At 65.3% G+C, this 57,472-nt stretch carries 48 protein-coding genes and 4 tRNA genes; 25 read left to right on the forward strand and 27 right to left on the reverse strand.

Annotated features, from left to right (window positions below; all coding sequences use genetic code 11):
• The 7 genes from C479_RS10250 to C479_RS10280 all read left to right on the forward strand — a co-directional run.
• On the forward strand, positions 1-588 hold a 588-nt coding region (locus C479_RS10250; protein WP_007701900.1), incomplete at its 5' end, for an ABC transporter substrate-binding protein.
• Between the two features lie 2 nt (positions 589-590).
• Positions 591-1,454 carry a branched-chain amino acid ABC transporter permease gene (locus C479_RS10255; protein ID WP_007701903.1) on the forward strand — a complete coding sequence of 288 codons (864 nt, stop codon included), beginning with the start codon at positions 591-593 and terminating at the stop codon, positions 1,452-1,454.
• Entirely contained in the window at positions 1,451-2,434 is a 984-nt protein-coding gene (locus C479_RS10260) for a branched-chain amino acid ABC transporter permease (protein WP_007701906.1), read from the forward strand. The genes C479_RS10255 and C479_RS10260 overlap by 4 nt, the downstream gene beginning before the upstream one ends.
• Positions 2,434-3,237, forward strand: a complete 804-nt coding sequence (locus tag C479_RS10265; protein ID WP_007701911.1) for an ABC transporter ATP-binding protein — start codon at positions 2,434-2,436, stop codon at positions 3,235-3,237. Before C479_RS10260 ends, C479_RS10265 begins: the two co-directional genes overlap by 1 nt.
• Positions 3,230-3,961 (forward strand): ABC transporter ATP-binding protein, encoded by a 732-nt coding sequence (locus C479_RS10270; RefSeq protein WP_049907240.1) that lies wholly within the window; start codon positions 3,230-3,232, stop codon positions 3,959-3,961. The genes C479_RS10265 and C479_RS10270 overlap by 8 nt, the downstream gene beginning before the upstream one ends.
• Before the next feature lie 130 nt (positions 3,962-4,091).
• Entirely contained in the window at positions 4,092-4,892 is an 801-nt protein-coding gene (locus C479_RS10275) for a cyclase family protein (RefSeq protein WP_007701916.1), read from the forward strand.
• Positions 4,893-4,967: 75 nt separating this feature from the next.
• Positions 4,968-5,903, forward strand: coding sequence for a BKACE family enzyme (locus tag C479_RS10280; protein WP_007701917.1), 936 nt, complete (start codon positions 4,968-4,970; stop codon positions 5,901-5,903).
• A gap of 159 nt (positions 5,904-6,062) precedes the next feature.
• Here C479_RS10280 and C479_RS10285 read toward each other — a convergent pair whose 3' ends face one another.
• Together C479_RS10285 and C479_RS10290 are read right to left on the reverse strand one after the other, a co-directional pair.
• Positions 6,063-6,320 carry a hypothetical protein gene (locus tag C479_RS10285; RefSeq protein WP_049907241.1) on the reverse strand — a complete coding sequence of 86 codons (258 nt, stop codon included), beginning with the start codon at positions 6,318-6,320 and terminating at the stop codon, positions 6,063-6,065.
• A gap of 386 nt (positions 6,321-6,706) precedes the next feature.
• Positions 6,707-7,573, reverse strand: coding sequence for a sulfurtransferase (locus C479_RS10290; protein WP_007701923.1), 867 nt, complete (start codon positions 7,571-7,573; stop codon positions 6,707-6,709).
• 206 nt (positions 7,574-7,779) lie between these two features.
• Between C479_RS10290 and C479_RS10295 the strand changes: the two genes are divergently transcribed.
• The 3 genes from C479_RS10295 (at position 7,780) to C479_RS10305 (ending at position 12,564) form a co-directional block, all read left to right on the forward strand.
• Complete coding sequence (locus C479_RS10295; RefSeq protein ID WP_007701926.1) at positions 7,780-10,077, forward strand: nitric-oxide reductase large subunit; 2,298 nt, start codon at positions 7,780-7,782, stop codon at positions 10,075-10,077.
• Between the two features lie 67 nt (positions 10,078-10,144).
• Positions 10,145-10,384 (forward strand): DUF7127 family protein, encoded by a 240-nt coding sequence (locus C479_RS10300; RefSeq protein WP_007701929.1) that lies wholly within the window; start codon positions 10,145-10,147, stop codon positions 10,382-10,384.
• 173 nt (positions 10,385-10,557) lie between these two features.
• The gene (locus C479_RS10305; RefSeq protein ID WP_007701931.1) at positions 10,558-12,564 is read left to right on the forward strand and encodes a cation:proton antiporter domain-containing protein; all 2,007 of its coding nucleotides are present in this window, start codon (positions 10,558-10,560) and stop codon (positions 12,562-12,564) included.
• 214 nt (positions 12,565-12,778) lie between these two features.
• Here C479_RS10305 and C479_RS10310 read toward each other — a convergent pair whose 3' ends face one another.
• The 3 genes from C479_RS10310 to C479_RS10320 all read right to left on the reverse strand — a co-directional run bounded on the left by C479_RS10310 (position 12,779) and on the right by C479_RS10320 (position 17,454).
• Entirely contained in the window at positions 12,779-13,048 is a 270-nt protein-coding gene (locus C479_RS10310; RefSeq protein WP_007701933.1) for a hypothetical protein, read from the reverse strand.
• A gap of 115 nt (positions 13,049-13,163) precedes the next feature.
• The gene (locus C479_RS10315; protein WP_007701936.1) at positions 13,164-13,391 is read right to left on the reverse strand and encodes a hypothetical protein; all 228 of its coding nucleotides are present in this window, start codon (positions 13,389-13,391) and stop codon (positions 13,164-13,166) included.
• 112 nt (positions 13,392-13,503) lie between these two features.
• A complete protein-coding gene (locus tag C479_RS10320; protein WP_007701938.1) occupies positions 13,504-17,454 on the reverse strand; it encodes a hypothetical protein in 3,951 nt (1,316 codons plus the stop codon).
• A gap of 429 nt (positions 17,455-17,883) precedes the next feature.
• On the opposite strand from C479_RS10320, the gene C479_RS16825 reads away from it, so the two are divergent.
• Complete coding sequence (locus C479_RS16825) at positions 17,884-18,045, forward strand: hypothetical protein (RefSeq protein WP_241430184.1); 162 nt, start codon at positions 17,884-17,886, stop codon at positions 18,043-18,045.
• Between the two features lie 100 nt (positions 18,046-18,145).
• On the opposite strand, the gene C479_RS10330 is transcribed toward C479_RS16825, so the two are convergent.
• Together C479_RS10330 and C479_RS10335 are read right to left on the reverse strand one after the other, a co-directional pair.
• Entirely contained in the window at positions 18,146-19,372 is a 1,227-nt protein-coding gene (locus C479_RS10330) for a digeranylgeranylglycerophospholipid reductase (protein WP_007701944.1), read from the reverse strand.
• Between the two features lie 388 nt (positions 19,373-19,760).
• On the reverse strand, positions 19,761-20,945 hold the full coding sequence (locus C479_RS10335; protein ID WP_007701947.1) for an ABC transporter substrate-binding protein: 1,185 nt from the start codon (positions 20,943-20,945) through the stop codon (positions 19,761-19,763).
• 118 nt (positions 20,946-21,063) lie between these two features.
• On the opposite strand from C479_RS10335, the gene C479_RS16255 reads away from it, so the two are divergent.
• On the forward strand, positions 21,064-21,279 hold the full coding sequence (locus C479_RS16255) for a hypothetical protein (protein ID WP_007701950.1): 216 nt from the start codon (positions 21,064-21,066) through the stop codon (positions 21,277-21,279).
• A gap of 184 nt (positions 21,280-21,463) precedes the next feature.
• Positions 21,464-21,886 carry a hypothetical protein gene (locus tag C479_RS10345; protein WP_007701953.1) on the forward strand — a complete coding sequence of 141 codons (423 nt, stop codon included), beginning with the start codon at positions 21,464-21,466 and terminating at the stop codon, positions 21,884-21,886.
• A gap of 68 nt (positions 21,887-21,954) precedes the next feature.
• On the opposite strand, the gene C479_RS10350 is transcribed toward C479_RS10345, so the two are convergent.
• From C479_RS10350 to C479_RS10365, 4 genes are all read right to left on the reverse strand, one after another.
• Positions 21,955-23,250: an MFS transporter gene (locus C479_RS10350; RefSeq protein WP_007701956.1), complete on the reverse strand. Its 1,296-nt coding sequence runs from the start codon at positions 23,248-23,250 to the stop codon at positions 21,955-21,957.
• A gap of 547 nt (positions 23,251-23,797) precedes the next feature.
• Positions 23,798-23,902: transfer RNA gene (locus C479_RS10355), tRNA-Ile, on the reverse strand.
• A 56-nt stretch (positions 23,903-23,958) separates the two neighbouring features.
• The gene (locus C479_RS10360) at positions 23,959-24,549 is read right to left on the reverse strand and encodes a MogA/MoaB family molybdenum cofactor biosynthesis protein (RefSeq protein ID WP_007701958.1); all 591 of its coding nucleotides are present in this window, start codon (positions 24,547-24,549) and stop codon (positions 23,959-23,961) included.
• Positions 24,550-24,647: 98 nt separating this feature from the next.
• Positions 24,648-24,720: transfer RNA gene (locus C479_RS10365), tRNA-Asn, on the reverse strand.
• 133 nt (positions 24,721-24,853) lie between these two features.
• Here C479_RS10365 and cca point away from each other — a divergent pair.
• Positions 24,854-26,272, forward strand: a complete 1,419-nt coding sequence (cca, locus tag C479_RS10370) for a CCA tRNA nucleotidyltransferase (protein ID WP_007701961.1) — start codon at positions 24,854-24,856, stop codon at positions 26,270-26,272.
• A 63-nt stretch (positions 26,273-26,335) separates the two neighbouring features.
• Here the strand turns inward: cca and C479_RS10375 are convergent, their stop codons facing one another.
• The 4 genes from C479_RS10375 to C479_RS10390 all read right to left on the reverse strand — a co-directional run bounded on the left by C479_RS10375 (position 26,336) and on the right by C479_RS10390 (position 30,021).
• Entirely contained in the window at positions 26,336-27,346 is a 1,011-nt protein-coding gene (locus C479_RS10375; RefSeq protein WP_007701964.1) for a histone deacetylase family protein, read from the reverse strand.
• A 7-nt stretch (positions 27,347-27,353) separates the two neighbouring features.
• Positions 27,354-27,785: a histone gene (locus tag C479_RS10380; RefSeq protein WP_007701967.1), complete on the reverse strand. Its 432-nt coding sequence runs from the start codon at positions 27,783-27,785 to the stop codon at positions 27,354-27,356.
• 72 nt (positions 27,786-27,857) lie between these two features.
• Positions 27,858-29,288, reverse strand: a complete 1,431-nt coding sequence (locus C479_RS10385) for a single-stranded DNA binding protein (protein WP_007701968.1) — start codon at positions 29,286-29,288, stop codon at positions 27,858-27,860.
• Positions 29,289-29,448: 160 nt separating this feature from the next.
• Positions 29,449-30,021: a hypothetical protein gene (locus C479_RS10390; RefSeq protein ID WP_007701971.1), complete on the reverse strand. Its 573-nt coding sequence runs from the start codon at positions 30,019-30,021 to the stop codon at positions 29,449-29,451.
• Positions 30,022-30,196: 175 nt separating this feature from the next.
• Here C479_RS10390 and C479_RS10395 point away from each other — a divergent pair.
• Together C479_RS10395 and C479_RS10400 are read left to right on the forward strand one after the other, a co-directional pair.
• Positions 30,197-30,269: transfer RNA gene (locus C479_RS10395), tRNA-Arg, on the forward strand.
• A 558-nt stretch (positions 30,270-30,827) separates the two neighbouring features.
• Complete coding sequence (locus C479_RS10400; protein ID WP_007701974.1) at positions 30,828-31,544, forward strand: DUF726 domain-containing protein; 717 nt, start codon at positions 30,828-30,830, stop codon at positions 31,542-31,544.
• 122 nt (positions 31,545-31,666) lie between these two features.
• Here C479_RS10400 and C479_RS10405 read toward each other — a convergent pair whose 3' ends face one another.
• Positions 31,667-32,350 (reverse strand): hypothetical protein, encoded by a 684-nt coding sequence (locus tag C479_RS10405; protein WP_007701976.1) that lies wholly within the window; start codon positions 32,348-32,350, stop codon positions 31,667-31,669.
• 46 nt (positions 32,351-32,396) lie between these two features.
• Positions 32,397-37,877, reverse strand: coding sequence for a S8 family serine peptidase (locus C479_RS10410; protein WP_007701979.1), 5,481 nt, complete (start codon positions 37,875-37,877; stop codon positions 32,397-32,399).
• Positions 37,878-38,706: 829 nt separating this feature from the next.
• Here C479_RS10410 and pyrH point away from each other — a divergent pair.
• The 3 genes from pyrH to C479_RS10425 all read left to right on the forward strand — a co-directional run bounded on the left by pyrH (position 38,707) and on the right by C479_RS10425 (position 43,188).
• Positions 38,707-39,432: a UMP kinase gene (pyrH, locus tag C479_RS10415; RefSeq protein WP_007701982.1), complete on the forward strand. Its 726-nt coding sequence runs from the start codon at positions 38,707-38,709 to the stop codon at positions 39,430-39,432.
• On the forward strand, positions 39,429-41,261 hold the full coding sequence (lysS, locus tag C479_RS10420; RefSeq protein WP_007701984.1) for a lysine--tRNA ligase: 1,833 nt from the start codon (positions 39,429-39,431) through the stop codon (positions 41,259-41,261). Before pyrH ends, lysS begins: the two co-directional genes overlap by 4 nt.
• A gap of 124 nt (positions 41,262-41,385) precedes the next feature.
• Positions 41,386-43,188, forward strand: coding sequence for a site-2 protease family protein (locus C479_RS10425; protein WP_049907242.1), 1,803 nt, complete (start codon positions 41,386-41,388; stop codon positions 43,186-43,188).
• 125 nt (positions 43,189-43,313) lie between these two features.
• On the opposite strand, the gene C479_RS10430 is transcribed toward C479_RS10425, so the two are convergent.
• Positions 43,314-43,835: a PadR family transcriptional regulator gene (locus C479_RS10430; protein WP_007701989.1), complete on the reverse strand. Its 522-nt coding sequence runs from the start codon at positions 43,833-43,835 to the stop codon at positions 43,314-43,316.
• A gap of 147 nt (positions 43,836-43,982) precedes the next feature.
• Here C479_RS10430 and C479_RS10435 point away from each other — a divergent pair, with 147 nt between their 5' ends.
• Positions 43,983-45,548, forward strand: coding sequence for a heme-binding protein (locus tag C479_RS10435; protein WP_007701992.1), 1,566 nt, complete (start codon positions 43,983-43,985; stop codon positions 45,546-45,548).
• Positions 45,549-45,572: 24 nt separating this feature from the next.
• Here the strand turns inward: C479_RS10435 and C479_RS10440 are convergent, their stop codons facing one another.
• Positions 45,573-45,752: a hypothetical protein gene (locus tag C479_RS10440; protein WP_049907243.1), complete on the reverse strand. Its 180-nt coding sequence runs from the start codon at positions 45,750-45,752 to the stop codon at positions 45,573-45,575.
• 217 nt (positions 45,753-45,969) lie between these two features.
• Here C479_RS10440 and C479_RS10445 point away from each other — a divergent pair, with 217 nt between their 5' ends.
• A complete protein-coding gene (locus C479_RS10445; RefSeq protein WP_007702006.1) occupies positions 45,970-46,542 on the forward strand; it encodes a putative glycolipid-binding domain-containing protein in 573 nt (190 codons plus the stop codon).
• A gap of 131 nt (positions 46,543-46,673) precedes the next feature.
• Here C479_RS10445 and C479_RS10450 read toward each other — a convergent pair whose 3' ends face one another.
• The 3 genes from C479_RS10450 to C479_RS10455 form a co-directional block, all read right to left on the reverse strand.
• Positions 46,674-47,258, reverse strand: a complete 585-nt coding sequence (locus C479_RS10450; protein WP_007702007.1) for a peroxidase-related enzyme — start codon at positions 47,256-47,258, stop codon at positions 46,674-46,676.
• A gap of 245 nt (positions 47,259-47,503) precedes the next feature.
• Positions 47,504-47,668, reverse strand: a complete 165-nt coding sequence (locus C479_RS16550; RefSeq protein WP_007702009.1) for a DUF6757 family protein — start codon at positions 47,666-47,668, stop codon at positions 47,504-47,506.
• A 101-nt stretch (positions 47,669-47,769) separates the two neighbouring features.
• The gene (locus C479_RS10455) at positions 47,770-48,642 is read right to left on the reverse strand and encodes a PHP domain-containing protein (protein WP_007702010.1); all 873 of its coding nucleotides are present in this window, start codon (positions 48,640-48,642) and stop codon (positions 47,770-47,772) included.
• A 235-nt stretch (positions 48,643-48,877) separates the two neighbouring features.
• Here C479_RS10455 and C479_RS10460 point away from each other — a divergent pair, with 235 nt between their 5' ends.
• Together C479_RS10460 and C479_RS10465 are read left to right on the forward strand one after the other, a co-directional pair.
• Positions 48,878-49,165 (forward strand): DUF5789 family protein, encoded by a 288-nt coding sequence (locus C479_RS10460; protein ID WP_007702012.1) that lies wholly within the window; start codon positions 48,878-48,880, stop codon positions 49,163-49,165.
• 75 nt (positions 49,166-49,240) lie between these two features.
• The gene (locus C479_RS10465; RefSeq protein WP_007702013.1) at positions 49,241-49,438 is read left to right on the forward strand and encodes a hypothetical protein; all 198 of its coding nucleotides are present in this window, start codon (positions 49,241-49,243) and stop codon (positions 49,436-49,438) included.
• Between the two features lie 22 nt (positions 49,439-49,460).
• Here the strand turns inward: C479_RS10465 and C479_RS10470 are convergent, their stop codons facing one another.
• Positions 49,461-50,468: a DUF5784 family protein gene (locus C479_RS10470; RefSeq protein ID WP_049907261.1), complete on the reverse strand. Its 1,008-nt coding sequence runs from the start codon at positions 50,466-50,468 to the stop codon at positions 49,461-49,463.
• A gap of 187 nt (positions 50,469-50,655) precedes the next feature.
• Here C479_RS10470 and C479_RS16555 point away from each other — a divergent pair, with 187 nt between their 5' ends.
• The gene (locus C479_RS16555; protein WP_007702017.1) at positions 50,656-50,829 is read left to right on the forward strand and encodes a DUF5786 family protein; all 174 of its coding nucleotides are present in this window, start codon (positions 50,656-50,658) and stop codon (positions 50,827-50,829) included.
• A 108-nt stretch (positions 50,830-50,937) separates the two neighbouring features.
• Here the strand turns inward: C479_RS16555 and C479_RS10475 are convergent, their stop codons facing one another.
• Positions 50,938-51,924 carry a YkgJ family cysteine cluster protein gene (locus tag C479_RS10475; RefSeq protein ID WP_007702019.1) on the reverse strand — a complete coding sequence of 329 codons (987 nt, stop codon included), beginning with the start codon at positions 51,922-51,924 and terminating at the stop codon, positions 50,938-50,940.
• Between the two features lie 460 nt (positions 51,925-52,384).
• Positions 52,385-52,474, reverse strand: a tRNA-Gly gene (locus tag C479_RS10480).
• Between the two features lie 171 nt (positions 52,475-52,645).
• Between C479_RS10480 and C479_RS10485 the strand changes: the two genes are divergently transcribed.
• Positions 52,646-54,499 carry a helicase C-terminal domain-containing protein gene (locus tag C479_RS10485; RefSeq protein WP_007702021.1) on the forward strand — a complete coding sequence of 618 codons (1,854 nt, stop codon included), beginning with the start codon at positions 52,646-52,648 and terminating at the stop codon, positions 54,497-54,499.
• A 305-nt stretch (positions 54,500-54,804) separates the two neighbouring features.
• Here C479_RS10485 and C479_RS10490 read toward each other — a convergent pair whose 3' ends face one another.
• Entirely contained in the window at positions 54,805-55,998 is a 1,194-nt protein-coding gene (locus tag C479_RS10490) for a class I SAM-dependent methyltransferase (protein WP_007702023.1), read from the reverse strand.
• 61 nt (positions 55,999-56,059) lie between these two features.
• Positions 56,060-57,208 carry a 60S ribosomal export protein NMD3 gene (locus C479_RS10495; RefSeq protein WP_007702025.1) on the reverse strand — a complete coding sequence of 383 codons (1,149 nt, stop codon included), beginning with the start codon at positions 57,206-57,208 and terminating at the stop codon, positions 56,060-56,062.
• Between the last annotated feature and the right edge of the window lie 264 nt (positions 57,209-57,472).

A 57,472-nucleotide genomic window follows, 5' to 3' on the forward strand; every position in this document is an offset into this window, starting at 1 on the left:
GAGATGGACGAGCGATACACGCTCCCGCTGGATTCCGCCCAGAGTCTCGTCTCGAGCGCGGCGGACGTCGGGGCCGACCTCTTCTTCGCGAACGGCTTCTTCGGCGACGGCGTCTCGACGATCCAGGCGATCCACGACACCGGCTACGAGCCCAAAGCCGTCCTGCAGGGGATCGGCTCGCTCACGCCGGCCTGGGAGGACGAACTCGGCGATCTCGGGGACTACGTCGTCTCCGGCACGTCGATGCACCCGGATCTGCCCTTCGAGGGCATCGACCGACTCAACGAAATCGCCCAGGAGGAGTACGACCGCGATACGACGTCCGAGTACTTCCTCTTCGGCTACTCCTGGATGCAGACCCTCCAGCAAGGGATCGAGGGCGCCGGTGAACTCGACAATGCGGCGATCCGCGACTGGCTCAAGAGCAATACCGTCGAGACGGTCGGCGGCGAGTACTCCTTCGACGACCGCGGGCTCCCGGACCCGATCGAGTACGCCACCCAGGTCAGAGACGGGGTCGCGAAACTCGTCGCGCCCGACGACGTGGCGACGCACGACGTCGTCTATCCCTACTACGAGCAGTTCTAACGATGGCCGTCATCGAAGCCATCGTCCTCGGCACCCTGCTCGGGCTGGTTTACGCGACGCTGAGCGTCGGCTTCAGCCTCACCTGGGGGACCCTCGACGTCATCCACGTTTCCCACGGCGCGTTCGTCATCTTCGGGGCGTATCTCGGCTACACCGCCCACGCGAGCTACGGCATCGACCCCGTTCTCGCACTCGTCGCGATCGTGCCGCTGTTCTTCGTGATCGGCGTCGCACTCTACGAGTTGCTCTTCCGACCGCTGGCCGACCGGGCCCGCGAGGTGGCGTTCGCCTCGATGGTGCTCTCGTTCGGCCTGGCGATCGCCGTCGAGAACCTGCTCGTCGTCCAGTTCAGCGCCGACCCGCGTGTGCTCCAGACCGGCTACACCAGAGACGTCGTGAACGTCCTCGGCGTCCCGGTGACGACCGGACGGCTCGTCGGGGCCGGCCTCGCGCTACTCACGCTCGTTATCGTGTTCGTCTTCCTCAAATACACGTATACGGGGCGGGCGGTCCTCGCGGTCGCACAGAACGCCGAGGGGGCGGCCCTCTCGGGAATCGACGAGCGCCGGGTGAGTGCGATCACGTTCGGTCTCGGACTCGCGACGGCGGCGATCGCCGGCGTCGCGACCGCGATGTTCTGGTCGTTCACCCCTAGCGAGCACCTCCACTGGATGGTGTTCGTCTTCATCGTCACCATCCTCGGCGGCGTCGGGAGCGTCGTCGGCGCCGGTGTCGCCGGACTGCTCACGGGCCTGGTGTACGAACTGAGCGCGCTCGTCGTCCCGTTCGCCTGGGTCGACTTCGTCCTCTTCGTCTTGCTCGTCTGCCTGCTCGTCGTCAAACCGGAGGGACTCTTCCAGCAATGATACGAGACAGACTCGACTCGTCGGATCGACTCGCGATCGTTGTCGTCGGGGTGCTGGCGCTCGTGCCTGCCCTGACGATGGACCAGTACGTCCTCTCGTTCCTGATGTTACTGGTCATGTACGCCTCGCTGGCCGTCGGCTGGAACGTGCTGGGCGGCTACGCCGGCTACGAGAGCTTCGGCCACGTCGCGTTCCTCGGCGTCGGCGGCTACACGTCCGTCTGGCTGTTCGTCGAGTACGGTCTCGAACCCTACCTCACCGCGCCGATCGGCGCGGCCGTCGCCGGTTTCGTCGCGCTCGTGGTCGGCTATCCGGCCCTGCGGCTGAAAGGGCCGTACTTCGCACTGGTAACGCTCGTCATCGCGCTCGGCATTCAGGCGTTGGTGACCAACCTGCCCGGACTCGACGCCTCGCAGGGGATCTTTCTCCCGGCGGCGCTCGACGATCCAGCCCACAGCCAGGCGCTGCTGTATCTGCTCATGGTCGGCGTCCTCGGCGTGACGATCCTCGCGGCGCGACTCGTCGAACGCTCGAAGTACGGGATCGGCCTCTACGCCATCAGGGAAGACGAAGCGGTCGCCAGCACGCAGGGGATCGACACGACCCGGCTGAAAGTGGGTGCGTTCGTCCTCTCGGCGGCGCTTGCCGGCCTCGCCGGCGGCATCTACGCCTGGTACCTCGGCTACGTCACGCCGACGCCGATGTTCGACGTCCGGGTCTCGATCCTGGTCGTCCTCATGGCGCTGCTCGGCGGGACCGGCAACTGGATCGGCCCCTTCGTTGGGGCGGCGGCGCTCCGCGTCGTCGACGAGATCCTCGTCCTGCAGTTCGGCGGCCAGGTCGCCCAGATCATGTACGGACTCGTCCTCGTCGGGGTCATTCTCTACCTGCCCCACGGCGTGGTCCCGTGGCTCCGTCGCCACGCCCGGAGCCGATTGCCGGACAGACTCGGCGGCGCGACGCCGGGAGGTGATCGGTGATGACCCTCCTCGAACTGCGCGATATCGAGAAATCCTTCGGCGGCCTCCGGGTCCTCGAAGGCGTCTCGATGACCGTCGAGGAGGGCTCGATCCAGGGCCTCATCGGCCCGAACGGGGCCGGCAAGACGACGCTGTTCAACCTTGTCTCCGGTCTCCTCCGTGCCGATACCGGGACTATCGTCTTCGACGGCACCGACATCACCGATCGCGCGCCGAAGCATATCGCCCGCGACGGCGTCGGGCGCACCTTCCAGCTCACCCGGCCGTACCCTGGCATGACGACGCAGGACAACCTCTTGCCCGGCCTCGTCTACGCCGGCGGCTACGATCGAGTGAGCACGGCCCGCTCGCGAGCGCTGGAACTGCTCGACCTCGTGGATCTCGTCGACCTGGCGCACGAGGAGAGTCGCGACCTGACGATGTCCGAGCAGAAGCGACTCGAGATCGCCCGCGCGCTCGCCACGGAGCCGAAACTCCTCCTATTGGACGAGGTCTTCGCCGGCCTCAGCCACGAGGACGTGGCGCGCCAGATCGAACTGATCGAGGGAATCAGGGCGGAGCTCGACGTGACGATCCTGCTGATCGAACACGTCATGGAGGCGACGATGACGGTCTGTGACCGCGTCGGCGTGCTCGCGAACGGCACCATCATCGCCGAAGACGTGCCGGACGAGATCGTTCACGACGAGCAGGTGATCGACGTCTACCTCGGTTCCGGCCGCGGCGAGGCAGGGACCGGGCCGGACAGTGACGCCACGCCCGACGAAGACGTGCCCGAAACCGGAGGTGGTCTCGATGGGTGAGACGACCGCTCGCGAACCGTTGCTCGCCGTCGAGGGCGTCGACTTCTCGTACGGCCGAGCGCGCGTTCTCAGAGATGTCTCGCTCTCGGTCGAACCCGGCGAACTCGTCGCGCTGCTGGGCTCGAACGGGGCCGGCAAGACGACGCTGCTCGAGAACGTCTCCGGGTTGTCGACGCCCGACTCGGGGGCGATCCGGTTCGACGGGGAAGACGTGACCGCCCTCGCGGCGAACGCGACCTGGAAACGCGGCCTCGTCCACGTCCCCGAGGATCGCAAGCTGTTCCCGGAGATGACCATCGCCGAGACGTTCGCGATCGCGACGCCGCGCGGCCTCGACGAGGAAACCGTTTCGGGCCTGCGCGAGCGCGTGTTCGAGATCTTCCCGGATCTGGAATCGCGCCTCGACCAGCGCGTCGGGACGATGTCCGGCGGCCAACAGCAGATGGTCTCGATGAGCCGGGGCCTGATGAGCGACCCCGACATGTTGCTCTTAGACGAGCCGACGCTCGGCCTCGCCCCGGACCTCGCGGCCGACATCCTCGACGCGATCGGCCGGATCAACGAGGCGGGCACGACGGTGTTGCTGGTCTCCCAGCAGGCGCTCTCCGCGCTCGACATCGCCGATCGCGCCTACGTCCTCGACAACGGCGAGGTAACCCTCTCCGGCCCAGCGACGGAGCTGAAACGGAGCGACGAGGTGCGTGAAGCATACCTCGGGATGTGAGGCTCCGGCTGGGCACCCGAGCCGGGCGGACACCCCACACTACACACGGCGCGGACGGTACCCACTACCACACGATGCGACTCGACCACACACGAACGACCACCCGACGACACACGACTATACGACACGCATGTTCGACCCGACACAGTACGACCCGATCGACCTGAGTATCGGCCTGGAAGCGGACGTCGAGAGCGAGCCCTGGCCGCCCGATATCGAGTACTTCGATCACGAGGCGGGCGCCTCCCTGCTCGCGGAGAATCTCCGTGATGGGGGCTACGACGTCTACGCCGAGGACTTCCCCGACGGGATGGGACTCGGCTGGGAGCAGGTGAGCGCGATCACCCACACCGGGACCCACATGGACGCGCCGGCCCACTACGGCCCGACCGTCGACGGCGAGCCGGCGCGAACGATCGACGAGGTCCCGCTCGAGTGGGCACGCGGCCTGGCCGTCGTCCTCGACTTCACCTGGAAGGACGCCGGCACGGAGATCACACCCGCCGAGATCGACGAGCAACTCGACGCCATCGACCACGACCTCTCGCCGGGCGAGATCGTTCTGCTCGAAACCGGCGCCGACGAGCACTGGGGGACGCCGGCGTACCTGACCGACTTCCCCGGGATGAGCGCTGCCGCGACGAAACATCTCGTCGAGCAGGGTGTCCGCGTCATCGGCACCGACGCCTACGGCTTCGACAAGCCGTTCACCGAGATGGGTGCTCGCTACGCCGAGGCCGAAGACGACGCCGAACTCTGGCCGGCCCACTTCGCGGGCCGCGACGTCGAGTACTGCCAGATCGAGAAGATGGCCAATCTCGACGCGCTTCCACGCCGGACCGAGATCCCGCTCGTCACGGCCCCTATCAAGATCGAGAACGCGAGCGGCGGCTGGGTCCGTCCGGTCGCCTTCGTCGACGGCGACGACTGATCGACGCGATCGGTCGGTGTATCGATCGCGCTGTCCAGCCATCCGACCACCCACCACGACCCGACTCCACATCACATGAAACACCACGACGACGTCATCATCACGGCTGCACTGACCGGGGCGATCCACGTCCCGACGATGTCTCCGAACTTGCCGGTCACGCCGGCGGAAATCATCGAAGACGGCATCGCCGCCGCCGAGGCCGGCGCGAGCATCATCCACGTCCACGCCCGAGATCCCGAGTCGGGCGAACCGTCGAGCGACCCCGCGCTCTTTCGCGAGATCGCGAGCGGAATCCGCGCCGAGACGGACGCGATCGTCCAGCCGACGACCGGCGGGTCGGCGGCGATGTCCGTCGAGGAACGGATCGCGACCGTGCCCGAACTCGAGCCGGAGACCGCCTCCTGTAACATGGGCTCGATGAACTTCGGGATGTACCCACTCCTGAACGCCTACGACGAGTTCGATCGCGACTGGGAACCCGACTACTTAGACGACAGCCGCGACTTCATCTTCCGGAACACGTTCGGCGACATCGAATCCCTCCTCGAAACCTTCGACGAGTGCGGAACCAAACCGGAACTCGAGTGTTACGACGTCGGGCACCTCTACACGGCCAAGCACTTCCTCGACCGCGGCCTGCTAGAGCCGCCGCTTCGTATCCAGTTCGTCATGGGCATCCACGGCGGGATCGGTGCCGATCCCGAGCAACTGACCCACATGTACCGAACCGCGGAGAAACTCTTTGGCGACCAGTACTCCTTCTCGGTTATCGGCGCCGGCCGCCAAGAGTTCCCCCTCGGCGTGCAGGGCGTCTCGATGGGCGGGCACGTTCGCGTCGGCCTGGAGGACAACCTCTATCGCGGCCGCGGCGAACTGGCCGCGAGCAACGCCGACCTCGTCGAGAAGATGGTCGAACTGACGAAGTCGGTGGCCGGGCGGGAGATTGCGACGCCCGAGCAAACCCGCGAGTTCCTCGGCCTGAAAGGCCAGGACGCGGTGAACTTCTAGCCGACGAACGGCCGCTCGATTTGGGACGCAATTCGCTACAGCACCCTCCCTTCCCGTCTCGGCGTTCAGTCCGGTCAACTGAGACCTCGACTCGACGCGCTCACCGGTCGGAATCGCCGCCGGGCGTCGTTCACGCCGGCAACCGGATCCGAACTGTCGTCACTCCTCGCTACTGAGGTCGGCGTCGACGCGAACTTCCGAATCGGTCACCGTCTCGATGTTCTCGCTCGGAATCTCGATATCGTCCTCGCCCGCGTCGCCGCGGCCGAGGCTCTGTATCCACGCGTTCGTGAGGCTCGGCTCCGGATCGACGTAGGCGACCTGCTCGACCGGATCGACCGCCGTGACGATGCCGATCTGCTCTCCACGGACGTCCATCAGGAACTTACCTTCGTCTTCTGTTGAAAGTACTGTCATTGCGTACTGAATATATGCCCGTGCCGAGAAGAAGCTGTTGGTCGACTTACGAGAATGCGCCGGCGTGGCGATGGATATCGAGGTCGGCGTTTCGATCGAGTGCCATTAGTTGACTACCACTCACAGCATGTCTCGTGTTCTCGGAACTCGTCGGCGTGGGCCGATTATGAACGCGATAATATTATCGCGTTCATACATGACTTTGCGCGTCCATCCGTGGCTGCCGACGACTCCTCATACCGCTCTTTCCCCACGTTCGACGGCCAAACTGGCTGTTTGTCTGGCTGTGACGTGAGTTCGGTCGTCACGAAACCCGCCAATCGACTCCGCCGGTCTGGCAGTTCACCGCCGACGCCGCGACATCGGTTGCCGGTCAGAAGACCGTTTCACTCCGCCGCGCCCGTCTCGATCGGTGCGTTTACCAGATTCCCCCACTCGGTCCACGACCCGTCGTAGTTCATGGTGTCCTCGTAGCCAAGCAGTTCGTGCAGAGCGAACCAGGCAACCGAGGCGCGTTCGCCGATGCGACAGTAGGTGATCGTCGTCTCGTCGCCGGTGATCCCGGCCTCGGCGTAGAGCGATTCGAGTTCATCGCGGCTCCTGAACAGCCCCTCGTCGTCCGTGACGTCCGTCCAGGAGACGTTTTCGGCGCCCGGAATGTGTCCACCGCGGCGGGCGGTCTCGGTCATGTCCGGCGGCGCGATGAGTTCGCCGCTGTACTCTTTGGGCGAGCGAACGTCGACGAACGAACAGTCGCGATCGAGTCCGAGTTCGACATCCTCGCGGTAGGCACGGATCGTCTCTCGAGGCCCGCCGATGTCGTACTCGACGGGGGTGTAGTCGGGGACCTCGTCGGTGACAGGGTAGTCCTTCGTCTGCCAGTACTCGCGGCCGCCGTCCAGCAGGCGGACGTCGTCGTGGCCCTGATATTTCAGCTGCCAGTAGGCGTAGGCGGCGAACCAGTTGGCATCGTCGCCGTAGAGGACGATCGTCGAATCGTCGCTGATCCCGTGGTCACCGAGCATCGTCGCCAGTTCGTCCGGGTCGCGAAGGTCGCGTCGCGTCTGGTCGCGCAGCTGTGTCCGCCAGTTGAACCCGACCGCACCGGGAACGTGTCCCTCCTCGTAGGCGTCCGTGTCGACGTCGACTTCGACGAGCCGGAGGGCGGGGTCGTCCCGTTGCACCTCGTCGAGGCGGGTTTCGAGCCAGTCGGGTGAAACGAGTACGTCGGTCGGGTGAGCTGTCCGGCACATATTCCCTCTGTCGAACGCACTGTATAAATACTATTTCCACGTATTCACTCAGCGAAAACACCTTGCGGTAATCCAGTTCGTTCGCCGACAACGGTAGATCGAGTGGTCCTCCTCTTGTTTGTTTTTTGCGGCCGACAGGACTCGAGACGTGTTCTCCCGAATACCTTCTCCCATACATAAAAGTGCCTCTGGTATAATCATCGGCTATGGAAATAACCCGGCGGAAGATCGCGAAGGCGCTGGCCGTCGTGTTCGTCCTGAATCTGATCGTGATGGGCGGCGGGGCGTTGTACTCGGCCCAGCAGGTCCCGCCGATTCCCCAGGAGGTGACCGGTCCCGACGGGGAGGTGATCGTCACGGAAGGTGAGGTCGAGGACGGGAAGATCGTCTTCCAGCAGAACGGCCTGATGAACCACGGGTCGATCCTCGGCAACGGCGCCTACTACGGGGTCGACTACACCGCCGATACGCTCGATCTGAAAGTCTCGGCGATGCGCGAGTACTACGCCGACGAGCGCTACGGGACGACCTACGACGAACTGGACGCGGCCGAGCAGGGGAGCGTCCAGTCGCTCGTCGAGTCCGATCTGTCGGGCACGATCGAGGAGGGCGCGACGACTATCGAGTACTCGGCTGCGGAGGCCTACGCCCACCAGCACGTCCGCGAGGAGTACGTCGAGCGCTATCACGAGGGGGCGCTGGAGCGGGGCGTCCCGGCAGACACCATCGACTCCGAATCCGAAGCTCGCGAGTTCGCCGACTTCGCGCTCTGGACGGCCTGGATCTCACACACCGACCGACCGGGTAGCGACAGTAGCTTCACCAACGAGTGGCCGTACGACCCGGCCGCTGGCAACACGCCCTCGGGCGCGACGATGGTCTGGAGCGTCATCAGCATGGTCCTGCTCGTCGGCGCCGTCGGGATCGGCGTCTGGCTCTACAAGTCGGTCGAACTCCCCGAACCGGAAGTACGGGGGATCGAGATTCCGCCACCGGACGACATCAACTTGACCCCGAGTCAGCGGGCGGCGACCAGGTTCATCCCGCTCGCGGGGGCGCTCTTTGCCCTTCAGGTCTTGCTCGGTGGGCTCCTCGCCCACTACTACGTCGAGCGCGACGGCTTCTTCGGCGTGACCGAGGTGTTCGGGATCGACATCGTCGAGGCGTTCCCCTTCGCGATGGCGAAGACCTTCCACCTCGATCTCGGCATCCTCTGGATTGCCGCGCTCTGGCTCGGTGCCGGCCTCTTCCTCCCGCCGCTTTTGACCAACCACGAACCGGATCACCAGCGGACGTACATCCACGTCCTCCTCGGTGCATTGATCGTCGCCGTCGTCGGCGGCCTCACGGGCGTCTGGTTGGGGGCGCAGGGCTACATCGACGGCGATCTCTGGTGGATCATCGGCAACGAGGGCCTGGAGTACCTGGAGGTCGGCCGGCTCTGGCAGGTCGGTCTGCTCGTCGGGTTCGTCCTCTGGACGGCGCTCGTCTGGCGCGGGTTCAGGCCGATGCTCCGGCGCGAGAAGCGCTACGGTCTCGCACACATGATCATCTACGCCGGCGGGTCGATCGGCCTCCTGTTCGTCGCTGGCATGTTCTACACGCCGGAGACGAACATCGTCACCACGGAGTTCTGGCGCTGGTGGGTCGTCCACATGTGGGTCGAGGGCGCGTTCGAGTTCTTCATCGTCGCCGTCGTCGGCCTCACGCTCGTGAGCATGGGTCTCCTCCGAAAGGCTTCGGCCGAGAAGGCCGTCGCGTTCCAGGCGCTGTTCGTCATGGGCTCTGGCGTGATCGGCGCCTCGCACCACTACTGGTGGGTCGGTCAGCCCGACATCTGGCTGCCGCTCGGCTCCGTCTTCTCGACGCTCGAACTCATCCCGCTCATCCTGATCCTCTTCGAGGCGATGGGGCAGTACCGCGCGCTGGCGACGAGCGACGAGACGTTCCCGTACACCCTCCCCTTCATGTTCATCATCGCCAGCGGATTCTGGAACTTCGTCGGCGCCGGCGTCCTCGGCTTCTTCATCAACCTCCCGCTGATCAACTACTTCGAACACGGCACCTACCTCACGGTCGGGCACGCCCACGCCGCGATGTTCGGCGCGTTCGGTTTCCTCGCGCTCGGGATGGCCATCTACATGCTGCGCATCTCGACGAAACCCGATCTGTGGTCAGAAACACGGTTGCGCTGGTCCTTCTGGCTCTGGAACGTCGGCCTCGCCGTCATGGTCTTCGTCTCCGTCCTGCCGGTGGGCTTCCTGCAACTGGAGACGGCGTTCACCGAGAGCTACGCCGCCGCGCGAAGCCTCGCCTTCTACGAGGGCGAACTCGTCCAGTTGCTCTTCTGGGCGCGCCTCCCCGGCGACACGATGATCATCCTCGGGACGCTCGTCTTCTGCTACGACATGGTCGTAAAGCGATTTACGCTCCGGGACGTCTCGCTGCCGGGCGACGCCCCCACGACGATTCCCGACCGCATCGGCTCGGACGACGACGATTGACGGAGTAATACTCCGCCAGTCGTCTGCCTGCGTTCCCCTTACCAGTGAACACCTGCTAGAACTGTGTATGAAAGTCCCACAACCACTACAGAACGCGACCGAACGTGGCATCGTCGTCCGGACGCTCGACTACGACGACCGCAGCGTGATCGCGGTCGACTTCGGTGCCGCGGCGGGCGACGTCGCTGTCGATATCGTCGACGACACCGTGATCGTCGTCGCCGACGACCAGCAGTTCGAGTTCGTCCGCCCGCCGGAGGCGACCGACGTGTCGGTGAAAAACGGCGTCCTGACGATCAGCGATTAGTCGACGGACGAGTTGTCGGCTGTTTATTTGCGTCTTTTTTTGCGACTCAGCGCCAGCAGTGTAATTCGTTCACCCGTGCGGACACGACCCGTGTGACCGGAATCGGGACGCTCCCGGTAGTCACGTCTCGGGAACCGACTGCCGCCTCGGGGAGCAAAAATAGGAATTTATGAATGTGGAACACCGATCGTCTCCAGAATGGCGCTGGTGACGCGTTCCGAGGTCGGTCTGGAGTCTCGTCGCTCGACGGGCCGGGTGAGACGGTGATCCCGCCGCGGCTTCCGGATGCGGTGGTGCCGCTCGCCGTCGGGGGCGAGTCGAACCTCCTGTTAGTCATCGCGTTGATCCTCGCCCTTGGCGTGAGTGCGCAAGTCCTCGCCGATCGATATCGCGTCCCGAGTGTCCTCTTTCTCATTCTCGCGGGTGTCGTCGTCGGTCCGGAGGGGCTCGGACTCGTGTCACGGGAGTCGTTCGGTCCGGCGCTGTCGACCATCGTCGGGGTGAGTGTCGCGATCATCGTCTTCGAGGGGGCGTTTCACCTCACGGCCGAGAAGATTCGCGAGGCACCCGCTGCCGCCCTCAGGCTGGTAACGGTTGGGGCGGCGATCGCGTTCGTCGGGACCACGGTGGCGGTCCATTACCTGCTGGGCGCCCAGTGGTCGATCGCCGCGTTGATCGGCTCGCTGCTAGTGGCGACGGGTCCCACGGTCGTCACGCCTATCCTCTCGGTCGTCCCGGTTCACAACCGGGTGGCGGCCGCCCTGGAGATCGAAGGGATCGTCAACGACGTCACCGCGGCTATCCTCGCGATCGTGATCTTCAAACTGCTCGCCTCGCAGGAGGCCAATCCCGCGGATTACGTCACCGAGTTCGCGACGCGGCTGGGCATCGGCCTGCTCGTCGGAGGAGTGGTCGCGGGCGTTCTCTGGTACCTGCTGACCCAGGTGCATTTCGCGGCCGGCGAGACACCCCAGAACGCCCGACTGATAACCCTTGCCGGCGCGATCGTCGCGTTCGGTCTCGCGGACACCATCAGGCCCGAGGCGGGCGTCGCCGCCGTCGCGACCGCGGGCATCCTCCTCGGGAACGCCAACCTCCCGTACCGGGAAACCATCGAGGACTTCAAGGGCGATATCACGCTCGTCGTCCTCTCGTTTATCTTCATCGCGCTCGCCGCGCTCATCGAGTTCGAGACGCTCGTAAGCCTGGGCCTCGCGGGGCTGGCCGTCGTCGTGATCATCGCGCTGGTCGTTCGCCCGGTACTCGTCTTCGTCTCGACGCGAGGGTCACGATTCACCCGCAACGAGAAAGTGTTCATGAGCCTCGTCGGCCCTCGGGGGATCATCCCCGCGAGCGTGGCGACGCTATTTGCGATCCAGCTCAAGACCGAGGGAGTAGCCCCGACGAACCCAGAGGGGGGAACCCTCCTCGCCGGCACGGTGTTTCTCGTTATCCTCCTGACGGTCGTGTTCGAGGGCGGATTCGCCAGACAGATCGCAGAGCGGCTCAACGTGATACCCATGCAAATACTCATCGTCGGCGGCGGCACGGTCGGCCGGGCGCTCGCCGAACGCCTCGAAGAACGTGAAGAGAACGTCGTCATCCTCGAAGACGACGAATCGATCGCCGAACGCGCCCGGGGCGAGGGCTTTACCGTTCGGGAGGGCGACGGGACCGATACCGAAGTCCTGCGCACGAACGGCGCTGACAGCGCGCGGATCGTGGTCGCCGCGACTGGCGACGACGACACCAACCTGCTGGTCGCCCAGCTCTCCAAGTCGAAGTTCGACGTCGAGCGGGTCATTTCCCGCATCAATAACCCCGAAAACGCCGACGCCTTCGAGGAACTCGGCGTCGAGACCCTGTCCTCTGCGACGGCAACCGCGTGGGGAATCGACAACATGATCGAGCGTCCGGCACTGTCGAACTGGATGACGGAACTGGGCCGGAGCGGTGACGTCCAGGAGATCGAGGTGACCGCCGAGTCACTCGTCGGCAAAACGATCGCTGACATCGACGGAAACATCCCGGACGAAGTGCTGATCGCGCTCGTCGCCCGCGACGGCGAGAGCACGGTCCCGCGGGGCGATTTCGAACTCGAATACGGCGACCACATCACCATCCTCGGACAGACCGACGCCGTCGACGCAGCCATCGATCAGGTTCATCCCCACGTCTGAGGCGGGCGGCCCCGTACTCGTGTTGGCGACTCGTTCGTCGACGACACCGTGATCGTCGTTGCCAGTGCGGGTTCGTCCGCCGGTAGGGACCGACGTGTCGGTGAACGACGTCGTCCCGACGATCAGCGACTAGTCGACGGGATCGTCTTCGAACCGCTGGAACGCTTCGGACCGTTGCATTGCCTCGACCCACGGTCGTCGCGCGGTATCCTCCTCACGATTCGATCTTTTCTACGATCTCGCGAGCTTGCTCTCTGGCTTTGTCCTCGCCGACGTGTTTGTCGATCAGGACGCTCGTGACCTCCCAGTCGTCGGTGCCGTCGACCTTTCCCGTCCGGACCTGACTTCCCTCCGAGATGGACTGGGCGGGCTGGTCCGCCCAGTCGGGCGTTCGAATCTCGTCGTAGCGGTCGGGATCGCGAAAGCGAACGTGGATGTAGTCGTCCTCGGTGTCGACCACGTCGACATCGGGTGTCTGTGCCATGTGGGTTCGTGCACGGGGCACCGCCCAAAACGTCTCCCTTGCGAACGCTACCCCGGCGACCTGCCCCGCTCCGAGCCGGTTCGCCGTCCGATTCAACACGGTCACCTGACGCCGCTCACATCTTGTGCAGATCGAGGAACCGGACGGAGGCCTGCGTTCCAGCGAGGACGATGCCGAGAACCAGTCCGAACCCGAGCACCTGCAACATGGGTCCCGGCATCGGGAGGAGCGTGGCCGGTTGTATACCGAGAACGCCGTGAAGGATCTGCCGACCCACGACGAACCCGATCGCCGCGTACCCGAGGGCCAAGAGACTGAACGTGGCGACGCGTACTCGGCTCATACCAATCTCTTTCGTCGGGACGCCCGTCCGTAGTGGGGCTCATATCTTAGCCCCTCATCGGCTGGGTGGCTAACATACTTGAGGACCCGTCATTCGGACCTCGATACACCCGTCACTCCGATCGCTGCGGCGTCCGATCGGGTCCGCCGTCGCCCGTGTCGGCCTCACTGACAGTATCTCCGCCGGCCTCGTCTGGCCCATCGACACCGTCGCTGTCAGCCACGTCGTCCGCGAGGGAGTCGAACCCTGCTTCACGGAGTCCGTCTTCGAGACGTTGCGCGTGGGCCCCGCCGTCACCTGCCTGCACTCGTTCGCCCGCTGTCGTACCGACTCGTTCGAGCAGCGCCGCTCGCTCGACGCCGATTCGGTCGAACGAGAGCGAGTCGTCCAGGACCGTCAGCACTTCGGTCACGCCGAATCGGATCTCTTCGGGTGGGGCGTCGGCCACGAGTGCGAGTGCGTTTCCGAAGACCGACCCGACGTACTCGACCGGGGAGATCACGGTGGCCGGCGCGACCGCCATCGTCTCGATCTCGTCGACGACGGCTGCGACCAACCGATCGTGGGTGCGCTCGCCGACGTCGGTCCGGATTACCACTGCTGCCAGTACCTCGGCGTGCGTCGACGCGACTGCGTCGTCCCAGGAGCTCGCCGCTGGTCCGTCGACGGACTCGCGGCCGCTCCGAAGCGATCCGACGAGTACGTCGATCCACTCCTGCGTGCGACTCGACGCGCCGTCGGCCGCCCAGTTAGCAGCCGCCCCGCCGTATACATCCGCGAGGAAGGCGACCGGATCGATGTTCGATTCGGTCGCTTTCGCTTCGATCACGTCTTCGAGCCCGCGGTACCACGTCCGCTGGTCGCGCGGCGTCACGCCGTCGGTCGACCCGGTCGTCGTGGGGCCGCTTGACTCGGAGTCGGCTGTCTCCTCGTCGAAGCCCTGCACCTGTGTCGACAGCGCGTCGCGGTAGACGGTCGTCAGATACTGCATCGGATCCGCGCAGGTCGCGTCGATTTCGTCGGCCACGCCGTCGGCCAGCACGGCCTCGTCGTACAGTGCAATCCAGTCCTCGAAGCCGAGCGAATCGTCGAACGGGATCGTGTTACTGCCGTATGGGTACTGGGTGACCTCGTCCGGAGATGCCAGGGCAACGTCGCCGAAGGCGGCCAGCGCCTTCGCGTGTAGCGCCGCTCGAAACGCCTGCTCGTCGTCGACGAACTCGCCACTCGCGAGCGCATCAGCGAGTCGGTGAGCCGCGGGGAACAGCTGTTCGGCCCGGTCGCGCTCGCCCGACTGGACGACGGTTCGAACGGCGCGACCGTACGTATCGATCACGAACGATTCCGGCTGGCCGTCGTCGACCGCTCGCGCCGTCCGGCACAGCCCCTGGCCGACGGCCTCGATCCAGGACCCGAACGCCTCGTCCGAGCAGCCGTGTTCGAACACCCACAGTCCGATCGCACCGACGTACAACTCTTCGAGCGTCGCCGTTCGGGTGTCCGGATCACCGACGAGCTGGGCCGCGTTTCTGGCTCGTGATTCGATATCGGTTATAAGGGCCGACAGATCCGCGGGTGGACACGTCTCCGCCACGGCACCGAGTACGGAGCCGAAGCCGTTCGTGAGCGCGTTCGCCGTGGCCCAATCGTCGGAGCCCGCCGCGTGTTGTCGTACGAGCGAGAATATCGTGGTGAGTCCATTGCCGATCGCTTCCCATCGCTCCTCCTCGTCCGCCTCCTTCTCGTCTTTCTCCTCCTCTCCGTTCGCCTCGACGGGACGGACGACCGCTCCGACGGCGCGACCGTAGACCTGATGGAGCGGAAATTGCGACCCCTCGCTGCCGACCATCTCGTGGAGCACCTGATCGACACACCCCACCGCGCCGTGATTTACCGCCGCCCCGTCCGACGGCTGGGCGAGCGTCGACAGTGCCCCGGCGAACGCGGTGGCGAACGGCTCCATCTCGCCGCCGACGGAATCACGGCCGTTCGGGGTTACGGTCTCGTTGGTGAGAGTCAGGACGTTTCGCGCGACCGCGTGAACCCACTGATCCGTCGTCGGGTTCGCCGTCGCGACGGCCGCGATCGCCGTCGCGTACACCTCACCCCGATACCGGATCGCCTCGTCGCTGTCGGCAGTTCGATTGCGGCCGACGTCCGCCACGAGGTCGTCGACGAACGAGAGCCACGGCTGGGCCGCGTCGGGCCCGTGTGTCGTCGCGATGATGTCGACGACCTCGGCGACGATCTGTCCGACGAGTTCGGCGTCGAGCGCGTGGTCCGGACAGCCCGAAACCGCGGCGACCGTGCTCTGGTCGGCGACCGACTCGACGTCGACGGTCCGTCGAGACGGCGTCTGGACCTCGCCCCAGCCGATCGCATCGAGCAATTCGCGTGCGACAGCTGCGGGATCTGGCGAGGTGATGCCACTCGTCTTCTCGAAGGCGACCTCGGTGCGATCCGTCCAGGTCGCCAGTTCGTCACAGTCAGTTTGCGCGGCGATGTCGTCGAGGCGCTCCCGGTTGGACTTGTCGCAGATGAGCACCGCACCTGCACAGTCTCCCGCCTCGACCCACTCGGCGAGGGCCCGAATGCCATCCTCGCTCCGGATTCGCGCTGGCTCGGCGCCGTACGTGGCGATCACGACGGCATCTGGCGTCGCCGCGACCCCCGTCCGAACGTGGTCGGGGTGGGTGAGTTCGGGTAGTCTGACCGTCGCGCCCCAGTCTTCGAGTTCCGTCGCCAGGGAGGCGGCGACCCGCCGCTTGCCGGTCGTCTTCGGTCCGGAAAGGACGACCAGGCCGCCGTCGACGGCGTCGCGGAGGTCGGCCGCGTCGACGGATGCCGGCCAGTCTATCTCTCCGTCAGGGTCCGTCTGCGGTGCCCCCAGTTCGCGTTCGGCTGCCGCTTCGTGTAACGCGGCCGGGCCGTCCCAGTGCCAGGCCCCCACGAGGATCGACGACCCGTACTCGGCCGGGTCGGTCGCAATCGTTTCGAACGCGACGGCGGGCGATCCGAGTGCGTCGGCCGCCTCGCCGATGACGTCGCGTGCCTCGTCGACGACCGAGTCGCCGAGACGCTCCTGGATCAGCGTTCGCGCGGGGTCGTCGGCGAACACCTGGAGGTGGTCTGCCGTCCCAGGCGGCAGTGACAGTGCGATCTCCAGCGCCTCGGCGGCTGCGGGGACCACGCGGTACTGGGCGAGCGAGTCGAGCCACGCCGCGTCGTCGGCCAGTCCAGCGGCGACGAGCGAAACCGCGGCGAGGATCGGTGGCGAGCGCTTGTGGGGAACTCGACTCGGGAGGCCGCCGCTCGGGACGAGTTTGGCGAGGCTGTCCGCGAGTCCGTCGTCGATCGACCAGACCGACTCCGCTCGATCGCTGTCCGTGTCACGATCGCCGAACACGTGTCGTGTTCCGAACGCCCGTCTTACGTCCGCGGGCAGGAGCGCCGGTGTCCCGTCGTTTTTCGAGAGCGAGAGCAGTGCGCCGGGCGTAATCGTCGCGTCGTACCACCCGAGCGCCTGTTGCAACTCGGGTGTCTCGAAGGCGTACGCCGGATAGCCGACCTGCTCGAGCAGCACTGCCCGTTTTTCGTCTCCCAACCCGCCCACGGGTCGTTTGGAGACCCGCTCGCGGACGGCGTTGATCGCCGGTTCGACGGCGGTCGGCGGGGTCCGAACCACGAGGACGGCGTCGGCCCGCTCGACGAACCGGCCGTAGACCGATCGCTCGCTCCGACAGAGCCAGTCGAACCCGCGGGGACGAGCGACGAGGACGGCGCCACCCGATCTGGTAAACAGCGATCCCCGACCGAACTGGTCGCAATAGTCGATCACAGAGCCCTCTGTGAGGTCACACACCGCCGACACGAAGTTCTCGACGACCACGAGCTCCTGCTCGTCGACATCGTTGGTCTCGGGGAGCCCCGTCACGGCCTCGCCGAGTGACCGCAACTGTCGTGAGCCGCCGACACCGGGCGCTCGCAACACGAGCGTCACCGCGCCCGGTTCGATCGCCGCGCTCAGCTCGCTGGGGCCGACTTCCTGTATCGAGGTATTCATGGGTTCAGCGCAACCGACTCCGCTGGCGAGCGCTGCTGAACGAACGACAACGGAGGGTTGATACATCAATATTTATTCACGGACGATATAACGGTTTCTCCGTACCCGTTTCGGGGTGTATCCCGCCCGTGAGAGTGCCCACAGTTGGCCTGCTGGCGCGACTGCGAATCTTTATGCTATGGAGACGGCTTGGGGCGACTACTGGGGTCGTCCGAAATCGATGCATCTCGAACCTATCGACGGTGAACTCGCATACGTCGACGACCAGTCGACTGGCGTGCTAACGGTCGACGTTGCGGGCCTGGAAGCGCGCGTCGAACTTCGCGAATTGCAGCCACTCACTGGGCTTGCAGCCCACCCTGCCGACGTCGACCCGGCCGTATCTCGTCGACGCTTGGCTTTCCGGTGGAGACGTTCGACGGATCGTCCGTGTACCGCGGACGCAAACCGGGGCTCGACCTGCACTACGCGAGTCTCGGCGACGGTCACGACGAACCGCTCGGTATCGTCTCGTTCGGCGAGGTCCAGCCCGGACGCTACGCGGCCGCATTCGAGGCCGTGCTGTGGCCGGATTCGTCGTCTGGGAACTGAGGGCGGATTTTTTCGAAGTCGCGAGAAGCGGGGGCGGCGTCTTCAGCGGGACGCACCGACGTCGTTCTACCGCCCGCCGACGGTGACCCCTCGCCCATCCTCACGCCTTCCGCCAGTATTTCCACAGTAGCGGGAGGTCGCTCGGAGACAGCAACTTCAGGATCTCTCGCTTGTTTCCGCCGTTGATCTCCGAGAGCGTGTCGCGGTCGGTCCGGTTCAGGTCCTGCATGAGCCGATCGTAGCGCTCGTTCGAGGCGAGGTAGAGGAGTTTCGTCATCGTCAGGCGGCGATCTTGCCGAGGTGCCACTCGTTCGTGCCAGAGGTCGTCGTAGACCGCCATCTCGCGCGCCGCCGTGTCCGTCGTTCCGGTGAGACACCGGTCAGCCGTCATCGCGGCCGCTCGAGCGGATCGCATGCACTTGTCCACGCCTTCGCCCCAGACGGGATCGACGGACGGAACGGTGTCACCGATCGCCATGAACGATGTCGTGCTCATCGACCCCGGCGGTTGGACGTACGCGGACCCGCGGACCTGCGTCTCGGGAATTCTCCTCGCGTTTGCGAACCGTGGATCGGTGTCGAGCCAGTGTTCGAGATAGCCGTCGACGGTCCGCTCGTCGGTGGCGTGATCTCGGTACTCCTCGTTCTGGATAAAACACACCCCGACTTTGGCGGTCTCCACGCCGGTGTGGAAGATCCAGGAGTACCCGCCCGGCGCGTACTCGTGGTCCAACCGGAGCATCAACGCATCCGTGAGATCGGCGTGGCCGCGGTGATCGAGCGCGACGCCGTCGAACTGGTACTCGATCCCGATCGCGTGATTCGTGCGCGATAGATCGACGACGCCGAGGGCCTTGGCCAACGGCGCCGCCGGTCCCGTGGCGTCGACGACGATCTCGGCACGCACTTCCTCGTCACCGTTGTATCGGATCCCGACGACGTCACCGTCCTCGACGATCGGCTCTCGAACGCGTGCGTCGAACAGGTACTCGGCGCCCTTCTCGCGCCCGTCCTCGACGAGGAATCGCTTGAAGTCCGCGAACTCCAAGACGTATCCCGGTTGCGACTGTGTGAGGTGCTCGTTCGGTGATTCGAGGACCACCGACTCCGTCTCGTGCATGACCACGTCGTCCGGAACGCCGAAGGCGGTCATCATCGACGCGAACGTCCCGCCCGTCGACTTGTTGCTCTGGGCGGGGAACTCGGCTTCCGGTTCCGTCTCCAGCACGACGACGTCGAATCCGCGATCGGCGAGATCTCGTGCGCACTGCGCTCCCGCGGGCCCGGCGCCGGCGATCGCGACGTCGTATTCGGTCGATCCACTCATGTTCGCAGTCCCCGTGGTACATCACCCTCCGTCCGCATGCGTCTCCCGTACCGACCGATCGTCTGTATCTGTCCTCGAGCCCCTCTCGACACTCGTCGTCCCTGCTTGGCGGTGACGTTCTCCATCTGCTGATTCACTTCTTCCACTGATACTGAAGTATATTGGAACGGAGTGCCACTTTCTCTGGGTTTTCCAACAGGACCACGAAAGACGGTGTCTGAAGCGCGCACCGTACCCACCGACGCGGCTGCTTCCGGTTCGGCCAACCGGCTGAGCGCTTGTTCGTCGATACTGGATTCGACGGCTTCCGGACTCGGCAGGTGCGTTCGACCACAGGTATGGGCGTTCCCGACGCCGGAGGACTCTGCGAGCGGCTTCTCTCCCTCTCTTACGCGGTAATGATTTTCGCGAGCCGCTGGCGATCGAACAGTCGTTCGGCCGCCGGGATGTCGGGATACGACTCGCCGGATCGGTATCCCGGCCACTCGCCGAACTGCTCGGGATAGAGCTGTTTGGCGGTCATCTCGAGCTGGAAGAGGTTCATGATCGGGCCCTGATAGCGCATCCCGCTGGCGACGACCCGATCGTTCTGTACCGCCGACAGTTGCCTGCCGATCGGGTCCGCTTCGAGCCGCTCGCGAGCGTCGGTGACGGAGTACTGCGGCGTGATTCCCCAGAGGTGGAGAAGCACGTCGGGATCGGCGTCGAGCATCGCCTCGTACCCGATCGTTCCCCAGTCGTCAGACCACGATTCATCGGCGAACGCGTCGTTCGCGCCGAGCGGGCGCGTTTCGGCCTGCCAGAACCCGGGCGTATCGAGGTGATAGGAGTAGAAGACACCATCACCGAGCGTCGCTCGAGCGACCGTCGGTCGGTCCGCTTTCGGTGGAAGATTCGATCTGATCTTCGTTCTCGTCTCCTCGTATAGCTCGGCGAGTTCGGCGTACCGTTCTTCCTCTTGGAAGACGGCCGCGACCTTCTCGAAGAGTTCCCACAGGGTGTAGTACTCGTAGGTGCCGGCGTAGGCGTCGGCGGGGTCGCTGTGGACGCCGCTGTGGAAATTTCCGAACCACGGGCCAATCCGCTCGCTGACGTTCTCGATATCGTTCTGGCTCCAGTTACGCTGAGTGAGCAGCACGTACGACGGATCGAGGAAGTGCACGTCGCTCTCGTACGCGAAAAGTTGCTCCTCGGTCAGCTGACTGTCGAGCGGGTGGGGCAACGATGCGCCGTCGAAGGAGACGCCGTCGAGTTGGTCGTAGTACCCGCTCATGGTCGGTCCCGACATCTCTGGGGCGAACAGGGTGTTCACCGCGTCGCCGTGGCCGAGCGCGACGGCCATGTCCGCGTAGTGCGGGAACGTGACGAACGCGTCCTCCGGGACGCCGTCGAACGCGACCTCGCCAACCGGGCTCATCGTCACCGTATGCGACCCATTTCTGCCGTTGCCTTCGCCGCCGTTCAGTATTCCACCGTCGCCCGAGAGACAGCCGGCGAGGGCTGCACTCCCGGCCGCGATTCCAGTGCCGATGAACCGCCGTCGGGTTCGGTCGGACCGTCGTGCTTCGCTCATGGGTTTAGGCTGGCCTAACAATACAAAAGTCGCTCGATGCCGGTTGCGCGCAGGTGGCTTCTGAGCTGGGGCCAGCGGGTCGCACTAGTGCGTTCGTCCGCGCTACGCGCGCTCACTATTGCAGGTTGCCGTCCACGGCCGCGGCGGCTACTTCTGTTGCTTCTGGACGTCCGTGAGCGTCAACCCGCAGCCACACGGCCGCGCCGAGTGCGAGTGCGGCCCCGTCGACGTGATGCTGATGACCGGCATTCCGCAGAACGGACACGGCGGGGACGAACTTTCCTCGGAGTCCGGCAAGCCGGCCGTCGGTCGTCACCGGCGAGCATCGACGTGACGGTGGCGCCGTTCAGTGGGCATCCGCACGGGTCGGCGGCGTGGAGATTCGGCTCCTGCGTCCGGATCGTGATTACCGGTTCGTCGTAATGCGGACAGTTTCGTTCATCGAATACCACCTCGTCACTTGCTCACCACATCAATCCCTGCCAATATTTACTTACTTCCAACACGTTCGTGGCGATATGGACCGCTCTACTCGGGATACACTCGTTTCCATCTTCGTCGGGGGCGGCGTCGGTGCGGGATTGTACTGGATCGCAGGATACGAGAGCCTCGCACTGGTAACCGGCCTCTGCTGGGCCTGTGGACTCAAACTCACGCTCCACGTCGGCCACCGATACCCGGCATTTGCCACGGGTGAGTCGTGGACCGACAAACGATGGACCGGACTCAGCGTCGGGGCCGTCACGGGCGCCGCCCTCGTCGGAGTGAGCCCGCTGCTCCCGCTCTCGAACGACCTGCGATTCGGACTCGGCGCGCTGGTGCTTGGCGCTGGACTGGTCGCGTACCCGGCGGGTTCGCTCGCCGTCCTGGAGCGAGTCGACGGCGCGACCGATTCCGCCTCGATGAACTCTGGAACGCCGTCTCCTTCCGATACCGAGTGATTCGATCAGGGTCTGATGAGCATCCAGAACCCATAAAAAACTGGCCCCTCGTGACGCTGCCAACCCCGCTACGTTGCCGATAGGTCGGGCTCGGTCTGCAGGTCGAAGTCGGCTGGAGTCACAGCCCCGACGGCGGGGAGCCGTCGAAGGCGCGGACGCAGGAGGATGTAGACGGCCGTGAAGCCGAAGCCACTTGCGGCCAGGGCCATGGTCGTCGTTCCCAGCGTTTCAGCGACGATCCCACCGACGAGTGATCCGAGCGGGAGCGTCGCCCCCGAGGCAGTCCCTTTCGTCGCAGCGACTCGCCCGAGCAGGTCGGCCGGGAACAACCGCTGGTTTAGTGTCGCCATCAGTACGCCCGAGGCGCCGGCAGGGACCCATGCGAGGCCGAACAATACGACCGTCAGCGTCGGCGATGGCAGTAGTACTGCCGCGACCCAGCACCCCGCCCCCAGCCCGTGCAGGAGCAGCACCTTCCCATAGGGAATGCCAGCGATATACGGCCCGACGACGGACCCGACGAGCCGACCGATTCCGAGTGCGCCCAGTAGCAAGCCGTAGATTGCGGGCCCACCGATGCCGGCGCCGAACGCCGGCAGGATCGCCAGCGCCACGCCGGTCGCGAAATTCGCCACCGCGGTCGTCAGCAACAACTCGACGAACAGCGTCCCGCGGAGGACGTCGACCCCGGCCCGGAGATCCGAGACGTACGATCGGAGCACCGATTCGACGGATGCGTCGGTGTCGTCGGACTCCTCGGTCCGTTCCGGCGTTCCGGGGGTGCCCAGCGCGATTCCGGCGAACAGCAACGCGGCGACGGCGAAGGTGAGCGAGTCGATCACGAAGAGGGTCGTCGCCCCGAATACGGCGATGAGGCCGCCGCCGCCGACCGCATCGAATACCATATCCAGTCCGAGCGTCACCGTCGCCAGGGCGGAGTTGGCCTCGGAGAGATGTCCGTCGTCGACGATACGTGGGAGGAGTGCCGTCTCCATCGGTGCCATCACCAGCGTCGCGAGCATGAGCACCGGGGCGACGGCGAACAGAACGCCGACGTGCAAGTTGCCGGTCGCCGCGGCGAGCGGCAGCACGAGCACGACGAGGCCCTGGACCACCTGTGATCCGACGAGCACAGAGCTGAGTGGCAGTCGATCGACGAGCGGCCCGGCGAACACCTGCAGCAGCCACGGGAGCAACAGTATCGCGTTCAGGGCTCCGGTAACGAGGGTCGAACCACTCAGTTCGAAGGCGAGCCACAACACGGCGACCGTGTAGAGGCTGCCCCCGGCGTTCGTCGTGAACTGCCCGGCAACGAAGCGTCGGAAATCCCGGTTTCGCCACAGCAAGCGCTTGGCGGCGATCATCGACGCTCACCCCCGCGAGATACCGTCCCGGCGCCGGGTGAGTCGGATGAGCGAGTCGATTCTAGTTCGAACGGCTGTCTTCGGTCGTCCGAGCTCCGGCAGCGAGCCGGTAGCCCAGTGGATGTCGGCATATGTGTGTCTGGTCGAGTGAAAAATGCGACTACCCAGGAGGTAGCGAAACGACCCCGAGTGCTGCGGCTATCGGGCTCGTCGCGCGGCGGGCGGCGAGAGGGGTTTGAACACCGGGCGAACCGCGAATCGGCTCGTCATAGAACGAATCGTGAGGGAGATTTGGACGATTGCCAAAATACGTGTTGGTTCCACACAGGACGATACTTCCCCTACGAAGGGCCCCAAATCGATACCTCACGCGGACCACTCTGTTTCGGCTATAGAAATAGCCAGACGGCGGCGACCCGCAGGTGGCCGCCACCTGGGCTCCACTTTCGAACCCCTAATTTCCGAATTAGTGAAACGGGGTATTATATGGGTAAAGTGCCCGGAAAACGAACTTCCGGGGACGGTCACAAATCGAGTAGTTGCTGCATGGGCCCTGTCGGATTCGAACCAACGACCACTCGGTATCCCACGAACCCGGGGACACCGGCTTCGTTATGAGCCGAGCGCTCTTACCAGACTGAGCTAAGGGCCCTCGTATCAGGGGAGTTCCGCCACGGTAGTAACAGTTTCTGTCCGGCGCGACTCCCCTCACTCCTCGTCGCCGTCCTGCATCGTTTCCTCGACTGTTGTCCGATGCGCGGTGGCCACGCCAGCGAGGTGTGGCGCTTCGGGGACGATCAACTCTTCGCAGGCCGTTTCGCAGGCGCTCTGACTCCCCGGGAGACAGAATACCGGCGTGTCCGCGGCGAGCCCGGCGGTCGCTCTGGAGGCCATCGCTCGCGTTCCGACTTCTTCCCACGAGCGCATGCGGAACAGTTCGCCAAACCCGGGCAGTTTGCGTTCGAACAGCGACGAAACCGCTTCTGGCGTGACGTCGTCCACACTCACGCCCGTTCCGCCGGTCGTCACGACCACGTCGATCTCCCGGCGGTTGACCAACTCCCGTACTGTGGAACGGATCGTCGCGGAATCGTCCCGGACCAGCACCCGCTCGCTGACCTCGTGTCCCTCGCCTTCGAAACACGTCGCGACCGTATCGCCGCCGGGATCGTCGGGTGAGCCGTCGGACTCCGCCGCCTGCGCTGCTCGCGAGCTCGAGACGGTGACAATGGCGACGTACAATGGGTTGACGACGTCGTGACCGTGCTGGTCAGTCGTTCGCCGCTCTGAAGGCGTCATATCGACCCTTCGTCGCTCGACCGCGAAATAGGCTGGGTGCCGGAAATATTGTCTTCGCTCGGAGCTACCGCTCCTCGCGAGTAGTGTTCGAAAAACAGCGCCGAAGCCAGGACTCGAACCTGGGACAACCTCGTTAACAGCGAGGTGCTCTACCATCTGAGCTACTTCGGCTCGATTTCGAGTAGACGAGAGTGTTTCATAGGGCTTTCGCTTTGCCGGCCTGCGAATCAGTTGCACGCAGGGCGCCCGAGCGGGCCGTGGTGCTTCGATACGTTTTCCCGACGGGCCCGCGAAGCTTCGGTCGATGAGTACCGACGGTGACGACCGGCTCGCGGACGTGCTGTCGACGGTTCTTGATCGCGTCGAACCCGACGCGGACGAACGGGCCGCGCTGGACGCCGTCGCCGATTCCCTGCTCGATCGGGCCGAGACGGCGGTGACCGAGCGTCATCCGGACGCGGACGTCATGCTGGTCGGCTCGACGGCACGGGACACCTGGATCAGCGGGGATCGAGACATCGACGTCTTCGTGCGCTTTCCGGCAGATATCGACCGCGAGACGCTCGAACGGGATGGCCTCGCGGTCGGGCACGAGACGCTCCCCGATGGGCACGAGGAGTACGCCGAGCATCCGTACGTGACCGGCGAGCGCGATGGCTTCGCGGTCGACGTGGTGCCCTGCTACCGTCTCGACGATGCGACCGACATCCGGTCGGCCGTCGATCGAACGCCGTTCCACACGACGTACTTGCAGGAACGACTCGATCCCGCCCTCGCTGCGGAGGTGCGCCTCGCGAAGGCGTTCCTCAAAGCGATCGGCGTCTACGGGAGCGACCTCCGAACGCGCGGCTTCAGCGGCTACCTCACGGAATTACTCGTTCTCGAGTACGGCGGCTTTCGCCCCCTCCTCGAGGCGGCGGCCGACTGGCATCCGCCGATCCACCTCGATCCCGAAGCGCACAGGGCGCCGCGCGAGACGGCGTCGCCGTCTCGTGACCCGGAGGTCGACGATGTCGACCTCCCCTTCGACGATCCGCTGGTCGCCATCGATCCCACCGATCCGGAGCGCAACGTCGCCGCGGTCTGCTCGGCCGAGAACGTCGCCCGGTTCCAGCACCACGCCCGAGCGCTCCTCGCCGATCCCGAACTCGACCATTTCGAATCTACCGATCCGGCGCCCTTCACACCCGCGGAACTCGAGACCGTGCTGGCCGACCGCGCCACCACGCCGGTCGCGATTCGGTTCGACGCACCCGATCTCGTCGACGATCAGCTCTACCCACAGCTCGAGCGGTCGCGAGCTGGGCTCGTCGACGCACTGAACCGGCGGGGGTTCGACGTCTGTCGGAGCGCCGCCTGGGCCGCCGAGACGGCTGTTCTCTGGGTCGAACTCGCCATCGCGGAGCGCCCGGCGATCGAGCGTCACGAGGGGCCGCCGGTCCACGTCCGTGAGCATGCCGAGGGATTCTTCGACGCCTACGCCGACGACCCGGACGTCTACGGCCCGTTCCTCGACGGCGATCGCTACGTCGTCGAACGCGAACGCGAGTATCGGACTGCCCCAGCGTTCCTCGGGAGCGACGCTCTTTTCGGCGTTCGTCTCGGCGCCCACGTCGAGACCGCACTCGAGGACGGCTACGACGTGTTGCAGGGCGACGACGTCACTGAACTCTGTGCAGAGTTCGGGGTCGAGCTGGCGAGGTACGTTCGACCGACGGTCTGACCGTCGGCACGACTCACGTTGGGTTCTGCCGACAGGTTCGTCGTTCCCGTCCCGATGGATTCCCTATCGTTCGAGACCGTGAGCGGACGCCACGTCGTTGAGGAGTGCGTCGACCGACTCGTCGATCCCATCGTCGGGTTCGATCGGCTCGCGACCGTCGAACGTCTCGTGGACGAGTGCGACGCTGTCGGCGAGGACGTCCAGACTGTAGCCGCCTTCGAGGACGACTGCCAGTCCGGCGTCGACGGTTTCGGCGATCGACCGGGCGCGATCGGCCATGAGTGCGTAGGCTTCCGTCGTGAGTCGGACCCGCGAGATCGGATCGTGTCGGTGGGCGTCGAACCCGGCGCTTAGCAGGAGGAGATCGGGGTCGAAGTCACGAAGTGCCGGCCCGAGCAGTTCGTCGAAGACGGCCAGATACGCGCTGTCGGTGGCTGAATCGGGCATCGGGACGTTTATCGTGGTTCCTTCACCGGCTCCTTCGCCCGTCTCGTCGACCTCGCCGGTGCCGGGGTAGAGCCCATCTTCGTGGATCGACGCGAAGAAGACGTCTTCGCGGTTGTAAAACAGATCCTGCGTGCCGTTCCCGTGGTGGACGTCCCAGTCGACGATCGCGACTCGATCGGCGCCGCCGTCGTCGATGGCGTGCTGGGCGGCGACGGCGACGTTGTTGAAGAAGCAAAAGCCCATCGCGTCGTCGACGACGGCGTGGTGGCCCGGCGGTCGCCCGATGGAAAATGACGTCTTTCGCCCGACCTCTCCAGCGAGTGCTTCGTCGGCGGCCCAGCAGGCGAGTCCGGCGCTCTGCAGGGCCGCGTCCCAGGTCGCCTCGACGGCGCTGGTGTCCGGATCCCACTCGCCACCGCCATCGTCGCAGAACGAGCGAAACTCCTCGACGTACGCCGGGTCGTGAATCGCCTCGATAGTCTCGACGGACGCGGGGTCACTCTCGACGTAGGAGACGCCGTGGACGCTCGCGAGGCGGTCGCGAATCGCGTCGAGACGGGTCGGTGCCTCGGGGTGGCGCGGGCCGGGGTCGTGTCGCAGACAGGTCTCGCTGTACCCAAAGCGCATCAGGTGGTCACTCGAAGAGGGCGAAGTAGGTCTCGATGTCGTCGTCGATGATGGTGCGTCGGTCGGCGTGTCGAGCGAGAATCGCCGCCGCCCGGGCGACGTTGTCGGCGAAGTCCTCGAGGATGTCCGCGAGGGCGATCCGGGCGTCCATCGACACTCGATAGCGGTCGTCGATGTCGAGGCGTGCGATCCGGTCGACGGGAGCGATCGGGAGCGTCAACTCGTCGTCGTCGATCACCGTCTCGACGTCGAAATCCTCGGCCATGAGGGTCTTTCTGCCGTCGGCTTCGGCCTGTTGTGCGGCCGTTTCGGCGAGGTTGGCCCCGTGGAGCTGGATCCGCCGTGCCAGTTCTTGGGCGGCGTCGGCGCTGACGCGCAGCTCGTCCGAATTTCGGCGGATAACCGTGTCCACCGGCGCGAACGGCAACTCGACGTTCATACGAAAACGGCCGCGTGTGACCCCCTTAACCCTTCCGTCACTGACCGGTCAGGGATCGGGGGAACCCGGTTGCTAGAAGAGTTCTTCGGCGTCGATGACGCCGTCGTCGACCGGCCCACGGGCGGTCACTTCTTCGCCGAGACCGACGTCGGTCCCGGAGTCGACGCGCATCGTCGTCTCGCCGTCGTCGAGGATGATCGGCTCGCCCGCTTGCACGACGACGCCAGTGAACTCGATCTCCTCGCCGTCCGCCGGGCCGTTCGATTCGGCCGGATCGGCGCTCGTCTCGCCGGTATCGTCCGAATCCGACGCTGACGACTTCGACCCATCGCCGTCGGCGAACGACGAGAGGCTCGAGGAATCGCTGCCCCCTTCCGAGTCACTACCTGCGTCGGTCTCGGCCGCGTTCAACACGGTGATGGTGGAGCGCCAGCCGGCGGAGGCTTCGAGGTCGTCCTGCCAGCCGTCCTGGATCTCGACGTCGGCCAGCGCGACCTCGTCGCCGGGGCCGATGTCGATGTCGGCCTTTTCGCCCCAGAGCGCGACCCGGAGGTCACCCGTCGCGTCCTGCACGCGGATGTTTCGAACCTGTCCTTCGGAGCCGTCATCGCGGTCGAAGGTGCGAACCGGGTCAGCCGAACGGACGACGCCTTTCAGGTCGACCGTCTGGTCGATCTCGACGTCCTCGATCGGTGTGCTGTCCGGGACGTACTGGACATCTTCGTCGACAACCTCGACCGTCCCCTGATTGCCGACGTGGAGTTCGAGGTTTCCATCGCGTTCTTTGACGTAGCCGTCGACCACCTCGACGACCTCGCTGTCGTCGATTTCGGTCGCGAGATCGGCCTGCTCGTCCCAGAGGGTGACGCGCACGCGTCCCGTCTCGTCGCCGAGGGTGAGGTTCGAGACCTTCCCCTTCGAGCCGTCGTCGCGGTCGAACGTGCGTATCGAACCCGTCTCCAGCACCTCGCCGACGAGGGTGACGTCCGAGAGCCCGATCGTGAGGTTCTCGACGGTGTGTGTATCCGAGACGTTCACCTCGATCTCCGTGTCGTCGTCCGGCTGGGCCTCGTCGACGTTGACCTCGACGCCGCTGTAGCCGTCCTTCGGTCGGCCCTTGATCCGGAGCACCTGTCCCGCTTCGAGTTCCTCGACGGCGGCTTCGGCGCGCTCGTCCCAGAAGGTGATCCGGACGGCCCCCGTCTCGTCGGCGACGTCGACGTTGACGACGCGGCCGTCGTCGTCCTCGCCCTCGCGTTCGAAGGTCTTCACCTCCCCGACGTTCGTCACCTTCGCGACGAATTTCACCTCTTCCATTCCCGGTTCGATGTCTGCGATCCCGCCGACCTCGCTCTCGCCTACCTCGTGGGCGACGAGCATGGCGGCCGTCTCCTCGTCCGCGAGCCCGCCCATCTGCTCGACTTTGGCCTCGACGGCCTCGCGAAACTTCTCGAGGGAGACGTCCGCCTCGAGATCCTCGTAGATCCCCTCGATGTCGCTCATGCTATGCCCGAACAGGACGCAACCGCGCATAAGTATTGTCAAACGCGCTGGCTGGTTCGCGACGAATCGGCACCCGGAGGCGGGTACCCGCGAAGAAAAGGGTCCGGCGTGAGTTGGGGGCGTGTCGTCAGCGGGACAATGATTGTGAGGGGGAACTGGGCTACAGCTCGGTGTCGGCGGCGGTCGTCTCGTCGACCCGGTCGGTGTGAACGACGACTACCGAGGTCGCCTCACCGTCCGTGACATCGACCGTCGCCTTGTAGTCGATCTGACTGATCATCTGCGTACACGTGTCGGCGTCCGTCTTCTCGAGCCCGACCCTCACCGTCAGCGTGCCGTCTTCCAGCGTCGTGCCGGTGACGACAGCTTCGTGACACGGCGTCGCTGCTTCGAGCTGGCCTTCGATAGTGACAGTCTCGCCGTCGGCCGAGACCGTCGCCGTCGCCTCGACGTTTCGCTCGTCTTCGACCGGGTCGTCGAGTTCGGTCTGTGAGAGCGTCTCGATCGAATTCGTCGTCGACTCGTTACCACTCCCCTCTTCGGACTCGTTTCCGTCGTCGGATTCGTTCCCGTCATCCGACCCGTTGTTTCCATCGTCGATCGATTCGTTGCCGTCGTCGGACGGATCCTCCTTTTCATCGTCTCCATTGTCTTCGTCGTCGGTTAGACAACCAGCGACGAGTGGGATTGTTGCTGTACTTCCGAGGCCTGCGAGCAGTTTACGTCGGCGCATACCCCCACTTCGATGCCTATTATAAAACCACTTCTGGATGGTGAAATAGAGATTTTACCATCTGTATTTTACTGTCTCGCGGGCGTGCCGTATCAACATTATCGCGATGCAATCACCGGACTGCACGTGTCCGTTTCGAAAGGGCTTTAACCGAACCCGCGATAGGAATATTCGAGTCCTGGTAGGGTAGTGGACTATCCTCTTGGCTTGCGGAGCCAGGGACCGGAGTTCAAATCTCCGTCAGGACGCTTCTTCCACATCAACACCTTGAGCAGCGCGAAGCGCTGCGAAAACGCGTTGTGGAAGAAGCGATACGCGGAGATTTGAGCAGACGAGTCGCAGTGCGCGTAGCGACCAACGGGAGCGAGCGCAACCGTCTCGGCGAGTTCAAATCTCCGTCAGGACGCTCACTCCTCATGCGAGGTCCGAGCGAACGAAGTGAGCAAGGACCTCGATCAGATGAACGGTGAACGAAGTGAACCGTGAGTCGCGGATGCTTCGCAGCGCGGAGCATCCGCTTCGTCTTTCGGTCCTGACGTGCCTTACGCTCACGTCCGTTCGCGTAAGACTCCGTCAGGACGTTTCTCTTCAGCACACCACTGCGAGCGTAGCGAGCAGTCTGTGTTGAAGGACACTCAAACACGGAGATTTGAGCAGACCGGTGGCAGTGTGAACGAACCCCCCGATCGTCGGTCTCAGGTCAGACTCCCTCGTCGAAACGACTATCGGCGCTCGACACGCATCGCAACCTGTCTGGTCAGCGACCCGTCTCGACGCCGCTGGCTGTTCGACGATCGTTCGATCCAATGACTGACGGTGACGCTCCCGTGGTGGACCTGACCGAACCCGCCCCGACGACCCCGGCCGAGTTCTGGGACGGTGATACCGTCTGTCTCTTCGTTCACGGCTGGTTCGGGCGGACGGTGAGTGGCGGGTACGCCGCCAGCTTCGAACGCGCGTTCGACCGTCGCGGTGTCGAGGTCTCGGTCGTCCCGGCCCAGTGGGACGCACACACGATCAACTTCTGGCGGGCGCGCCGGCGGGCGGACGCTGCCGGCGGTCGGCTCGCCGACCGGCTTCGGGCGATTCGTTCGCGGGCGCCCGACGCGACCCTCGTCGTGCTCGCCCACTCGCTCGGCGCTCGCGTGGTCCTCGAGGCGCTCGTCGACCTCGCTGGTGACATCGTCGTCGATACCGTCTCCCTCCTCGCCCCCGGCGTCGACGCCGATTCCGTCTGCGATGGGGGCCGGTACGCAGCCGGCATCCGCGAGTCGGCCACACGGGTGCTGTCCTATCACTCCAGAACCGATCGGACCGTGTGCTGGCTCTACCGGCTCCTCTCGTGCAACGTCGGGCTCGGGTGCCGTGGCGTGGACTGTCGTGACTCCCCGGCCGGTCACCCAACGATTTTCGAGAGCGTGGACGTCACCGACGTCGTCTCTGGGCACGAGGCGTACGTCGAACCCGGCGAAAACACCCAGTGGGCCGATCGACTCACTGCGGATCTCTGGAAAGGCGAGTGACTAGCCGCTCGACCAACCTGCTCGCGGCGCTCGCACTGTGTGTCCGTTATGTATCGAGGGATCGCTAGCAGTTGGGCAATGAGCCGTCGAAAAACGCCCACTGCGGGCGTCAGGAGGTGCCGTTACTGGCGCCGATCGAGCAGGGCGAGGCTCGCGAGCAGGCCGAGGAAGGCGCTGGCGCTTCCGAAACCAGGCATCGACGACGCATCGTCGTCAGCTGGCGATCCGGAGCCGTCGTCACCGTCTTCGCCGGTAGCTTCGTCGCCGTCCGAGTCTCCATCGTCAGCCCCGTCGCCTGCGTTCTCGTCGTTGTCGTCCGTCTCCTCCGACGTTGCTTGGGCGGACCCACCGTCATCGCCGTCGCTATCCGATGGCGGGGCGCCGAATCCACCGCCGCCACCGCCTCCGGGTGCGTCGCCGACGACGAGGTGGAATTCGTCGTCGCCGCTCGCCGTCCACGCGGCGTTCTCGTTCGCCGCCTCGCCGTCGACGAGGAAGGTGATCGTCTTGTTCTCGTCGCCGTTCTCGCCGTGGACGACGAGCTTCTCGTCGCCGACGGTGGGGCCGCCGTAGGTTCCATTCTCGGAGACGACGATCTCGCCACGCTCCTCGCCGTCGATCATGGCGACGATCTCCGTGCCGGGCGATGCTGGCTCGCCGTCGACGTACACCTCGCCGTGGAACGAGTGTGGCGGTGGCGGCGGATCGTCGCTCGCTGCGATCGGGGCGGCGGAAAGCGTACTCACCGCGACCATGGTAACTATCACGACCAGGGCGATCGTTCGGATTCGTGAGTTCGGGTGCATTGGATCAGTGGTGTATCGATAAATGGGTGGTCAGGAATCGATGCGTCTAGCCGACGATGGCGCCGGTCGGTGCGGGGCCGATCGCCGGAGCGGTGGCCGACGCGCTCGTCTCGCTCTCGCCCGCGGGTGCGATGCCGAACGCGAGGTCAGCGCCGTGTTCGACGGAGTTCGCGAGCAGCTGGTTGCCCGCGTCCGTGAAGTTCCCCCCGTCGGTGAAGTAGTCGCGCGCGATGGCCGTGTTCAGGATCTCGTTTCGATCCGCGTCCACCGCGACTGCGCCGCCTTCGTGTTCGCCGTCGGTGCCGGCGCTCCAGTCGCCGTCGGCGAGGACCGTTCCGCTGTAGTCGTCGAACCAGGCGCCCCAGGTCGTCGAGCCGTCGTAGACCGTGACGGTGTCGCCGGCGCTCCCGATATCCTCGAAGATCGGGTGATCCGCATCGATGTCGAGTTCGACCGGTTCACCGTCGGTGGCCGTGGCCTCGGCGGTCCTGACCGCCGGATCCTCGCGGATGTTGTGGAGCCGGTAGACGCCGTCCGCGTAGGCCTCGGACGTGCCACCCTGGTAGGAATCCAGGTAGATCGTCGCCTGATCGGAGCCGAGCGCATCGGTAAAGTTCTGAGCGAGTTCGTCGCTCCCGAAGCGCTGGACGACGAAGACATCGTAATCGCCCATCGAATCCACGAGCTGGTCGGCCGTGAGCGTCTCGACCGTGTAGCGGCTGTCGAGTCGCTCGTCGAGGACGCTCTCGATGGCACCTTCGTGATAATTCGTTTCGTCGACGACGGCCACGTTCACCTCGTCGGGCAGCGTCGGCCCGTCGTCGCCGTCGTCATCGTCAGACGACAGCAGGTCGAGTTCCGAATAGATCTCGTCGGTCGTTGGGTTCCGTTCGAGGTCGACGCTGTGCTGATATTCGTCGTCCTCGCTCTCGATGTGGACCCAGTAGCCGCCGAACGGGTTCACCTCGGCGTCGCCGTCGTACTCGTCGCCGAGTGCGTCGACGGTCTCACCGAGGTGGTTCGACCCGTGCTCGTAGGCGACGTGGACGTTGTCGGGGCTGTTCGAGTTCCCGAAGCCGTCCGCCGTCTCCGTGTAGGCGGTCGGGCTCACCAGGTTCCAACCCTGGTTCAGGTTCTCGGAGCCCGGCAGGGTGAAGTCGTCTTCGACCTGGAAGTCGAGGACGGCGGCACCCGCGTCGGCGTCGGTGACGAGGATCGCCGAGAGCGAACTCAGGTCGTGGTTGTCGTTCAGCTGGTTCCACTTCCCGTCACCGGAATCGTAGCCGTAAGCCGTCCCGCCGAAGTCGTCGCCGAAGACGTCGCTGACGGTCTGATCGGTCGTGCCGGGCACGCCGATCGTGTACGTCCCGCCTTCGTCCATGACGACGTCGACGGCGATCTCAGTCGTGTTTTCGTCGACGCCGTCAGGCACTTCGGTCAGGAACGGATCGTAGACGACGTCGCCGCTGACGCCGTTGTTCGCGACCGGACCGCGGTCGCCGAACCAGTTGTGACGTGCGTCTAACGCGTCTTCGCCGGTGTGGGCGATGGCGGTCTCGGTTGCTTCGAGGTCGTTGAAGCCGATCGAGACGCGGTCGCTCGAGACGTCACCCGTCTCGATCCCGGTCTCGGCCGCGATGGCGTTCATCGTGGCGTCGACGCTCGTGAACGAACCGGCAATCGAGAGCCCGGTCGTGGTGTTGGTGACCTCGTTGTGCGAGAGGTCGGCCACGCTGGCGTCGTTCTCGACGGCGATGGCAGTCTCCGCTTCCGTCACGCTGTTCTCGGTGACTGCCGCGACCGACCCGCCGTCGATGCCGATTCCGACGCCGACGTCGGTGGCGTCGGTGCCGGTGATCGTGTCGACGGCGCTGTCGGTGGTGCCGATGCCCACCGACGCGTTCGTCACGGAGTTGTTCGTCACGGTGATGGCGTCAGCGCCATCGATCCCGATGCCGTGCTCGCCCGCGTCGATCGACGTCTCGGAGACGTCGACGAATTCGGAGTCGGCGACGCCGACGCCGATGTCGGTCGCCGAAACCTCGGCGTTCGTCACGGAACTGTTCTGGCTGTCCGAGACGGCGATGCCGGTCGCGGCGTCCGAGACGCTGCTGTCGGAGACGCTCGCGCCCGTCGCGCCGTCGAGCGAGATGCCGCTACTGGCGTTCGACACGCTCACGTCCGTGACGGTGGCGTCGGCCGCCGTGACGGCGACGCCGCCGTTGCCACCGGCATCGACGTCGAATCCGCTCAGGCTGACGCCGTCGGCACCGATCGAGACGGTGTCACCCGAGGCGTCCTCGGGGGCGACGATCGTCGGCGTCGCGCCGTCGGCGCTCGTGAGCGTCAGGTTTCGCGTCTCGTCGATCGTGACGGCCTCCTCGTAGGTGCCGTCGGCGACGACGATCTCGGCGCCGTCTGGTGCGAGGTCGACGGCCTCCTGGATCGTTCCGACGTCACCGGGCACGTCGAGCGGCGCGTCGTAGACGGCCGTGGGCCCGGTCGTCAGGACTATCTCCTCGCCCTGTCGGTCGACGAACGTGTGTTCGAGAACGACGGAGCCGACCGCACCGTCGTCGACCTCGACGTGGACCGTGTAGTCCTCTTTCGTGGCGTAGTCGGGGTAGGATCGCCACTCGTCGAAGGCGTTGACGGATCCGTCGAGATACAGCATCAGGTCGTCCTGGTCGATCGTCGAGGACTCGTGCAGGCTCGTCGAGACCTTCTCGAGGCCCTCGACGTCGAAGGTCGCGCCGACGTCGTCACCCTCGGCGACGTGGTCCAGTTGGTCTTCGACGATGCGAGTGTGCGGCGGCTCGGCCGCCCAGGTGACGGCGTTGCCGAAGATCGCATCCGCCTCGGCCGTGTAGTCGCCCGCGCCCACGAAGGTCGTGAGGCCGGACGTCGTGAGGAGGACGCTCTGTTTCTCGGCGTCGATGCCGAGACCGGAGCCATCCGTGACCGAACCGGACTGGACGTTCCCGATGACCTGGCCGTCGTAGCCGTCGAACCAGGTCGTGTCGGCGAAGCCGGCGGTGTGGAGCTGGACCTCCTCACCTGGTTCGCCGACGCCGTCGAAGATCGGGTGGTCGGCCAGGATCTCCATGCTCGGGTTCGGCGCGGAGAAGCCCTGATCCGTCTCGGCCGGGTTCCCGACCGCAGCGGATTTCGACGGGACCGCATTGCTGCCCGATCCCCACTGGTCCATCCAGACGACGCCCGTCAGCGCGTCGTCGGTCGCGTCGACGAACGCTTCGGCGTCGTCTTCCGGAATATTGTGGACGACCCAGCCGTCGTAGGAGGCGGGATCGTTGGCGAGTGCATCGCCGGCGTCGTCGTAGACCGCGTCGACCTCGACGTAGCCGGGCGTGTTGTCCTCGATCCGACTGACGAGCGTGTCGGTGGCCGACGAGGAGTCGTCGAGCACCGCGACCGAGTAGACGTCCTCGAAGACGGTCGTCGGTCCAGTCGTCAGCTCGCTCTGGTCGCCGAGTCCGTCGAACGTGTGGTGCAGTTCGATGTCCCCGACGCCGAGCGAGTCGGTCTGGGCGACGATCGTCAGTTCGCCGGTGAACGGTTCGTCGAAGTCGTGCGGTTCACCCACCGTAACTTCCTCGCCGTTGACGGTGAGGGTGAGATCGCCGTCGTAGCCGCCGAGGTTGTCGATCGTGATCGTCTCGACGTTCGCCACGTCGGCGGTCACGTTGAACGAGTCGCCGCGGTTGACGTCCTCGGGCTGGTCAGCAAGCAGGTTGATTCCGAGCCCGTCGGCGAGCTCGAAGTCCTGCTCGACGAAGGTCTCGTTGTCCGGAATCTCGACGGTCGCGTTCGTCTCGGCGTAGCCGAAGCCGTTGGCCGTCACCTCGTAGGTGTCGGGCTGGGCCAGTAGCTGGTAGCTCCCGTTCCCGTCCGTCTGGACGGTTTGGCCGGCGTCGAGGGAGACGGTCGCGCCCTCGATCGGCTCGCCCGACGAGTCGGTCACCGTCCCGTTGATCCCGCTGTCGAGCGCCACGAGGGCGGTCGCGGCGGGGACGTCGATGATCCCGCTGCCGTAACGGTTGTCTCGCTCGTCTTCGGGCTGGTCCCAATCGTCGGGTTTCCAGGCCGTCTCCTCTAGCGCGTCGACGATCATGTCGTTGTCGGCGGCGCCGCCCGAGGCCGAGACCATCAGACCGACCGCGCCGGCGACGTGCGGCGTGGCCATCGACGTTCCCGAGAAGGAGCCGTCGTAGTCGCCGCCGGGGATCGAACTCAACACGTCGACGCCGGGCGCGGCGACGGCCGGTTCGGTGTACTGGTCCGGCCAGTAGTCGGGGGCATCGTCGCCCCACGCGTCGGCCGTGTCGATGTGCTCGCCGAGCGAGAACGACGCGACGTCCGCGTTCGCGTCGACCGCACCGACGCCGAACGACGAGTAGTAGTTACCCGGCGAGCCGCTGTATCCCGGTGGGGCCGGGTCGAACGGACCCTGGTTGCCGATCGCGGCGATGACCAGCGTGCCGGCGTCGTTGGCGTTCTCGACGACGTCGATGAGCTCTCCGTTGTAGCCGCTCGCACCGAGGCTCATCGAGACGACGTCGGCATCCTCCTCGGCCGCCCATTCGATACCGCCGGCGATCTGGGCGAACGAGCCCGAGCCGCCGGGGAGCACCATCCCGTGCATGATGTCGGCCTCCGGTGCGACGCCGTAACTTGGGACGTCGCCCGCGGTGTCTTCGGCGCCCGAGACGGTGCCAGTGACGTGCGTCCCGTGTTCGCCGCTGTCGTGCGGTTCGGAGCCTTCGACCTGGTCACCGTTGGAGTCGAACTCCGCCCACCCGCCCGGGTAGGTCGGGTCCGACTCGTCCTCGGTGTAGAGGTCGAGATCCGGGTGACCGACGTCGACGCCCGTGTCGAGGACGGCGATCTTTGCGCCCTCACCCTGGGTACCGAACTGCGACCAGGTCTCGGTCGCGTTGATCTGGTCGAGTCCGTACGTGACGTTCTCGTTCTGGGGTGACGGGGTGAGTTCGGACGCACTGGCGCCCCCGTCAGCTTGCCCTCCGTCAGCGGTTTCACCGCCAGGGAGCGAGAACTGCATGTTCTCGTGGATCCGTTCGACGTGTGGCTTGTTTGCCATCTCCTCGAACAGATCGTGCTCCCTGGCCGCGTCGGTGTCGACGGAGATTAGGACGGCGTTGGTCACCCAGAAATCGTTCTGGACGGCGACGCCCTGCGTCTCTCCGGCCCACTCGGTAAAGTCAGCTTGCGTGTTCTCGGCCGTCGATTTGAGCGTCGACTCTACCTCGGCGGCTGTCGACGCCGCCGCCAGGTCCGCATCCTCGAAGCGGACGATCGCCTCGATCCGCTCTTCGGATTCTAGCAACTCGTCTGAAATTTCGACGGACGCCGTCGCGTCCGGTGCGGTACTCTTCATCTCGACGCTGTTGTCGAGATCCGCCTGTGTCGTTTCTCCTCCGAGGTTGCCCCCCGCGAACGCCATTGCGGGCATGGAGCTCACCATGAGGATCGCGAACACGAGTGCCATGACCCTGATCAGGGTCGAGTGCTGTGTACCTCTCATGTCTCTGCACTGTGTGTCGTCCTCTCGTGACACACATCGTGACACCCATCATAATCTCTGTATTAATCATTCGTGAACTTGTCTACCATTGATTATTATTAATTCCATAGGGGGTGGTGCTGGCTATATTTATCGAGTTTTGCTGGCCTAACGAAACGTCTCCATTCACCGCCAATCTGAAAATTACTTATCTAGACGCCATAACTATAGGGAAATCTAGAGATATTCTCTCATTTAGATTAATTGAAAAATAGCCAATAATGAACACTTGTGTTCATTTATCCGTCCGTTACTCTGGTAAAACTAGCCATTAACAATTTCTGTTCGGTTTATACTGTTCCTAATGTCTTAAAGTGGTTCCCGTAACGGGTTCTCTATGGCCATTATTGTGGTGGGTCGCTAGCGGGGTTCTGCTTACGTCGGGCTACTCACTCACCCAGTTGTCTCCGCAGAAATCGGGGGCTACTACATCTTCTCTGTTTCCGTCTTCGCACCTCGCGGGTCACTTCGTTCCCCGTTCGATAAACGTGGACTTTCGGTCCCCTCGCGTCCACGCACTTCGCGGGTCGTTCCTCCCCGCTCGATAACCGTGAATCCTCGCTTCGCTCGGATCCACGCACCTCACGGATCGCTTCGCTCTCCGTTCGGTAGCTGGCGGCCCTCGGCGTTACTCCGGACCGCCCACTTCGCGGCTCCCGGTGGTCGCCGCTCAGAAAGTCGAGGGCCTTCGCGTGCGCTCAGGCCCTCGCACTTGACAACCCTTAAGATTCCAACCGAGTTACGACGCGACAGCATGAAAGTAGTCGTCTCCATCGGTGGCAGCGTGTTGATGCCCGAACCCGGTTCCGAGCGGGTGTCGAAACACGCGGCCGTCGTCGAGGACCTCGTCGCCGAGGGCTGTCGCGTGGGATGCGTCGTCGGAGGCGGCGGCGTCGCCCGGGAGTACATCGGGGCGGCGCGGGATCTCGGCGCGAACGAGATCGAACTGGACCAGCTCGGTATCGACGTCACGCGCCTGAACGCACGCCTGTTGATCGCGGCGCTCGGCGAAGATTCCGTCACGGCGCCGGCCCACGACTACGAGGAGGCCGCGGAGGCGCTCCGACGGGACGGACTCTCCGTCATGGGCGGCGTCGCACCGGCCCAGACGACCGACGCCGTGAGTGCCGCCCTCGCCGAGTACATCGACGCCGATCTCCTCGTCTACGCGACGAGCGTTCCCGGCGTCTACAGCGACGATCCCAACGAACACGACGGCGCCACGAAGTTCGAGGAACTGACCGCGAGCGACCTCGTCGATGTCGTCGCCGACCTGGAGATGACCGCGGGCGCGTCCGCACCAGTGGACCTGCTCGCGTCGAAGATCATCCAGCGCTCGGGGATGCGAACCATCGTCATCGACGGCACCGACCCCGACCGGATCGCCCGCGCCGTTCGCTCCGGATCGCACGACGGAACCGACGTGATCCCAACGAGCGCCGGCGACGAACCCTCCTACTGGGCACTCGACGACCGATGAGCGCAGACGACGCCACAGCCGATCCTGGAGCCGACGCCGCAGCTGATTCTTCGGGCGAGGGCGGGGCCGCCGAAACGAACCCGTACACGCTCCAGCGCGGCGACGGCGAGGGCGGGGCCGACGATCACCACGTCTTCTGGGCCGACGCCGTCGCCGACCGGGTGGAAACCCGCATCGAACGTCGGATTGAGTCGGGCGAGCGCGATCCCGACGATCCGATCGTCATCAAAGGCGGCATCTCGCCCTCTGGCGTGCCACACCTTGGTAACGTCAACGAGCTCATGCGCGGCTACTTCGTCGCCGCGGTCCTCCGCGAGCGCGGGCACGAGGTCCGACAGGTCTTCACGGCCGACGATCGCGACCCGCTCCGGAAACTTCCCCGTACGCTCGCCGACCTCGACGGCAATCTCGTTGACCTGGGCGAGGTGAACGCGGGCGCACTCGGACGCAACCTCGGTCATCCGTACACCGACATCCCGGACCCCTTCGGCTGCTGTGACTCCTACGGCGACCACTTCGCGACGATCATCGCACAGAGTGCCGACGCGATGGACATCCCCATCGACTTGCTCTCGAACACGGCTCTCTACGAGGACGGCACGTTCGAGGCCGTCACCCGTTATCTTCTGGAACATCGCGACCGCGCACGCGAAGTCCTCTCAGACTATCAGGACTCGGTCGACGCCGACGGCGACTACGTCCCGTTCAACCCGATCTGTGCGAACTGCGGGAAGCTCACCGAGACGGTGACGAGCGTCGACGTCGATAGCGAGGCGCGAAGCGCCTCGAATAGTCGAGCGGGGAGCGAAGCGACCCGCGAGACCACTACCGCGGCAACTGTCGACTACGAGTGCACCGACCTGGAGGCCGGCGAGCAGACGATCGAGGGCTGTGGCCACGAGGGCACGGCCACCCTGCGCGAGGGCAAACTTCCCTGGCGCTTCGAGTGGCCCGCCCAATGGGAGGCGCTCGACGTCGACTTCGAACCGTTCGGCAAGGACCACGCCGAGGGCTCCTGGCCGAGCGGCGAGGACATCGCCAGGACCGTTCTCGAAAACGAGCCGCCGGTGCCGATGGTCTACGAGTGGTTCACGTTAGACGGCGAGCCCTTTTCCTCCTCGGAAGGAAACGTCGCCCTCGTCTCCGAGGTCCTCGAACTGATCGAACCCGAAGTGCTCCGGTACTTCTTCGCGAAGGATCCCTCGAAGGCCCGCGACTTCAGCATCGAACGGCTCGACCAGCTGGTCGACGAATTCGACCGCTTCGAGCGCATCTACTTCGGCGAGATCGACGCGAGCGAGGACGAGAAACGCTTCGCGGAGCGGGTCTACCCGCTCGTCGTTTCCGAGCCCGACCCGGACCGAATTCGCCTCTCCTACACCTTCGCCGCCGTCCTCGGCATGACCGAGGAGCCATCGATCCGCGAGGAGATCGCTCGCACAGAGGGCCACATCCCCGACGACGCGCCCGAGTGGGCCGTCGACGCCGCACTCGATCGGGTCGAACACGCACAGGCGTGGGCGCGCCGGACGGGCAACGAGTTCGACTACGAACTCAAACGCGCCGCGATCCCGGCCCACGACTTCGACGACGCGACCGGGGCGGCGCTCGACGACCTCGCCGACTTCGTGGCCGACGGCGGCGACGACCCCGAGGAGTTGCAAGGCGAGATCTACGAGACGGCCAAGCGCCACGACGTCCCCGTCGGTGACTTCTTCGCTGCTGGCTACCGCCTGTTCTTCGACGACGAGCAGGGACCGAAACTCGGCCAGTTCCTCGCGAAACTCGATCGCGACTTCGTGGTCGATCGCCTCCGGCGAGAGCGGTGACCACTCCCGCTCGGCCGGTTCGTTGGTTCGCGAACTAATTCGGCTCTGTGGGCGAGTTGCGTGTGACGGAGTCCCGAAGCGCCAGACCCAAATCACTCGAAACCGTGAGCACTGACGACGACCAATGCATGCTGCCCTCTCTGCCGGATTTGTCCCCGAACTTTTCGGATCGACGCTCGTGACTTGGGTGCTGATCGGGATCGGGCTCTACTGGGCGGGACTCCTCGCCCTGAAACAGCGCGGCGTCCTGCCAGAGTGGATCGGGACGCAGGGACCGATCGTGACGTTCCACACGAAACGGGGTCGCGACTTCCTCGACTGGCTGGCCCAGCCGAAGCGCTTCTGGCGAGCGTGGACGAACCTCGGCGTCGGTATCGCGCTCGTCGCGATGGTGGGGATGTTCGTATTCTTGCTGATCTCGGCCATCAGCGCCCTGCTGGCCCCGCAGCCGACTGGCATTCAGCAACCCCAGAACGTCCTGGTCATCCCCGGCGTCAACGACTTCCTCCCGCTGTCGGCCACGCCGGGTATCGTCGCCGGGCTGTTCATCGGCCTCGTCGTTCACGAAGGCGGCCACGGACTGCTCTGTCGGGTCGAGGACATCGACATCGACTCGATGGGCGTCGCTATGCTCGCCGTGTTGCCGATCGGGGCGTTCGTCCAGCCGGACGAAGAGAGTAGCGACGCGGCGAGTCGGGGCGGCCAGACGCGCATGTTCGCCGCCGGCGTCACCAACAACTTCGCCGTGACGATCCTCGCCTTTCTCGCACTGTTCTGGCTCGTTGGGTCGGTTATCACCGTCGCCCCGGGTGCGGCCATCGGAGGCGTCGTCGACAATTCACCCGCCGAGGCAGCCGGCATCGGCGAGCACGATCGAATCACCCACGTCGACGGACAGGCAGTCGCGGACAATCAGGAGTTCATCGACACACTCGACGAAATCGACGCGGGGACGATCTCCGTCACGATCGACGGCGAACGCGAAGCGACCGTCGACCGGGCACCGATCGTGGTCTCGACGCTCTCCGACGGCCCTGCGGGCCTGGGGCTGAACGAGCGAATCCTCTCGGTCAACGGCGAAGACGTCTCGACGCGTGAGGACCTCGTCGACGCCGTCGGCCAGGCCGAACGCGTCTCGATCACCACCCGGGCTGCAGACGGATCGACCGAGACTCGTGAGGTTCCGATCGGCGCCTCGATGCAGGTACTCGAGGGCAGCCCGCTGGCAGATGCCGGGGCCCCGGTCGACTCGTTCGTCGTCGTGACGACAGCCGACGGCGAACGCGTCCACGATGGCTCGGCCCTCGAATCGCTGATCGAGGAACGCGACGGCGAATCGATCGAACTGACCGGCTTTCTGAACGGCGAACGGGTCAGCTTCGACGTGACGGCCGACGCGGACGCCACGCAGTTCGGCCCCGCCGTTCACTCCGGAATCTCGGGGATGCAGGTCAACGACATCGGTGTCCAGTTCTATCCGGTCAAGACCTTCCACAGTGTCCTCGGCGGCGATAGCCCGAACGGTTTCGGCTCGCTCGGGGAGACGTTCTTCGGCAAGATCTTTATCGCCCTCATGCTCCCGATCATGGCGATCGCTGGCATGCGCTTTAACTTCGCGGGCTTCGCCGGCGGCGTCGAGAACTTCTACGAGGTTTCGAGCGTCCTCGGCGAGCCGGCTGTCTTCGCGATCGCGAACATCCTGTTCTGGACCGGCTGGATCAACCTCAACCTCGGCTTTTTCAACTGTATCCCCGCGTTCCCGCTCGACGGCGGGCACATCCTGCGTACCTCGACAGAGGCGGTCCTCTCTCGGATTCCCGGCATCGAGGCGACGCGTGGGATGGTCCGCGTCGTCACCACCGTTGTCGGCGTGACGATGCTCGCGACCTTCCTCGTGATGGTCTTCGCCCCCTCGGTGCTTCACTGAGACCGACGTGGTCGCTCGTCGGTATCGCTGGAATTTCCGTCTCAATTCTCGACGGGGAGTCGCCGCGGCGATGCTTTGGCCGGTCGTGCCTCCGGCGCTTCCCCGCCGGCGTCACGTGAACTCCCTCACTCCTCGTCGAGGCCGTGGCGCTCGTAGAACTCCGTCGGTGTCTCGTCGAGACGATCGAAGTCGGCGTCGAAGTAGTGTTCGTGGTGTCTGGCGACCTGTTCGACGATCCAGCGGCTGAAGTCCTCGTCGAAGTGCCAGGTGTTCTCGAGTTCGGGGACCGTAAAGCGCTCGTCGGTCGCGATAACCGCGTAGACGTGGTAGAAGCCGAGGATGACGTCGGCGAACTCGCGGGCGGTGTCGGCGGTTTCCTCGCGCCGGTCTGCGAGTTCTTCGGCGCCGTCGTCGGTGAGTTCGAAGTACTTGCGATCCGGTTCGTCCTCGCGTTCGATCCGCTCGGCCCAGCCCTTCTCCTCGAACTTGTAGAGGATGGGGTAGACCGATCCGTAGGACGGTTCCCAGTGGCCACCGCTCAGATCCTTGATCTCCTTGAGTATCTCGTACCCGTACCGTGGCTTCTCTTCGAGTAGCTCGAGGACGAGATAGGCGATGAGTCCCTTCGGTGGTCCACTTTTCCGCATACGCCCGTCGTTTGAAACGGAAGTTGGTAAAGCGTTTCGGTACTCTGCAAAACCGTCGGTTTCGGCGGCCGTTACCCCGACGCGTGGCGGTCTGGGTGACCGGGCGAAAACCGGTCTTTCTTGACGATGCCGTCCGAAGGTCTCCGTATGGACCGACGGACGCCACCGGATACCGCGGAAGGCTGGTACATGCTCCACGACTTTCGGACCGTCGACTGGGACGCCTGGCGCGAGGCGCCCGCCCGACGGCGTGAACGAGCGCTTGCGGACGGTGTCGCCTATCTCGAGGCCGCCGAGGCGGTCGCCGACGCGGATTCGGGTGGGTCGACGAGCGTCGCCGTTCTCGGCCACGAGGCCGACCTGTGTTTCATTCACCTCCGCCCGACCCTCTCGGACCTGAACGCACTCGAACGCCGGTTCGAGCGCACCGAACTCGCGGCGTTCACCGAGCACAGCGACTCGTACGTCTCGGTGACGGAAGCCTCGGGCTACGGCGGCGCGAACGACTACTTCGATCCCGACGCCGAGGCCGATCCGGGCATGAAGCGCTACATCGAGTCGCGACTCCACCCCGACATCCCCGACGCGGACTACGTCAGCTTCTACCCGATGGACAAACGGCGCGATCCCGAGTACAACTGGTACGATCTGCCGTTCGACGAGCGTGCCGAGCACGTGTCGAGTCACGGCGACATCGGCAAGACCTACGCCGGCAAGGTCCGCCAGATCATCTCCGGCAGCGCCGGCCTCGACGACCACGAGTGGGGCGTCACGCTCTTCGCCGACGACCCGGCCGACATCAAGGACCTGCTCTACGAGATGCGCTTCGATCCCTCCAGTTCGAAGTTCGCCGAATTCGGCCGCTTCCGCATCGGCCGGCAGTTCGAGCCCGCGAAGCTCGGTGCGTACATGGCCGGCGAGTCGCTGACCGGCGAGCCGTCGGAGGCCACCGACTCGCCGCACGCGACCGGCACGGGCCGCGAACACGGCGGCGAAGCGGACGGCTTCCCACACGGCAACGAGTCGGGGAGGTCCCACGGCGACGGATCGCACGACCATGACCACGGCCACGGCGGTGACCACGCACAGGGCGACGACGCCGGGGGCGCGCCCGACGGCGTCCGGAGTGAACTCGAAGACCTCGGCGTCTACGCCGGGAAGCCCCACGGCGAGGACGTCCACGCGGTCGTTCTCTACTCCGCGGCCGACCCCGACGAACTCTTCGCCGAAGCCGACGGCCTCCGGACCAATTTCGACCACTACGATACGCACGTGATGACGGCAGTGTACGAACCCACCGAGGTCGCGAGCGACGACGCCGAGACTGCCGTCGCCAGCCTCTGGGAGACCGAGAGCGCCGCGGAGACCGCGGCCGGCTTCCTCGCGGACCTGCCCGAGGTAGTACGGCAGGCTGGAGACGGGGCGGATGATTCCTGGGGAACGATGGGGATGTTCTACACCGTCAAACCCGACTCCCGAACGGACTTCGTCGACACCTTCGCCGATGTCGGTGAGGCGCTTTCGGGAATGGACGGCCACCGCAAGACCGACCTCCTTGCCAATCGTGAGGACGAGAACGATATGTTCATCGCCAGCCGCTGGGATTCCCGTGAGGACGCGATGGCGTTCTTCCGCAGCGACGACTTCGCCGAGACCGTCGAGTACGGGCGTGACGTCTTGGAAGAACGGCCGCGGCACGTGTTCCTGGCGTAACGGTCTGGCTTTCTCCGTTCTGCCTCAGATATTTCCGTCCGGCTCGTAGAAGAAGTAGCCAGCAACGCCCGCGATCCCGAGGAAGAGCGTGATGACCGGCCAGTTTCCGCGCTCCTCGCCGGTCAGGTGAGCGTGTGCAGTGACGAAGATCGCGAGTCCGACGTGGCCGACGAGCGTCGCGAAGAGGAAGTACTGGACTTGCATCTCGTCTCCGCACATCGGAGTTGTCGTCCCTAAGCGGTTACGGAACTCTCGTCTCTGGCGTCCGGAAGCGGATGGTGGCTGCTGGTTTCTCGAAATCGTATCGAGCTGGTGAATTCGGTTCGATGCCCGCTCTCCCGGGCGGCCCAGGTTACCGCTCTTATAGACACCTTTGGACACGATAGACAAACCCATGCGATCTGCGTTAGAACCGCTCAGTATGGAGCGAGATGTCTACTGGCGGCCGGTCGACTCTGTCGGGCTGGAACACCTCCACTATGTGGAGACCGAGGCTGGTGTGGAAGCGACAGGCCTCGTGTTAGCGCACGCTGACTCCGAGCCGTTCCACCTCTCTTACCGGGTCGCCTGCGATCAGACCCACCGGGTCACTGACGTCGAACTGGAACGCCTCGACCGGAGCGAACCCTCGCTCGCACTCCGTGCGACGGAAGGCGGGAACTGGACCAGCAGGGAAAACACTCCGATTCCGGCGATCGAAGGCTGTATCGACGTCGATATCGCCGTCACGCCGTTCTCGAATACGATCCCGATTCGGCGGCTCGGACTCGACGTCGGCGAGACGGCCCGACTTTCCGTCGCGTACGTCTCCGTTCCGGCCCTCGGCGTCGACCGTGTCACGCAGCGATATACTCGCCTCGATGATCGTCCATCGGGTCGACGATGCTACCGGTACGAGAACCTCTCGAGCGGATTCTCGGCGAATATACCGGTCGATGCCGACGGGCTGGTGATCGATTACCCGGGCGCGTTCGATCGGGTGGCCGTCGAATAATTCGTCATGGAGTCAGAGAAACAACTCCGATGGCGCGGCGTTTCGTGAATTCGATGGCGATACCTGGTCCAGTGGTGTCGAGTCGCTTCGCGACCCACACTGAGCCATCGATGGTACCGAGTCGACGTTTCTTACTCTCCGCCGCGCCCGAGCGTGTGGAACTCCTCGTTCGGGCGCATATCGGCGAACATGGCCATCCGGTTCGAGAGGTTGAACAGCGCCGTCACGGCCCCGATGTCCCAGATTTCCTCCTCGGAGAAGCCGGCGTCGGCGAGTTCGTCGAGGTCCTCGCGAGTGACTTCGGCCGGTCGCTCGGTGAGTTTCACGGCGACGTCGAGCATCGTCCGGTGCTGGTCGCTGATATCGGCGGTGCGGTAGTTTGCGACGAGCTGGTCGGCCAGCAGCGGGTCTTCGGCGTAGATGCGCACGAGGGCGCCGTGAGCGACGTTGCAGTAGTAGCAGTGGTTGACGCCCGAGACGGCGACGATGAGCATCTCGATCTCCTCGCGGGCGAGCGCGGCGTCGTCGACGATCGCGTCGTGGTACGCGAAGAAGGCCCGGAAGTGCGAGGACTTGTAGGCGAAGCCAGCGAAGACGTTCGGGGTGAAGCCCGCGCGCTCGGTCTCCTCGGCGATGCGTTCTCGAAGGTCCTCGGGGAGGTCCTCGAACTCGGGTACCGGGAAGTTCCCCATGGCGTCGGCTGAGAGGTCGACCATACGGCCGGGTGGGGTCGGCCGTCGCTTAACGGTTGCGTCGCCCGCTGTCGGAGCACGACCGGTGATTGGTGTGGTCGCGCTCGACTCCACCGGGTCGAGACTCTTGGGAGCGGGAGCCGGCTGACAGTCGTTCGGGGTCGTGAAGCGGGCGTGGAGACGGCTGTCGGGGCTAGTGAGCGGGGGACAGTGTGTCGAATGCAGCTGGAGGGCGAGGGACAGTGAGTGGTGAGGGACGTCGGTGGCCGTTACTCCGTTCGGTCGACGTCGACGTGTTCTTTGAGGGCGTCGAGACCGTCGGCGTCGGCGAGTTCCTCCAGGCGCTCCTGGAAGTGGGTTTCACAGAGACCCACCGTCACTCCGTCCGACTCGGCGGCGAACGCCGCCGGTCGATCGCAGTAATGACAGTGCATACCCCGCCTAGATCCCCGACCGATTTGAACCCACCGCTCGGGACCGACCCTGCCGCTATCGCCGATCACGTTGGCGCCCGGCAGCGATGTGGCTCCCTCGATCACCAGCCTGGTGGGGCGAGACGGTCGTACTGGGCCCGGTCGAGTCCGGCGAGCCCGAACCGATCGCCGTGCGCGTCGCTCCCGCCGGTTGCGAGCAGGTCGTGTCGCTCGATCGCCCGTTCGACGACCGCGGTATCGACCGTCCGACCGTAGGGGTAGAAGCGTTCGACGGCGTCGAGTTCGCTCGCCAGGTCGAGCGCCGCACTCGGGTCGCGGTAGCGAAGGGGATGGGCGAGCGCGACGACGTCGCAGGCGTCGGCGAGCAGTCGTCGGCCGCGCTCGAAGCTCGGCAGCTCCCGCGAGACGTAACAGGGCCCGTCGCTGCCGATCAGATCGTCGAACGCGTTCTGGTAGTCGAGATCGGTGTCGGGGTGGTCGTCGATCGCGCGCGCGACGTGTGGGCGACCGAACCCGTCGTCGATCGACACGTCGAATTCGATCCCCAGCCGGTCCGCGACGCAGTCGACGATCGCTCGACCGCGTTCGCGTCGGTTCTGCTGGATCCGATCGATCGTCGACTCGAGTGCACTCGTCCGTCGGAGCCCGTAGCCGAGCAGGTCGACGGCCTCGCCGTCGGCGGGTTTGACCCGGAGCTCGATTCCGGCCACGAGTGTCACGTCGGCGCCCTCAGGAGGTGTCTCACCGGCTGTGCTCTCGCCAGGTCCAGCCGGCGCGGCGCCGGCATCAATCCACTCGGTGGCTTCGATCGTCGGTCCCGCGAACGGCGTCTCGACATCGTGGTCCGTGATCGCGACCACCGAGAGTCCCGCTCGCGCCGCAACCGCCGGGACCGCTTCGGGGTCGAGTGAGCCATCTGATCGTGTCGTATGCACGTGAAGATCGGCGTAGGGTCCTGGCAGCCCCGATGTCATGACTGAGCCGACGCGTGCCGGAGCCAAAGCGGTTGGGTCTCCCGTGCTGTTGCCGCTTCGGCCCGGCACCGGTCGGGTCGGTCCAGATCCCAGACTGTCGTCCGCTCATGGGTTCCACCGTCTACTCACAGGTTCCGCCGTCTCTCTCTCTCTCTCTCTCTCTCTCTCTCTCTCTCTCTCTCGATATCTATAATGGACAATAGTTAAGGTTGGGCCCGGTGTGGATCCCGCCGCAATGCACTTGCCCGGCACCGTCACGCTCGCGGACGAACTCGAGTACCCGGCGACGACGGACGAACTGATCGCCGCGTACGGCGACCAGCCGATCGAACTCCCGAACGGCACCGAGACGGTCGGCGACGCGCTCGGACGAATGTCCCAGGAGACGTTCGAGTCACCCGACGAATTCCGGCTCACCCTCCAGAGCGCGCTGAGCGATAAGGCGGTCGGCCGCGTCGGCTACAGCGATCGGGATCCGAATCCACCGGGGAGCGTCTACCAGCCCCAACAACTCTCCTTCTGAGACGGGTTCTCTCGCGACTTTCGACGCTGATCGGCCGCCGCGCACGCTTTTGTGGCTGGTCGTGGTGCGATCGCTATGGCTCCGTCCGTTGGCTTTCAGCTTCCGACGCTCGCCTTACTCCTCGGAATGGTCGTGCTGGTCGCCGGTCTGTTCATCGGCGGCGGCCTGAACCCGATCAGTTACGCTGGCCTCGTACTGGGATTGGCCGGCATCGTCGGGCTCTGGCTCGCCGTACTGGCCACTCCGGATCCCGGTCACGAGTCCGCAGGATAGCTACAACGGGTCCGATCGTCGCTCAGCCGACGAAGTCGATCGCCGGCGCGAGATCGATTGGAACCGATCCCCGGCGGTAGCCCTCGACACGTCCCGACGGGCGGGCCCGATAGACGACGGCCGGTCGGTGACGGACGTCGGGGCGTTCGCCGCGGATGGCGGCCCAGGCGTCGTCGGGGAACGACGAGCAGTCGACGAAGAGGACGGCCCCGCCACCGTGTTTCGAGAGCTGGCCGCTGGTCTTCGTCTGGACGGTATCCCGGATCGCGGCGATCGGCCCCGATGCGGCGCGCGTCGACGGTGCCTGCGGTCGCGTGACTTCGACGAGGACGTTGGTCTCGTCACCCTCGGCGCGGAAGTCGAGCGAGTGACCGGTCGTCACCTCGATCTCCGGCGTGAGGCCGTAGCCGGCGTCCGTGAGGATTCTGGCGGCGATGAACTCTGCCATGGCGGCGCTCATTCGGACGTCGTCGACGTGTTCGCTCGTTCCGAGTTTGCCCGCCATCGTGTGTCGGTAGGGATCGAGCGTGCCCGGCCGGAGGAGGTCTTCGAAGTACTGGAGGACGGTGTCGCGGTCGGCATCGGGGAAGCCGCCGTCGTACTCGCGAAAGAACGTCCGGGTCGAATCGCGACCGTCCTTCGACATGAATACGGGGAGGAAGAACCACGAGAGGTGCGGGTACGATTCGAGCCACGGGTCCTCGTCGTAGAGCGTCTCGAGGAGTTCGCGTCTCGCCCAGCGGGCGATACGATACGGGGCCTCGTCCCAGCCGATCTTGTTCGTTCGCCAGAGCGCCTGCGGGGTCTCCGTGTTGCCCATCCAGTAGGCCTCGTCGTCGCTGCTGGCGAAGAGGGCGATGTCCCCGTTGTCCATCTCGAAGCGGTAGGTTCGCCACTCGCCACCGACGTCGAATCGGGTGTCGACGTCGCTGGCGCCGATGTTCTGCTGGAGGGGCTGGAGCACCTGCCGGTCGACGCGCCCCGGGCTCCAGGCGTTGGGCGAGTATCGAAAGCGAAGCGGCCGTGCCACGACCGAAACTACGCCGGTGAGATTCATACGTCTTCGCTTTCTCACGGTCGCCAAGTGGCCTGCCAACTCGGGTGAACCTGCCTGTCGGCCCCTGTTGGCTTAGCTTTCGATTTCATCCAGCGCTCGGACTGTCGTGAACGACCGTTACATTGATATCGAATACCATCCTACAGTGTTCATACATACCATGTCAATGGGTGCCTATGACGACGACGAACACGAACGTCGTGAGAAGCAGGCGTCGACGGTCGACACGGACTTCGACGACGAACGGACGATCTACCACGGGCAGGTCGAGTACGACTCCGGCGACTCCGCGGAAGCGCTGTTGAACCAGTTCCAGGAGATCAAATCCAACTGAGTCCGTTTTCCCGGCTGCCGTAGTGCGGCGCACTGAGCGTAGTTGCCGGCTCCAGTTATCATCTCCAGTTTCCGGCTCCATCGGTGTCCTGACGCACTCTCTGGACCGTCAGGGCTTCGTCTCGTCGGCCGTCGTCTCTCCGCCATCCTCCCAGCCCGGCGTTTCCGGAGCACCGCGATCGACTTCGAGCTGCTCCGCGAGTGCGGGGGACAGGCTCGAATCGACGTCCGATTCCCCGTCTCGCTCTGCGGCGGCCAGCCGTTCCCACTCGTCGATCGCCGAACCAGCCCACGAGGTCGTCTCGAGGGTCCTCTCGCGCGCTTGCTCGTAGTGCGGCTCGGAGTGCGCCAGCGTGCCGGGACTCGATGCCGCGGCGACGGCGACAAACTCGGCTCGGTCCGCCGCGGTCGGCTCGCCGCGTGCGATCCGGTCGACCGCCCCCTCGATCGCGGTCGGATCCGGATGACAGAACACCTTTCCGCCGACCGCCTGCGGGCCGAAGAGCGGTCCGTCCTCGCCGGAAATCGTCGCCGCGCCGTCGGTCGACAGAAGTCGTGGCTCGCCCGTCGCCGCTTCGACTCGCTCGCACTCGGTCGGCTGGTCGAGCGCGACGTTGTGTGCCGGATAGGCCCCACATTCGGCGGGGTACAGTTCGTCCTCGTGAATCCGACACTGCAACGTCGTCGGGTCGAGGAAGACACAGGTCGGGACCACGGCAGCCTCGGTTCGTCCGAACGGCGCAACCGGTTTCGGGGGTTTTCGCAACCCGATGAAGAAGGCCGGTCGCCCGTGCACGGCCGCGACCCGCCGTTCGCCGACGTCGACGTGTGGATCGGCTTCGCCAGCCGCCCACAGCCGCGGCGTCAGCACGTCGCCCAGCCCGGCGTCGACGAACGCCCTGACCTCGTCTCGCTCGAGCGGCACGAGGTTGGCCACGCCATCGAGCGACGGGAACGGCCCACGCTGGCCGTCGTCGGTAGTCGGCGAGGCCGATTGCGTCTCGTCGTCACCCTCGCTCTCGTTAGATTCGCTCTCGTCGATCAGCGGCCGCCAGTCGAGACAGCACCCGGCACAGCCACGACACCGCACTTCCATACGCGATCATCGACAGCGATGACAAAAACGTTCACCCTGCCCGGAGAGCGAATTGTCGCCTCGGCAGTCGAAATCAATGTGGGGCAAAATGAAACGTGCAGTAGCACGTCGACAGGGTGCGCACGTTTTTGTTCGTGACAGGGGAGCGTGTGTTTTCGCCGGTTTCGTGGAGCGCGTTCGTGAGCCGCGCCGTTCTCCGGGACGCTGTTCTCGGCTCCCGCCGGTCGCCGTTCACTATCCGAGGCCTCACGTTCGTTCGGCCTCGCGGTTCACGGATCGCTACGCTCCCCGTTCGCAGTATCGCGGTTCTCGGACCTGCGGTCCTCGAACCGCGCAGCGGAAGGGGTGGGATTTGAACGCGCCGAGACGGTCCGGGTCGCTCACTTCGTTCGCGTCCCGGGCTGCGACTCGTCTGCTCAAATCCCACAGTCTTCGCTTTCCTCACTGACGTTCGGAAAAGCGGAAGGGGTGGGATTTGAACGCCACTCGGCCTCTCGGCCGCCGCGGGCCGGATGGCACCGCGGTGCTCTTGCCGCTGAGCGACCCTTCCGCACTCGACTTCGATGGCCGGTTCGATATTCGTAATCGGCTCGTTACTGCGCAGTAGGTGGCGGTTTCGCCGGAGATCGGAACGAAACCGACAGCCAGGAAACCGTTTTCGACTGTCACCGTTCGTGGACAGTCGTCAGTTTTAGGGCGACCCCGGCCTCCCTCTCTGACAGTGCAACCAGCGCGGATCTTCGACGCCTTTCCCGCCCCGAGTTACCGCGGGAATCAGGAACGAGCCCTCCAGGACATTCGCGACGCGTTTGCGACCGGCAACGACGTGGTCTTCGTGCGCGCACCGACGGGCAGCGGCAAGTCCCTGCTCGCTCGCGCGATCGCCGGCTGTGCGCGCACCGTCGAGGAGGCCGAGCCGAGCGAGGCCAGCGGCGCCTACTACACCACGCCGCAGGTCTCACAGTTAGACGACGTCGCCGAGGACGACCTGCTGGCCGACCTGAACATCATCCGCGGGAAGGGCAACTACAGCTGTATCCTCCCCGGCGAGGAGGGCACGCCGGTGAACCAGGCGCCCTGTGTGCGCGAGCGCGGCTACGACTGCGACGTCAAACACCGCTGTCCGTACTTCTCCGACCGCGCAATTGCCTCCAATCGCGAGATCGCGGCGATGACGCTCGCGTACTTCATGCAGACCGCGGGCAGCGAGGTCTTTCGCAAGCGCGACGTCGTCGTCATCGACGAGGCCCACGGCCTCGCCGAGTGGGCCGAGATGTACGCGACGATCCACCTCGGCCCGCGGACGATCCCGTTCTGGGACGACCTCCGAGTGCCAGATCTCGACGCCGCCGACACAGATCCGATCGAGCGGGCGGCAACCTACGCCGAGAACCTCGCCGAGGTCTGTACTCGCCGCAAGGACGAGTTGCTCGCCCAGGAGCAACTCACGCCCGCAGGGGTTCGCGAACGCGACCGTCTGCAGGAACTCATCGGCGAACTCGACTGGTTCGTCTCAGACTATCGCGATCCCCAGAGTCCGACCACGTGGCTGGTCGACCAGACTACCCCGCCGGCCGACGCGTCGACGAGCGACGAGGCTGTCGGGCCGTCGGACGGCGCGGGCGACGGACCCGCAGGCGGGCCGGTGACGATTAAACCGATGGATCCCGAGCGCTACCTCGCGCACACGGTCTGGGATCGGGGGAACAAGTTTGCCTTGCTCTCGGCGACGATCCTCAACAAGGACGCGTTCTGTCGACAGGTCGGTCTCGACCCCGACGACGTCGCGCTCGTCGACGTCGGCCACACTTTCCCCGTCGAGAATCGGCCGCTGTACGACGTCACGCAGGGGAAGATGACCTACGAGCACCGCGACGAGACACTCCCGAAGATCGCGCGCACCATCGTCCGGATCATGGCGGCCCACCCCGAGGAGAAGGGGATCGTCCACGCCCACTCCTACGACATCCAGGAGCGTCTGGCCGAGATGCTCGACGATTTCGGCGTCGGTGCCCGGGTTCGAACGCACGATCGCGACGGCCGCGACGCCGCTCTGAACGCCTGGAAAGCCTCGGACGAACCCGACGTCTTCCTCTCGGTGAAGATGGAGGAAGCGCTCGATCTGAAGGGCGACCTCGCGCGCTGGCAGGTCCTCTGCAAGGCGCCGTTCCAGAACACCAGCGACTCCCGGGTGGCCCATCGCCTCGCCGAGGGACAGTGGGCCTGGTACTACCGGGCGACGCTCCGAACGGTCATGCAGGCCTGCGGTCGCGTCGTCCGCGCCCCCGACGACTATGGGGCGACCTACCTCGCCGACGAGAGCCTGCTCGATTGTTTCGACCGCGCTCGATCCGACATGCCCGACTGGTTCGCCGAACAGGTCGATCGCATGTCGATGCCGGACCTCCCGACGTTCGAGCCATCGGCCGCAGTCGGCGACGCGAGCGCGACCCCCGCTCCGACGCCCGACCGCTCGCCGACTGGCACCGAGAACGATTCGACTGACTCACCGACACGACGCTCCCGCCGAGAACAGTCGAGCCCGCTGGCGGACGTCTGGGACACCGACGGGTGATCGGTGCGGTCGAGCCGTCTTCAGAGAAGCGCCGAGGCGCTGTACGCGACCACGGACGAGACCATGAGGAACGCGAACAGGATCGCGATGAGCTGATTCTTGTCCATGGTCGGCCCACACGGTGAACTCTCATGAAAGTCACGACCGGCCCGTGGCGCTCGTCGGCGGCGCGTCGACTCCTGCCTGCCCGTCGTGTCCGCCGAGCCGTGTCCCCTCGCTGTCGGTGACGCCGCCGATGGCTGCACCGTCGTCCGCCGTTTGCGTGTGTCGCCGAATCCGTCACGTTCGACCGGCCGTCCAGGTGTTCACTCGACCGTCGCGTCTAGGACGGCGTGGACGACGCCCGCGCTGTGGGTCTTGACGCGGCGTTGCTCGACGTCGACGAGTTCACGCCCGGTGTCTGCGACTGCACTCCCGAGTCGCGATCGTGGTCGGTCAGGGAGGCGATTTTCCGGGCAGGCCTCGTGATAGTGGAGGGTGCCGCCCGACTCGAGCGCGTCGAGCGCGACCGGGAGGAACTCGTGGCCGGCGTTTGCCCGCGACTCGGGTTCCTCGCTCGATCGGGAGGTGTCGGCTCCGGAGTGGTGCGGATCGCTATCGGCGGCGCTCGTCCCGTAGTAGCCCATGACCACTCTGTCCACGTCCACGTCTGGCGCGACGTCGCGACAGTCGGCGTTGTACGCGTCGATCCTGTCGGCGACGCCGTTTGCGACGGCGTTCTCGAGCAGGTACCGAAACGCGGTCGGGTTCAGTTCCGTCGCCGTCACGCTGGCGCCGGCACGAGCCATCGGGAGCGTGAAGTAGCCGATCCCGGCGAACATGTCGAGGACTTGTTCGTCGGTCTCGACGACGTCGCCCATCCGGACCCGTTCGGCCTGATTGCCGGGGGAGAACATGACCTCGCTCGGATCGAGCGCGTAGTGCGTGCCGTGTTCGACGTGGACCGTCTCCGTGTCCCGCTCGCCAGCGAGGTGACGGGTCTGCGGTTCGCGTCCGACGCCGTCGATGCCCTCGTCCGCGAGGACGGTCGCCGCACCACCGTGGAGGTCGAGCAGTGCGTCTGCGACGGCTTCCTCGTCGGGACACGCTGGCGGGATCGTCACGAGGACGACGTCCCCGACGACGGCCCAGGAGCCGGGGGCGTTCTCGAGGTCCGCTTCGGTCCAGCCCTGCGTTTCGAGCACGTCGTCGAGATCGGTCGTCCGGTACGTCGGATCCACCTGTCGAACGATGTCGTCGACCTGCGTCTCCGTGGGCGGCCGGGTCACAGGCAATGCGATCTTCCCGTCAGTGGACGGGCTGATGGCGCGCTCGTCGTCGTAGACGCCCTCGGTGCGGAGGGATTCGATCGCGATCTCCGTTCGCGGTTCCGGGACGAGGACGGCGAGCGGGCCGTCTTCGGCGACGCGATCGAGGACGTCGTCGGTGACTCGACTGGGGACCTCGTCGCTCGACCCACGGTCGTGGTTGTCGTCGTTCACAGTACGCTCGTCACTCATCGGTTCTCACTCGCCCCGATCTCCGCTGTCCGCTGCTCAATCATCCGCTTTCCCCGCTCCATCATCCGCCGTCACTCGCTCGTTCGTCGGTCTGTTGGTCCGGCAGGACGTGCAGGCCGGCTCGGCTCTTGAGAACGCGAACCGTCTCCGCGTCGGGGTCGACGTAGTCCGGGCGCGCGATCGTCTTCGCCTCGTAGGTCTCCGGGTCGAGCACCTGGATCGCGTGCTCGTCCTCGACGGTGACCAGCGTCGTCTCGACGCCGTCTTCCTGTGTCCCGAGCTTCCGTGCGTCCGGACTCACACCGTCTTCGTGGGCTGCCTCGTAGCGCCCCCCGCTCGTCAGCCGGACGCCTTTCAGATTGCCGCGGGCGCTTCGGACGAGGACCGGGCCGTCATCGTCGTCAGCGAGGTCGACGACGTCACCGGGCGTGTACGGCGGGAGCCTGATGGCGAACGTGACGCGGTAGACCTCGTTGCCGTCCTCGTCCTCGGTGACGAGCGTCTCCGAGTCGGTGACGGTGCCGCCGAACTCCTCGACCACCTTGTAGGCGATCTTCTTGCCGATCTTGGTCGTCGACACCTTCACGTCGAGGCCGGCGTCGACCTCGCCCATCTCGGTGACGAAGGCGTTTCGATCGCCCGTGGCCTCCATGTCGGCCACGACCTCGTTCGCGATCTCCTTCGTGCGCGCAAGCTCTTCGGCACTCGGCGTGCGGTCCGCCGCGCGGAGCTGGACGAGACTGGCGTAGTAGTCGCCGGCGATCCGCCCACATCGGGTGCAGGTTCCGCGGGCGATCGTCACCGGCACGACGACCTCCTCGGAGACGGGTTCGTCCCGGACGACTCCGGTGAAGTGACAGTGCATCCGGATCGTATTCTGGTCGACGTGTTCGGGTTCGACCTGCCAGGCGACGTCCTCGACGTCGACGTGGACGCCGAGGGCCTCGCTCACCGCGTCGATCGCGACGTCGGTGTAATCGACGGCGTCGACGTCGACCCAGCGTTCGCCCTTCTTTACCGCACCACACCGGCCGCAGACGGGGACGGTGAGGTCGTCGGGTGCGTCGACGAACTCGAAGTCGTCGAAGTAACACGACCGACAGAGGTCGACGGACGCAGACGGCCGGAGTGACCCCGTCGCCTCGTCGTCGGGTGGTCGTTCCGGGACCTGTCCCCCACATCGGGGACAGAACGCGCGTGAATCGCTCATGGACCGGAATTGGGACCGGATTCGGATAAGCGGCGCGTTCGACCGGTTTCGGATCGCGTCGTCCGATACGTCTCCGACATTGGCTACGAAGACCGAGCCGCCGGGGAACGCCCGTCTCTGTTCTCGCTACGCCGCTTGGAAATGCCCCTTCATGTCCCAGGCATATCTCGCTCTCATCCGAGGGATCGAAACCAACAGCCTGCGTTTCCCCGGCGCGTCAGACGTCATCGTGTCGAGTGGTTTCCACGCGAAACGAAGGGGTTC

Source organism: Halovivax asiaticus JCM 14624, from assembly GCF_000337515.1.
GTDB classification, from domain to species: Archaea; Halobacteriota; Halobacteria; order Halobacteriales; family Natrialbaceae; genus Halovivax; species Halovivax asiaticus.

Excerpts from the sequence above, each read along its gene's own strand:
- C479_RS10255 (WP_007701903.1), top strand. The coding sequence starts at position 591 with ATGGCCGTCATCGAAGCCATCGTCCTCGGCACCCTGCTCGGGCTGGTT.
- C479_RS10260 (WP_007701906.1), top strand. The coding sequence starts at position 1,451 with ATGATACGAGACAGACTCGACTCGTCGGATCGACTCGCGATCGTTGTC.
- C479_RS10265 (WP_007701911.1), top strand. The coding sequence starts at position 2,434 with ATGACCCTCCTCGAACTGCGCGATATCGAGAAATCCTTCGGCGGCCTC.
- C479_RS10270 (WP_049907240.1), top strand. The coding sequence starts at position 3,230 with ATGGGTGAGACGACCGCTCGCGAACCGTTGCTCGCCGTCGAGGGCGTC.
- C479_RS10275 (WP_007701916.1), top strand. The coding sequence starts at position 4,092 with ATGTTCGACCCGACACAGTACGACCCGATCGACCTGAGTATCGGCCTG.
- C479_RS10280 (WP_007701917.1), top strand. The coding sequence starts at position 4,968 with ATGAAACACCACGACGACGTCATCATCACGGCTGCACTGACCGGGGCG.
- C479_RS10285 (WP_049907241.1), bottom strand. The coding sequence starts at position 6,320 with ATGACAGTACTTTCAACAGAAGACGAAGGTAAGTTCCTGATGGACGTC.
- C479_RS10290 (WP_007701923.1), bottom strand. The coding sequence starts at position 7,573 with ATGTGCCGGACAGCTCACCCGACCGACGTACTCGTTTCACCCGACTGG.
- C479_RS10295 (WP_007701926.1), top strand. The coding sequence starts at position 7,780 with ATGGAAATAACCCGGCGGAAGATCGCGAAGGCGCTGGCCGTCGTGTTC.
- C479_RS10300 (WP_007701929.1), top strand. The coding sequence starts at position 10,145 with ATGAAAGTCCCACAACCACTACAGAACGCGACCGAACGTGGCATCGTC.
- C479_RS10305 (WP_007701931.1), top strand. The coding sequence starts at position 10,558 with ATGTGGAACACCGATCGTCTCCAGAATGGCGCTGGTGACGCGTTCCGA.
- C479_RS10310 (WP_007701933.1), bottom strand. The coding sequence starts at position 13,048 with ATGGCACAGACACCCGATGTCGACGTGGTCGACACCGAGGACGACTAC.
- C479_RS10315 (WP_007701936.1), bottom strand. The coding sequence starts at position 13,391 with ATGAGCCGAGTACGCGTCGCCACGTTCAGTCTCTTGGCCCTCGGGTAC.
- C479_RS10320 (WP_007701938.1), bottom strand. The coding sequence starts at position 17,454 with ATGAATACCTCGATACAGGAAGTCGGCCCCAGCGAGCTGAGCGCGGCG.
- C479_RS10330 (WP_007701944.1), bottom strand. The coding sequence starts at position 19,372 with ATGAGTGGATCGACCGAATACGACGTCGCGATCGCCGGCGCCGGGCCC.
- C479_RS10335 (WP_007701947.1), bottom strand. The coding sequence starts at position 20,945 with ATGAGCGAAGCACGACGGTCCGACCGAACCCGACGGCGGTTCATCGGC.
- C479_RS10345 (WP_007701953.1), top strand. The coding sequence starts at position 21,464 with ATGGACCGCTCTACTCGGGATACACTCGTTTCCATCTTCGTCGGGGGC.
- C479_RS10350 (WP_007701956.1), bottom strand. The coding sequence starts at position 23,250 with ATGATCGCCGCCAAGCGCTTGCTGTGGCGAAACCGGGATTTCCGACGC.
- C479_RS10360 (WP_007701958.1), bottom strand. The coding sequence starts at position 24,549 with ATGACGCCTTCAGAGCGGCGAACGACTGACCAGCACGGTCACGACGTC.
- cca (WP_007701961.1), top strand. The coding sequence starts at position 24,854 with ATGAGTACCGACGGTGACGACCGGCTCGCGGACGTGCTGTCGACGGTT.
- C479_RS10375 (WP_007701964.1), bottom strand. The coding sequence starts at position 27,346 with ATGCGCTTTGGGTACAGCGAGACCTGTCTGCGACACGACCCCGGCCCG.
- C479_RS10380 (WP_007701967.1), bottom strand. The coding sequence starts at position 27,785 with ATGAACGTCGAGTTGCCGTTCGCGCCGGTGGACACGGTTATCCGCCGA.
- C479_RS10385 (WP_007701968.1), bottom strand. The coding sequence starts at position 29,288 with ATGAGCGACATCGAGGGGATCTACGAGGATCTCGAGGCGGACGTCTCC.
- C479_RS10390 (WP_007701971.1), bottom strand. The coding sequence starts at position 30,021 with ATGCGCCGACGTAAACTGCTCGCAGGCCTCGGAAGTACAGCAACAATC.
- C479_RS10400 (WP_007701974.1), top strand. The coding sequence starts at position 30,828 with ATGACTGACGGTGACGCTCCCGTGGTGGACCTGACCGAACCCGCCCCG.
- C479_RS10405 (WP_007701976.1), bottom strand. The coding sequence starts at position 32,350 with ATGCACCCGAACTCACGAATCCGAACGATCGCCCTGGTCGTGATAGTT.
- C479_RS10410 (WP_007701979.1), bottom strand. The coding sequence starts at position 37,877 with ATGGCACTCGTGTTCGCGATCCTCATGGTGAGCTCCATGCCCGCAATG.
- pyrH (WP_007701982.1), top strand. The coding sequence starts at position 38,707 with ATGAAAGTAGTCGTCTCCATCGGTGGCAGCGTGTTGATGCCCGAACCC.
- lysS (WP_007701984.1), top strand. The coding sequence starts at position 39,429 with ATGAGCGCAGACGACGCCACAGCCGATCCTGGAGCCGACGCCGCAGCT.
- C479_RS10425 (WP_049907242.1), top strand. The coding sequence starts at position 41,386 with ATGCATGCTGCCCTCTCTGCCGGATTTGTCCCCGAACTTTTCGGATCG.
- C479_RS10430 (WP_007701989.1), bottom strand. The coding sequence starts at position 43,835 with ATGCGGAAAAGTGGACCACCGAAGGGACTCATCGCCTATCTCGTCCTC.
- C479_RS10435 (WP_007701992.1), top strand. The coding sequence starts at position 43,983 with ATGGACCGACGGACGCCACCGGATACCGCGGAAGGCTGGTACATGCTC.
- C479_RS10440 (WP_049907243.1), bottom strand. The coding sequence starts at position 45,752 with ATGCAAGTCCAGTACTTCCTCTTCGCGACGCTCGTCGGCCACGTCGGA.
- C479_RS10445 (WP_007702006.1), top strand. The coding sequence starts at position 45,970 with ATGGAGCGAGATGTCTACTGGCGGCCGGTCGACTCTGTCGGGCTGGAA.
- C479_RS10450 (WP_007702007.1), bottom strand. The coding sequence starts at position 47,258 with ATGGTCGACCTCTCAGCCGACGCCATGGGGAACTTCCCGGTACCCGAG.
- C479_RS16550 (WP_007702009.1), bottom strand. The coding sequence starts at position 47,668 with ATGCACTGTCATTACTGCGATCGACCGGCGGCGTTCGCCGCCGAGTCG.
- C479_RS10455 (WP_007702010.1), bottom strand. The coding sequence starts at position 48,642 with ATGACATCGGGGCTGCCAGGACCCTACGCCGATCTTCACGTGCATACG.
- C479_RS10460 (WP_007702012.1), top strand. The coding sequence starts at position 48,878 with ATGCACTTGCCCGGCACCGTCACGCTCGCGGACGAACTCGAGTACCCG.
- C479_RS10465 (WP_007702013.1), top strand. The coding sequence starts at position 49,241 with ATGGCTCCGTCCGTTGGCTTTCAGCTTCCGACGCTCGCCTTACTCCTC.
- C479_RS16555 (WP_007702017.1), top strand. The coding sequence starts at position 50,656 with ATGTCAATGGGTGCCTATGACGACGACGAACACGAACGTCGTGAGAAG.
- C479_RS10475 (WP_007702019.1), bottom strand. The coding sequence starts at position 51,924 with ATGGAAGTGCGGTGTCGTGGCTGTGCCGGGTGCTGTCTCGACTGGCGG.
- C479_RS10490 (WP_007702023.1), bottom strand. The coding sequence starts at position 55,998 with ATGAGTGACGAGCGTACTGTGAACGACGACAACCACGACCGTGGGTCG.
- C479_RS10495 (WP_007702025.1), bottom strand. The coding sequence starts at position 57,208 with ATGAGCGATTCACGCGCGTTCTGTCCCCGATGTGGGGGACAGGTCCCG.